This window comes from Ruminobacter sp. RM87 (assembly GCF_000701925.1).
Taxonomy (GTDB): Bacteria; Pseudomonadota; Gammaproteobacteria; order Enterobacterales; family Succinivibrionaceae; genus Ruminobacter; species Ruminobacter amylophilus.
This window is the reverse complement of sequence record NZ_JNKD01000012.1, coordinates 1-49,173: the sequence shown is the minus strand read 5'-3', so window position 1 is coordinate 49,173 and position 49,173 is coordinate 1. Positions and strand designations below refer to the sequence as shown.

Annotated in this window: 37 protein-coding genes; 28 read left to right on the top strand and 9 right to left on the bottom strand. The window is 46.4% G+C overall.

What is annotated here, in order from left to right; genetic code table 11:
- Nucleotides 1-2,273: 2,273 nt before the first annotated feature.
- On the bottom strand, nt 2,274-3,851 hold the full coding sequence (locus tag T489_RS0104800; RefSeq protein WP_051621787.1) for a TerC family protein: 1,578 nt from the start codon (nt 3,849-3,851) through the stop codon (nt 2,274-2,276).
- Nucleotides 3,852-3,973: 122 nt separating this feature from the next.
- Nucleotides 3,974-5,191, bottom strand: a complete 1,218-nt coding sequence (gene rluB, locus T489_RS0104795) for a 23S rRNA pseudouridine(2605) synthase RluB (RefSeq protein ID WP_084155403.1) — start codon at nt 5,189-5,191, stop codon at nt 3,974-3,976.
- A 752-nt stretch (nt 5,192-5,943) separates the two neighbouring features.
- Between rluB and T489_RS13485 the strand changes: the two genes are divergently transcribed.
- The 4 genes from T489_RS13485 to rpiA all read left to right on the top strand — a co-directional run bounded on the left by T489_RS13485 (nt 5,944) and on the right by rpiA (nt 8,769).
- Complete coding sequence (locus T489_RS13485; protein WP_037318745.1) at nt 5,944-6,441, top strand: methyltransferase family protein; 498 nt, start codon at nt 5,944-5,946, stop codon at nt 6,439-6,441.
- A gap of 233 nt (nt 6,442-6,674) precedes the next feature.
- Nucleotides 6,675-7,013, top strand: coding sequence for a cell division protein ZapA (locus T489_RS0104780; RefSeq protein WP_031578910.1), 339 nt, complete (start codon nt 6,675-6,677; stop codon nt 7,011-7,013).
- A gap of 247 nt (nt 7,014-7,260) precedes the next feature.
- The gene (locus T489_RS0104775) at nt 7,261-7,854 is read left to right on the top strand and encodes a 5-formyltetrahydrofolate cyclo-ligase (RefSeq protein ID WP_031578909.1); all 594 of its coding nucleotides are present in this window, start codon (nt 7,261-7,263) and stop codon (nt 7,852-7,854) included.
- Nucleotides 7,855-8,106: 252 nt separating this feature from the next.
- Nucleotides 8,107-8,769 (top strand): ribose-5-phosphate isomerase RpiA, encoded by a 663-nt coding sequence (gene rpiA / locus T489_RS0104770; RefSeq protein ID WP_031578908.1) that lies wholly within the window; start codon nt 8,107-8,109, stop codon nt 8,767-8,769.
- Between the two features lie 235 nt (nt 8,770-9,004).
- Here the strand turns inward: rpiA and T489_RS0104765 are convergent, their stop codons facing one another.
- A complete protein-coding gene (locus tag T489_RS0104765) occupies nt 9,005-9,907 on the bottom strand; it encodes a hypothetical protein (protein WP_031578907.1) in 903 nt (300 codons plus the stop codon).
- Nucleotides 9,908-10,315: 408 nt separating this feature from the next.
- Here T489_RS0104765 and T489_RS0104755 point away from each other — a divergent pair, with 408 nt between their 5' ends.
- The 6 genes from T489_RS0104755 to nrdD all read left to right on the top strand — a co-directional run bounded on the left by T489_RS0104755 (nt 10,316) and on the right by nrdD (nt 17,474).
- Nucleotides 10,316-12,055, top strand: a complete 1,740-nt coding sequence (locus T489_RS0104755) for a PP2C family protein-serine/threonine phosphatase (RefSeq protein ID WP_031578905.1) — start codon at nt 10,316-10,318, stop codon at nt 12,053-12,055.
- 26 nt (nt 12,056-12,081) lie between these two features.
- Nucleotides 12,082-12,480 carry an ATP-binding protein gene (locus T489_RS0104750; RefSeq protein ID WP_031578904.1) on the top strand — a complete coding sequence of 133 codons (399 nt, stop codon included), beginning with the start codon at nt 12,082-12,084 and terminating at the stop codon, nt 12,478-12,480.
- A gap of 51 nt (nt 12,481-12,531) precedes the next feature.
- Complete coding sequence (locus T489_RS0104745) at nt 12,532-12,792, top strand: STAS domain-containing protein (RefSeq protein ID WP_031578903.1); 261 nt, start codon at nt 12,532-12,534, stop codon at nt 12,790-12,792.
- Nucleotides 12,793-13,109: 317 nt separating this feature from the next.
- Nucleotides 13,110-13,817 carry a M15 family metallopeptidase gene (locus T489_RS0104735; protein ID WP_051621786.1) on the top strand — a complete coding sequence of 236 codons (708 nt, stop codon included), beginning with the start codon at nt 13,110-13,112 and terminating at the stop codon, nt 13,815-13,817.
- Nucleotides 13,818-14,076: 259 nt separating this feature from the next.
- Entirely contained in the window at nt 14,077-14,286 is a 210-nt protein-coding gene (locus T489_RS0104730; RefSeq protein ID WP_031578901.1) for a hypothetical protein, read from the top strand.
- A gap of 1,049 nt (nt 14,287-15,335) precedes the next feature.
- Nucleotides 15,336-17,474: an anaerobic ribonucleoside-triphosphate reductase gene (nrdD, locus tag T489_RS0104725; protein WP_031578900.1), complete on the top strand. Its 2,139-nt coding sequence runs from the start codon at nt 15,336-15,338 to the stop codon at nt 17,472-17,474.
- Nucleotides 17,475-17,628: 154 nt separating this feature from the next.
- Here the strand turns inward: nrdD and T489_RS0104720 are convergent, their stop codons facing one another.
- Both T489_RS0104720 and T489_RS0104715 read right to left on the bottom strand, forming a co-directional pair.
- Entirely contained in the window at nt 17,629-18,528 is a 900-nt protein-coding gene (locus T489_RS0104720; protein ID WP_031578899.1) for a hypothetical protein, read from the bottom strand.
- Between the two features lie 37 nt (nt 18,529-18,565).
- On the bottom strand, nt 18,566-19,633 hold the full coding sequence (locus T489_RS0104715; protein ID WP_198020417.1) for a 3'-5' exonuclease: 1,068 nt from the start codon (nt 19,631-19,633) through the stop codon (nt 18,566-18,568).
- Nucleotides 19,634-20,342: 709 nt separating this feature from the next.
- Between T489_RS0104715 and T489_RS0104710 the strand changes: the two genes are divergently transcribed.
- The 3 genes from T489_RS0104710 (at nt 20,343) to T489_RS0104700 (ending at nt 24,579) form a co-directional block, all read left to right on the top strand.
- On the top strand, nt 20,343-21,440 hold the full coding sequence (locus T489_RS0104710; protein WP_031578897.1) for a glycosyltransferase family 2 protein: 1,098 nt from the start codon (nt 20,343-20,345) through the stop codon (nt 21,438-21,440).
- A gap of 557 nt (nt 21,441-21,997) precedes the next feature.
- Nucleotides 21,998-23,317: an SPFH domain-containing protein gene (locus T489_RS0104705; RefSeq protein WP_031578896.1), complete on the top strand. Its 1,320-nt coding sequence runs from the start codon at nt 21,998-22,000 to the stop codon at nt 23,315-23,317.
- Between the two features lie 8 nt (nt 23,318-23,325).
- Nucleotides 23,326-24,579: a TFIIB-type zinc ribbon-containing protein gene (locus tag T489_RS0104700; RefSeq protein WP_031578895.1), complete on the top strand. Its 1,254-nt coding sequence runs from the start codon at nt 23,326-23,328 to the stop codon at nt 24,577-24,579.
- A 128-nt stretch (nt 24,580-24,707) separates the two neighbouring features.
- On the opposite strand, the gene T489_RS0104695 is transcribed toward T489_RS0104700, so the two are convergent.
- Nucleotides 24,708-26,789: a tetratricopeptide repeat protein gene (locus T489_RS0104695; RefSeq protein WP_031578894.1), complete on the bottom strand. Its 2,082-nt coding sequence runs from the start codon at nt 26,787-26,789 to the stop codon at nt 24,708-24,710.
- A 472-nt stretch (nt 26,790-27,261) separates the two neighbouring features.
- Nucleotides 27,262-27,942, bottom strand: coding sequence for a TetR/AcrR family transcriptional regulator (locus T489_RS0104690; RefSeq protein WP_093140473.1), 681 nt, complete (start codon nt 27,940-27,942; stop codon nt 27,262-27,264).
- Nucleotides 27,943-29,193: 1,251 nt separating this feature from the next.
- Between T489_RS0104690 and T489_RS0104675 the strand changes: the two genes are divergently transcribed.
- The 8 genes from T489_RS0104675 to trxB all read left to right on the top strand — a co-directional run bounded on the left by T489_RS0104675 (nt 29,194) and on the right by trxB (nt 37,149).
- A complete protein-coding gene (locus tag T489_RS0104675; RefSeq protein WP_051621784.1) occupies nt 29,194-29,565 on the top strand; it encodes a hypothetical protein in 372 nt (123 codons plus the stop codon).
- A 15-nt stretch (nt 29,566-29,580) separates the two neighbouring features.
- Nucleotides 29,581-29,889 (top strand): hypothetical protein, encoded by a 309-nt coding sequence (locus tag T489_RS0104670; protein WP_031578891.1) that lies wholly within the window; start codon nt 29,581-29,583, stop codon nt 29,887-29,889.
- A gap of 37 nt (nt 29,890-29,926) precedes the next feature.
- Complete coding sequence (locus T489_RS0104665) at nt 29,927-32,176, top strand: anaerobic carbon-monoxide dehydrogenase catalytic subunit (RefSeq protein WP_084155402.1); 2,250 nt, start codon at nt 29,927-29,929, stop codon at nt 32,174-32,176.
- A 112-nt stretch (nt 32,177-32,288) separates the two neighbouring features.
- Nucleotides 32,289-33,293 carry an ABC transporter substrate-binding protein gene (locus T489_RS0104660; protein WP_084155401.1) on the top strand — a complete coding sequence of 335 codons (1,005 nt, stop codon included), beginning with the start codon at nt 32,289-32,291 and terminating at the stop codon, nt 33,291-33,293.
- On the top strand, nt 33,283-34,074 hold the full coding sequence (locus T489_RS0104655; RefSeq protein WP_031578888.1) for an ABC transporter permease: 792 nt from the start codon (nt 33,283-33,285) through the stop codon (nt 34,072-34,074). The genes T489_RS0104660 and T489_RS0104655 overlap by 11 nt, the downstream gene beginning before the upstream one ends.
- A gap of 4 nt (nt 34,075-34,078) precedes the next feature.
- Nucleotides 34,079-34,852, top strand: coding sequence for an ABC transporter ATP-binding protein (locus T489_RS0104650; protein WP_031578887.1), 774 nt, complete (start codon nt 34,079-34,081; stop codon nt 34,850-34,852).
- A 308-nt stretch (nt 34,853-35,160) separates the two neighbouring features.
- Nucleotides 35,161-35,928 carry an EF-hand domain-containing protein gene (locus T489_RS0104640; protein ID WP_031578886.1) on the top strand — a complete coding sequence of 256 codons (768 nt, stop codon included), beginning with the start codon at nt 35,161-35,163 and terminating at the stop codon, nt 35,926-35,928.
- 273 nt (nt 35,929-36,201) lie between these two features.
- Complete coding sequence (gene trxB, locus T489_RS0104635; protein ID WP_031578885.1) at nt 36,202-37,149, top strand: thioredoxin-disulfide reductase; 948 nt, start codon at nt 36,202-36,204, stop codon at nt 37,147-37,149.
- Between the two features lie 133 nt (nt 37,150-37,282).
- On the opposite strand, the gene T489_RS0104630 is transcribed toward trxB, so the two are convergent.
- Both T489_RS0104630 and T489_RS0104625 read right to left on the bottom strand, forming a co-directional pair.
- Entirely contained in the window at nt 37,283-38,248 is a 966-nt protein-coding gene (locus tag T489_RS0104630) for a GTP-binding protein (RefSeq protein ID WP_031578884.1), read from the bottom strand.
- 11 nt (nt 38,249-38,259) lie between these two features.
- Nucleotides 38,260-39,330: an NAD(P)-dependent alcohol dehydrogenase gene (locus T489_RS0104625; RefSeq protein ID WP_304412624.1), complete on the bottom strand. Its 1,071-nt coding sequence runs from the start codon at nt 39,328-39,330 to the stop codon at nt 38,260-38,262.
- Nucleotides 39,331-39,828: 498 nt separating this feature from the next.
- On the opposite strand from T489_RS0104625, the gene trmL reads away from it, so the two are divergent.
- The 7 genes from trmL to T489_RS13480 form a co-directional block, all read left to right on the top strand.
- Nucleotides 39,829-40,299: a tRNA (uridine(34)/cytosine(34)/5-carboxymethylaminomethyluridine(34)-2'-O)-methyltransferase TrmL gene (trmL, locus tag T489_RS0104620; protein WP_031578880.1), complete on the top strand. Its 471-nt coding sequence runs from the start codon at nt 39,829-39,831 to the stop codon at nt 40,297-40,299.
- Between the two features lie 176 nt (nt 40,300-40,475).
- Nucleotides 40,476-41,237: a DedA family protein gene (locus tag T489_RS0104610; protein ID WP_084155399.1), complete on the top strand. Its 762-nt coding sequence runs from the start codon at nt 40,476-40,478 to the stop codon at nt 41,235-41,237.
- 124 nt (nt 41,238-41,361) lie between these two features.
- Nucleotides 41,362-42,288: a cysteine synthase A gene (cysK, locus tag T489_RS0104605; protein WP_031578878.1), complete on the top strand. Its 927-nt coding sequence runs from the start codon at nt 41,362-41,364 to the stop codon at nt 42,286-42,288.
- 365 nt (nt 42,289-42,653) lie between these two features.
- Nucleotides 42,654-43,922, top strand: a complete 1,269-nt coding sequence (locus T489_RS0104600) for a dicarboxylate/amino acid:cation symporter (protein ID WP_051621783.1) — start codon at nt 42,654-42,656, stop codon at nt 43,920-43,922.
- A 221-nt stretch (nt 43,923-44,143) separates the two neighbouring features.
- A complete protein-coding gene (locus T489_RS0104595) occupies nt 44,144-47,611 on the top strand; it encodes a hypothetical protein (protein WP_031578876.1) in 3,468 nt (1,155 codons plus the stop codon).
- 230 nt (nt 47,612-47,841) lie between these two features.
- Nucleotides 47,842-48,462, top strand: coding sequence for a YigZ family protein (locus T489_RS0104590; RefSeq protein WP_031578875.1), 621 nt, complete (start codon nt 47,842-47,844; stop codon nt 48,460-48,462).
- A 519-nt stretch (nt 48,463-48,981) separates the two neighbouring features.
- Nucleotides 48,982-49,173: hypothetical protein (locus tag T489_RS13480; protein ID WP_037318737.1), on the top strand; the 192-nt coding region annotated here is incomplete at its 3' end.

The window sequence follows — 49,173 nt, the reverse complement described above, 5'->3', positions numbered from 1 at the left end:
CGGCTTTCAGCTCAGGTGCCGGGGTTTCAGCGGCTTTCAGCTCAGGTGCCGGGGTTTCAGCGGCTTTCAGCTCAGGTGCCGGGGTTTCAGTCTTAGCTTCAGACCTCTTGTCAGTATCCGCTTTAATCATTCCCGCTTCTGATTTCTTCTCGGAATTTCCGTTTTCGGCGACAGATTCTGATTTGTCTGACAATTCAACCGGGTGAAGGTCTCCTTCATCGTCATGAGGGATGACCACCTCAGGAGCTTTTCTGTACTTATACAGCCCCTTTACCACCTCTTCATAATTTGTTCTGAGGAAACGGGCAAAAGCCTGTTCCTGAGCGGAGAATCTGTCAGTCTGATTCTTCTTTTCGGCAGCCCTGAAATCATCAACGGACTTTTCACGAACAATGATAAACTTTGGCTTGAAGTAGTTAAGACTGTTTAAAACCTTGGTCTTGAAATCATAAGGAGCCATCAGCTGAGTGGTGATAAGATAAGGAGAGGCGGTGGTTCTGTCAGCCCAGATATAGTACTGATACATATTCCCTTCCACCCAGATCTTGTCATTGATTTCGGTGTTTTCATTAACAATCTTAACTTTTTTCGCTGTACTTTCATCCCACGGTACACCAATGGTATGACCGATTGTCAGTGCATACATGCTTATGATAAACGAAATGAAAATACTGAGAACCAGGAACACGGTATGATTATGTCTGTAGAATCCCAGCCAGCGTCTGAGTATGAAAATTGACAGACATACAAACAGTGCGATGCCGGCATTGATTCCCGCATGGATATAAACGGCAGGTTCTTCCCACTCGAGTCTGTTCCATTCCCAGATTGCATGTTCTGAAACCAGGAAGACCAGCAGGAACAGAATGGTCAGGAAGCTGATATGAATATCCTGCTTCACGTGCAGGTATCTGTGCATCAGGAAAGCCAGAGGAATAAACATGAACGGCAGATAGAGCTGGTCATAGTGATCATATATATGACCGGTAAGGCTGTTGGCCACGATGGTGGCTATAATACCGAATCCCAGATAGAGGAAGAACCATCTGCGATCGTTTCCTTCCTTGCTGACAAAAAGCAGGTTATCCTTACTGAACATCAGCCATACGAATCCAGCCAGAATAATCCACAGACCGGTTCTGACGAAGCCCACAAATCCGGCAGAAAGATCTGGTATGTTCAGATTGTATGCCTGTTCATTGAAATGAATGACAATGCTGTAGAACACAACATTGTTGACCAGTTCCATTCCACCTTCACTGTAGAAATACAGGAAATATCCGCCGAATACCGTCAGCATGGCCTCAACTACCGAAAGAGCCAGCTTTACGGCATTAAGAAGACTTCCGTTTGAACAGTAGAACAGGAACAGCATGGCATACCATGCTATAAAATAAGCCCCGTTGTTGAAATGAATCGACGTGGTGAAGGCAAATGCGAATGCCGGAATCAGACCTATTGTCCAGTTGAAACGGCGGAGACTGAACAGCAGCGCAAACGGATAGCTGGCAATCATGGCCAGATAAACCGCATAATCCTCAACCATGTCGCCGTAATAGTAACGCAGCCCCAGAAGTGATATGACCATGACAATGGAGCAGAAGCGTGAAAGAGGACTGAACTTGAACAGACGCAGGGCAAGGTCAACGCTGACTATACCGAACACCAGGAACAGTGTTTCGATAAAGGCAATTCCCGGATAACCGCCGATGCGGTAACCTATCATATTAATAAGATATATCCCCGGTCCCTTGACATCTATCATGTCCTGATAAGGGATCTCTCCGTGTGCCCACATTTTACCGAACAGTGCATATACGGAGGCATCGAATCCCGGTGCATGACTGTACCATAACGGATTAAGGAATGAGAAGATTATGCCGACTACACAAAGGGCAAAAAGAATCAGTTCATGTTCCCTGATCTGTGAAATCTTGTCCCGGATGATTTTTCTGATATCCGGAACCGGTTTTACCTTTGGATTTTCCGGCTTCTTATTACTATACATTAAATCCCCACGTAATTTATGAAACACCGGTTCTGCTGATGCTGTTCAGCACACCGGCTTATTATTATCGTCATTTTCGTATATAAATTCGATTATACTGTTTTAGACGACAAACTCTCAATTAAGTTTACCTTTTACGGACAGTGTTTAATAAAATTTGGAACACATCTCATTAATAGTCACCAAAAAGGTAAACAGGCTTTATGTTATCTGTTTACTGTTAACATTCCGGCCTCTCCTTTCGGAAAGAACTCCGGTATGCTGCCTATTTTTTCTCATCAGGCTCCGTAATCTTGAGATTGACCAGTTCAATGGTATGGTCCTTCACTTCCCTGACCGTCAGCACACAGCCGTCGATTCTGACCTGTGCTCCGACATCCGGAAGAATCTGCAGTGTTTCCATGATGAATCCCGCCACGGAGTGGTAATGTGATCCGGCCGGTATGTAGATACCGGTCTGACGTTCAAGTTCGGTCAGAGCCAGATCACCCTGAACATCAAAGGATCCGTCCTTGTTTTTTACGCAGTCCTGAATTTCAGACTTTTCAGGAAGCTCACCGGCAATTTCCTCCATGATGTCCCTCAGGGCAACAATGCCTTCGAAATTACCGAACTCATCAACTACAAAGGTGTTGTAATTCTTTGCCCTCTTCATTTCCTCAATACAGGTAAGAACGCTCACGGTTTCAGGAATGTACAGAGGCTTGCGGACCAGATTCTTCAGTACTACCTCTCCATGCCCCTTAATCAGCTTTTCGAGAAGTTCGGTCTTATTGATGAAGCCCAGCGGATTATCCTTGTTGTCTCCGATGTATACCACAATGTGTGAATAGCTGTTATTCACCATGTTGCCAAGCACTTCCTTATAAGGTTCTCCTATATCAACCATGACAATATCCCTTCTGGAAGTCATGATTGCCCTAATAGGCTGTGAATCAAGTCCCAGCACACGGGATACGAGATCCTTTTCCTCTCTGGCGAACACGTTGTCAACCGGCGGAGACACAATGGATTCCTTGATGTTCTGAAGCTGATTGTCGCTCTTTGCGCCCAGGATTCTCAGCACCAGACTTGCAGCCAGTTCACGGCTGTTGTTGCGGATGTTCTTGTCAAGCTTGAGATTGTTCTTGCGGGCAATCTGGTTGAATATTTCAATAAGGATTGAGAAACCGATGGCGGTATACAGATATCCCTTTGGAACATGGATGTGCAGACCGTCGGCCATCAGGCTGAAACCTATCATCAGCAGGAAGCTCAGACAGAGAATCACCAGAGTAGGATGACTGCTTACAAACACTGTCAGGAACTTGCTTAAGGAAACCATTACGGCCATGGCGATAATCACGGCAAACATCATAATGAACACGTGTTCACACATACCTACTGCCGTGATTACGGAATCCAATGAGAAAATGGCATCGAGAACAACTATCTGCAGCACCACCATCCAGAATGCCTTGGCCACTGCCTTGTCTGAATCAGCTGACGCAGTGGAATCCTTGCCTTCCAGTTTTTCATGCAGTTCGCTGGTGGACTTGAACAGCAGGAACATGCCGCCGACAATCAGAATTATATCTCTTATGGACAGTCCCAGGCCGAACATTGAAATCACCGGATCCTTGAGGCTGACCACCCATGAAATCGCAGTAATTAATCCGAGTCTGGTAAGAAGAGCAAGTCCCAGACCTATGTATCTGGCCTTGTCCTGAAGTCTGGCCGGCAGCTTGGAAGCCAGTATGGCTATAAACAGAAGATTATCAATACCAAGAACAATTTCCAAAACAACAAGTGTAAATAATCCAACCCATGCGGAAGGTTCATAAATCCACACCATGTCAAACATAGCAATCAGTCCTTATTTATATAATTCAATATTGTTCAGAGCGACTCACTGAAAAAACATTCCGGCAGTCCGGGGATCCTCTGTTCCGAATCCGCACTGCCGGTAAACTTCCGTTTCAGATATCAGTCTTCATGACGGGAACCGTGTCTTCTGCCGGACTGTTCATGACGTACTCCGCTTTTTCCGAAGTTTCTGTCACGACTGAACCGTTCCCTGCCGAATCCGCGTTCACCTGTTTTTGAAAAATCACGTCCCTTTCCGGAATGAGCGCCGTGATCCCTGCCGCTCTTCTTTTCATCATTGAACGGAGCGTACTTGTTGTCGGAAAGACTGCGGCTTCTGCCTGAAGATGATTTGGCGGATCTGTTTTCGGAAGCGACCCTGTACAGTCTGCTTTCAAAAGTATCTCCTGAAGCGCTTCTGCCTCCGTCACGAGGGAATGAAGACTTCTTCTGATGAGAACCGCCTGCGGAAGCCCCGGCTGAACCGCGCTTCTGCTGTCTGTTCTGGTTATTGAAATTCTGAACCGCACGGCGAACCTGACGGTTCTTCACGAAAGCCTGTCTTACGGTAAGTTCCTTTTCTTCAACCACGGTTTCTGTTTCAGGCTTCATACCGGCAACCTCTCGCAGAGCATTAACCTCCGCAAGATTGAGCTCACGCCAGCCGCCTACAGGCAGTCTGTCAAGTTCCACGTTGGCATAGCGGATTCTCTTGAGTCGGCTTACCTTAAAACCGAGAGCTTCCCACAGACGACGCACTTCACGCTTGCGGCCTTCCTTGAGAACCACGTTGTACCACTGATTTATGCCTTCGCCGCCAACGTATTCTACGCTGTCGAAATGAGCCGGACCGTCCTCGAGTTCCACACCCGTCTGAAGCTGACGGATCTGATCAGCGGTAACACCGCCGAACACACGTACGGCATAAACTCTTTCGATGGCATGACTCGGATGCATCAGGCGGTTTGCCAGTTCACCGTCGGTGGTGAACAGCAGGAGACCTGAAGTATTGATATCAAGACGACCTATATACAGCCATCTGCCGTTGCTTACAACCGGCAGTCTGTCAAACACGGTAGGACGGCCTTCAGGATCCGAACGGGTACACATCTGTCCCTCAGGCTTGTTGTACATCAGTACACGACAGATTGTCTTTGGTGAACTTGATGTATGAATAATCTGACCATCAACTCGAATTACTTCGGTACCTTCCACGCGATCGCCAAGCTTCGCGATTTTTCCGTCAACACTTACTCTGCCGGCGGAGATATATTCTTCCATGCTGCGACGTGAACCAATGCCTATGGCAGCTAAAACTTTATGTAATTTTTCGCTCATAAAAACCTATTTAAACCCTTTTTTGCGACGTATTTTGCCTCACGGCAAAAACAACCTGTCTCACGACAATTTGACCAAATACAATTCTGTAAGTAGACAGTCAAAAAAATCTGCGGCCGTCAGAAATTTTACTCAGACATGCAGCACAATGGAACCTCAGGGGTAATCCGCCTGTGCCAGCCACCTTCTGACACTGCTTTTCAGTCCGCTCAGACGTTTAAAAACGGGGGCAGTTATCCCCTCCTTTTTCCGCCTATTGCGTATTATATGTTATTTGCACCTCAAATAACAATTTGAACATGAACCAAAAGAAAACAAATTCATGTAATTCATAAGAAAGTCCGCTGTCTGCCAGTATAACCGGACTGAAGTACACGACTGGAAAAGACACGACTGAAGCAAAGCCTGAAACACTGAAAAAAGAAGGCAGCCGGACAGGCCGGGATGTATAAAGCAATTGAATTCAGTGATAAAAAGGCTGAAGCCTCTGCCATGGTCTTTTCCTCTTCTGAATGTGTTTACTGCGGACATTAAAAAAATGCCGGAACGATTTTTTCGAAAGGAATTATCATGTTTTCATTACCGGTGAATACTTTTTGAGGCACTGTCCGGGATTTATCCGGCCACGGAATGTACGGTCCGGAAGATTATTCAGACCGTTTATCAAAAAAACGGTACGTTCCTGATTTTTAGGCTATAATCTACAGACTTTACATCAGGCACAGCCTGCTTACAGGAAATCCGAGGTCAGAATGAATTTGCCGTCCTTTCATGTCATTGCAGAAGAAACAGTCAGCCACGCCGCTGCCAGGATTAAAAAACTTCCGCCTCCCGTAATATTCGGTATTCTGGTTGTTCCGCACCTTTATCTCGGACTTGTATGCGGCATGATCGCTCCTTTTCCGTGGACAATCCCGAGCCTGCTGTTTCTGACGTCCGGAGGACTTCTGGGTTTTCTTTCCATTCTAAAATTTCACCGTGAAGGCATCAGTCCGCTGCCATGGACTCCGAACACCGTGGCTCTTTTTACTCACGGCATATACGGCCTCAGCAGAAATCCAATGTACCTGTCGCTGATCTTCGGTCTTCTCGGCATAGGCATTACCATGGGCCCTCTGCTTCTGCTTATCACTCTGCCTCTGCTGATTCATTTTCTCAGTCACGTGATTGACGGAGAGGAAAAAATGAACGGACTAATCTTCAAGAAACTTTTTGCAGAATACTGTTCAAAAACAAGAAGATGGCTCTGATTCAGGTTTAGCCGTTTCCGCAGCTTTCTAATCATCATTCCCCCGGACCACCGCCGTCCGTGCTGACAAATTTTTTTCGTTTTACGTCATGAAAAACATCATTACCGCGCAAATATAGATTAAAATATCATCTGACTGTATCATTAACGAACAAACAGAACGGCATAGGACAGTTTTGTCTTGAACCTGCCGTCTCAATGTGAAAGAATAAATCTGTTTTTAGGAAAAACCGTATGGAAACAAAAGAGCGGACAGAAAGTCCCGATGCTGAAAACAAGCCTCAGACTACAGTTGACGTGGCAGTACTGGGCAACAGTTTTCACATCACGTGTCCGGCTGAAAAAGCCGAGAGCATGAAGGAAGCCGAAAAACGTCTGATAGAAAAATTAGACACACTAAAAGCTCTGGCTCCGAAGTTCTCAAACGAGAAACTTGCAATTCTGGCTGCATTGGACATTTATCACGATTTAATAAATCAGGAATTGAAAATGTCATCTTTTGTGGATATAGTTAAATTAAGGTTGGATGAGCTGGAAAACCTTGTACAAGGCATGATTGACAGTTCGTCTTAATCGCAGAATACCTCGGGGTGTGGATGTTGCTTTTGGTCCTGAGCCGATGATACTAGATTAGAGGAATTACTTCTGCACGGTGTGCAGGCTCATTAAGTTGAGAAGCCTAACTGTAGAACACTTTTCTCGCCCTGAACTTGCGGGTTCTTGGTTTCGAATCGACACACATTCCGGGGACTTTTTTATGGTCTATAATAATCATTATAATTTTTAACTTTGATTATATTTTATACGGGATTCCATAGCTATGTTTACATCTCGTCCTTTACTACGTCAGAAGATAAGAGAACTAAGAAAATCAATTTCTCCTGAGCTGCATGCTCATTACTCATCTCAGCTCATCGATCAGTTCGCCAGAAACGAAAGAATCAAAAAAGCCGAAAGCGTTGCTCTGTATATCAGCGTGGACGGAGAAATCGATACCCATGGTGTTATTGAATGGTGTCTGGCCAAGGGCAAGAAGGTAGCCCTTCCGGTTATTCATCCGTTTTCAAAGGGTCAGCTTCTGTTCCTGAAGTACGACAAGACCACCGTCATGAACCCTAACCGTTATAACATTCCTGAACCTGAACTCAATGTTCAGAACGTGGTTCCGCTTAATCATATCGACATCATCTTCACCCCGCTTGTTGCCTTTGACAATCAGGGTAACCGTCTTGGTATGGGCGGAGGCTACTATGACCGCACCCTGCAGTTCTATCATCAGGGCAAAACCGGTCCGTATCCTATCGGTCTGGCTCTGGACATTCAGGAAGTTGAAAACCTCCCTACCGATACCTGGGACGTTCCGCTTCCGGAAATCATTACTCCTACCAGAGACATGGTTTTCAAACACGACTAAGGTTTCGTATCAGTCTTTAAACAGAAAACTGAAAATAAGGTATAAGGATGCCCGGACCGGGCATCCTTATCTGTCATTAAAGAGTCTTTACTCATTTATATTCTTCATGTATCTCTGAATTTCATTTCTTTTACAGGCTGTTTTCAGACACCGTCATTAAAATAATTTTGTTATATACATCACACTCTTGATATAATCTGATTAAGTTGTATAATTCACTTATCTTTAGAACTCATCAGTGGATTTCAGAAAATGGATCAGAACCAGAAGAAAATTTGTGCGGCGGAAGAAGCTGTTAAATACGTTAAGGAAAATGCCGTTTTAGGCGTAGGTACCGGTTCAACAGTTAACTACTTTATTGACAGACTTGAACCTATAAAGGACAAGATCAAGGGTGCCGTATCCAGCTCAGTAGCTTCAACCAAGAGACTTGAAGCCATGGGTATCAAGGTTTTCGATCTCAATGACGTTGATTCATTCGACATCTATGTTGACGGTGCCGATGAAATCAATCCTGAAATGGACATGATCAAGGGCGGCGGTGCAGCTCTTACCCGTGAAAAGATTGTTGCCGCGGTTGCCAGAAAGTTCATCTGCATCGTAGATGATACCAAGGTAGTGGATGTTCTCGGCAAATTCCCTCTTCCTGTTGAAGTTATTCCTATGGCAAGAGAATACGTGGCCAGAGAGCTTACCGCACTCGGCGGACGTCCTGTTTACAGAGAAGGCTGCGTGACCGACAACGGCAATCACATTCTTGACGTACATGATCTTAAAATCACTGAACCGAAGAAACTTGAACAGACCATCAATGCCATCGCCGGCGTTGTAACCGTCGGTATCTTCGGCAGAAGAGGTGCTGACGTACTGATTGTCGGAACTGACAACGGCGCAAAGGTTACCGAAAAGAAATAACCACACACGATTCTGCGGCGGTATCGGTTCACGACATTACTATTCCGCTGATACCGAATGCAGTTTCGTACTCCGGTGTGAAAATTCATTCAGACAGAAAGACCGAACCCGAAGGTTCGGTCTTTCTTTGTCTTCATTTTCAGGCCTATTCTGAAAAACCGGTTGTTTCTTTCTGTAAAAAAAGGCGCGTCATCCTGACATGACGCACCTTTTTACTGACTGCTAAAACTGCCTTTTAATGGATTTCGCAGTTCATATAGGAACTGCCCTGCTGATTTCTTAACTCGATCTCAACCCCGCCGGAATCCACGAATTTTAGCTGGGTGCTGTAGTCACAGTCATAGCAGATACTGCTGATGTCACGAAGATATTCCCCTTTGTGCTGAGGGAAACCGTAAACACTGTAATCCTCACCCTTTATACTGAAATGTCCGACCGGAAGCTGAGTGGAATACATTTTTAGAATAACCAGCTGATGTCTGCCCTCACTGTCGGCATTTTCATTCTCAGCGGCTTTTCGGCCGGGAACACAGTCAAGGAGCATCTCCTGATGCTCTTCAGTTCCCTGATCTATACGCTCCTCGGCAATCATGAGCTCAAAATAGTTTTCCGCACAGCTGGAACTGAATCTGTTTTTCACGCAGGTATTCAGACGGCCGCGGTGAAGAGCACAGCCGAAAACGCATCCGTGTTCGTCATACTGAAGACCCAGATACTTAAGATACTCCTCTTCAAGATACATAAGCTTCGGATTATGACAGATGATGCTTTCCGGATCGCTTTCCTTGTACCTGTCACATACATCACGACTGAGATTCATCAGACGGATGATTTCACTTTTCTGAAATTCCCTGCTTCTCGGATTATTCTGCAGATCCGGTATTTTTTTCACCAGAATCTTCTGTTCCTTTTTGAAGTTATTTGGAATAAAGCTTCCGCGGCTGAAATTAGCCAGGGACTCTTTGGCAGGCTTTTTGTTTTCTGCGGCAGTGTCCCGGGCTTCTTCACGGGCCTGTACAGGATTCATCAGAACAAATCCTGCCAGCGAAACCGCCAGTGCCTTTTTCAGAAAGGATACAGCTCCGCTGAACTCACCCGCCTTCCTTTCAGACAGGCTGATGTTTCTGTAGTCATGCATTTATGTTTTCCTCATTATCTGCAGTCACTGATTTCTCGGAATAAAATGAGACTGCAGCTTTTTTAATGCTATGTGTTTCTGCTTTATATTATTTTTGCTGTGTGCATTTTCTGATATTCCGGCAAGATTTGCAATATAAGAAAATCATGATGTTTTTTCCGTTCATAATTCCATATTTTCAGAACAGGCTGCAAACTGCCTGAAGACAGGCTGTTCTTCAGGTATTTCCGGCGACGGATGAAAAATACTGCCGCTCGCATGTTAAATTTATTGCTGTTTTTCACAACCTTGACATCATTTTGGCATCTTATTTTCATATTTATAAATCAGTCATCTTTCGTGCATTCCACAATGTGATAAAATTTCGTTCAGAATAAAAACAGTTTTTTCACTTTTGAAAGATGAACCATGACTATAAACTTTTCAGACCTGCGACATAAAATTGCGGTTGTGTTTTCCTGCAGCCTTTTTTACTTCGCCGTCTCCATTCCGTTCATTGATTATCTCCGGCTGTCTCCAACCACGGAAGTACGTCCATACTGCGTACTGCCCTTTATTTTGTCTCTGGTATACGGATTTCCCGGTGTTCTCGGTACAGCCCTTGGCAATATCTTTTCGGATATTTACTATGGCGGCATGGACATCAGGATCATGACCATGGGAGCCTGTTTTCAGATAATCTACGGCTACGGCGGTGCACTCCTGTGGAAATATCTGCGCCGCAGAAGCAACAACATTTTCCGTCTGGACAAGATTCATAAAATTACTCAGTATCTTCTGCTCGTTGTTCTGCTCAGTCTTATTGTAACCTTTATGGTATGGCTGACCCTGCATTTCTACTACGGTCTGAATGTTTTCGGGGTTGGATTCAATAACACCCTGATGAACCACATGATCTTCTTCGTGGTTCTGGGAATTCCGTTTTTCGTGGGATATTCCTACCACCTGCAGAAAAAAAAGCTCAGTCTGCAGCCGACGGACATGAGCAATGCCTATCTGTTTTCCCTTAATGAAAAATTCATCCTTTTTTTCGTGATGATATCCGAGATCGTATCCACTGTTATTGCGATTTTCGCCTATCTGTTCTTCAGAGCATACCAGATCTACGACTCGGTAACACTGTGGGCTCATATCTACGTCATAGGCGGAGCCACGCTGTACATATGTCTTTGTCCATCCCTGCTTATACTCCGTTCCATTGAACGTCATATCTCCCGTCCCATTGAAATTCTATCCTCCATCGGCAAGAATTTCGGTGAGCATGAAGACATCAAATCCGAAATCGAACATATACAGTCAACCGTAAGTCAGTTCACTTCCTATAAATCGGAAATCGGCGAACTTGCACTGTCCTTCCGGACTTTCTCACAGAAACTCCAGGAATTCTTTCTTAAACTTACCAGCATATCAAAAGAAAGAACCAGAGTGGCCACTCAGCTGCGAATTGCCGCCGACATACAGAAAGGAGCCCTTCCCGAGCCGATTCAGCTGACGGAAATAGATCTGTATGCCTCAATGGATCCCGCTCTCGAAGTCGGAGGAGACTTCTATGATTATTTCAGAGTGGGAGAACATCATCTGGGATTCGTTATAGCTGACGTATCAGACAAGGGTATTCCGGCCTCCCTGTTCATGATGATATCCAAGACCATTATTCAGAAGAACATGATGGACGGCATGTCTCCGGGGCCGGCTCTCACGAAATCAAACGACGAACTCTGCCGCAACAACAGAGCCGAAATGTTTGTAACCGTATTCTGCGGACTGCTGGATCTTGAAACCGGAGAACTGAAATATGCCAGTGCCGGACACGATCATCCGTTCATTTCCCAGAACGGAGAAGCCTTCAGAATAATGGACAACAAAACCGGTTTTGTTCTCGGGGAAATAGAAGATATCACATATGCTGAAAATGTTATAAAGCTCTCTAAAGGCGATATCTTTTTCATGTATACTGACGGAGTACCTGAATCCTCCAACGAGGATAAGGAACAGTTCGGATTTGAAAGGACTCTTAATGTTCTCTCTGCAAATCGGGACAGAGCAATGGAGGATATGTGCTGCGCACTTAAAGAATCCATCAGTCAGTTCAAGGGCTTTGCCAAGCAGTTTGACGATCTTACTGTTCTGGCAATTCGTATGAACTGACGGTATTTTGGCGAAAGAAGTACAAAATGATAATAAAAAAAAGGTTTAAGACGGAAGAAATTACCTCAGAAAGTATTCTGGATTTCATCAGCACTTCAGTTGAAGACTTCGGTATTTCAGAAACTACCATAGTTAGACTCAGTGTCTGCACTGATGAGATTGTATCCAACATTCTGAACCACAGTCATGCGAAATACATCGACGTCACAGTTGAGGTAGAACATAACGTTCCTACTATATCCGTTTCATTTACTGATGACGGAGAACCTTTCAACCCTCTGATTGAAGCAGAAGAACCGGATTTCAGCCAGCCTCTTGATGAACGAAAGGAAGGAGGCATGGGCGTGTATATGGTAAAAAAGATGGCAAGGAACGTAACTTACAGTCGTAATGACCGACAGAACATCTTCACCATCTGCATCTGACCTTTATCATGTATTACATAGACTTATATTACAACTTACGGAACAGTTAGAATGAATTTAACAGGAAGAATTGAAAGCACCAATGCTGCGGAATGGTATGACAAAATCAGGGCGGAAATCCCTGAATCCGGGGACATGGAACTTGACTGCAGTGATCTCGTTTATATTTCATCTGCAGGAATCCGCATCATCATTAACATCTACAAGATCGTCAGAAAGAACGGATATACGCTGATCCTCAGAAATATTCGTCCTCCGGTAATGGAAGTTCTGGAGCTTACGGGCGTATCAGACTTCATAACGATAATGTAATCTCTTCGGTTTTCCGGATAACTGAATAAACGCGTGTTCAGGATTACGTATGCCACATGCCTACTCCTGTCTTTCAGGATTCGGAGAAAGAATTCCTTACACGTATGTGTCTTCCTGCACTTACGGTCACGTAATATGCGGCATTAACCTGAACCTGATTTTCAGCAATATTGAATGTCGTCTGATATTTTGCACGGCTTAATCTTGAAATTGTCAGGATTTTACTTCAGTATATTGCAGATATTCCGGACAGACGGTAGAAAGTGCCGCCAAAATTCCGGTTCCCATCAAACAAACACCAGGACTAACAACAAATCATGTCTGACATAGATTATTCCGACAGCAGAATACTGCACGGTCTTAAAGAAGAACACCTGACAGAACTGACTTCCGGAAATGGAAGATTCCGTCTCACTCCCCTTACCGCCGAAACCTTTACCAGAATGAGAAATGATGCTCTGAAAGACGGCATCAATCTCTGCATAGCCTCCTCCTTCAGAAACTTCGAACGTCAGAAACTGATTTTTGAGGAAAAAATCGCTGGAATCAGAAAGGTTCTGGATCGCAACGAGCGCCCTGTCGACATATCCTCCATGAGCAGGAACGAGCTTATCAGAACCATTATGTTTTTCAGCGCCGTACCCGGACTTTCAAGACATCACTGGGGGACGGATCTTGACGTGTACACTCCGGATACACTGGCACGGGGAGAGGAGCTTGATCTGACAAACAGATGCTACAGCTGCGGCTGTCAGCAGTGTGTCGGAGACTGGCTGGGAGAAAACATGCACAGATACGGATTCTTCAGACCTTACAGCCATGACAACGATCTGTTTTCTTACGAACTGTGGCATATAAGCTACGGACCGGAATCCGATCTGTTTACCGGGAACCTTGATTATTACGAATGCATCAGTTTCCTGAGAGAAGAGGCAGGACTTTCCGCCCCCGAAACAGTCATCGACATTATTGCCGATGATTTCAATGAAAGATTCAAACTGCTTTCTCCTGAATGTCAGGCCTGAGGCCCGATACTCATGTGCTGTCATCAGACGTAAAACAATCAGTCGTTCCGAACCGTTTTACGTCTGTATGCAGAATCTCAGACTCAGGAATATTCTCCACTGCCGCTTCTTCACTTCCAGATTATCTCAAATAATACGGAAGAGTAGTCGTAATCATCCGCAATTAACATAATTGTTTCAGTAACACAGATAATTATTGTCAGAAACAGCAGCTTTATTGTTTAATGCAGTAAAGGAACTTTTTCCGAGGAGAAAGCTTATGGATAATCGCCCTGAAAAATTTTTGAAATGTTCTAAATGCGGATCCGGAAATATCGAAATCACCCGCAGTATTCCACCTGAAAACGAAGGTTTCTTTCAGAAGCTCCTGAGAAAAACCAGGGACAGAGCCATGCCTTCCGCACCTCTTTCCGGTAAATTTTACGTTATATGCAGAGATTGCGGTAACGTAACCATGATACTGAAATAGACAGTTCACATACAGCCACCGTGCAGCCGGCAGGATATTGAAACATTTTTCATGAGAAAGTTATGCTCATTCACGGTAATGTTTCAGAAAATTCAACAACAATTGTTGTGAGCACTCCTGTTTAAACAGTTCCTGACCGCAGCAGAACACCTGACTGTTCAATATTTAATCAAATAAACCATTGCACACCCAGTGGTTATTCCTACTGTTTTAATGTGATAAAACCGCATTCTCCGCCATCTGATTACTGCTTTCTGATTAATTTAACTACATATCTCTAATTATAGTGGCACTAAAAGTTACTAATATATCGTCTCTATTAAATTATAAGTTTTTTATATACACATCCCTGTTAAATGCAAACCTTTTTAAAGATAACGTTTTCACAAATATCTTAATCAGCTAAAAACTTATAATTTTTTAGTATGTGTATAGTTTTTATATTTTGTATTTGTAAATTTGAACATACTATATATAGTGGTATTCTTTTATTTTTAAAAAAAATTAATACCATATGTAGGAAGTGTGTTTTTTACACTGTTACTTTTTAACCAAAAATAACGTAAACATCGATTCTGCAAGACCTACAAGAAAAACATTGATCTGAATCAATTTTTATGCAATTAAAAATATAAAAATTTTTTTTGTTGTGTGACTCTCAAAAACTTGCTAAATTGCTCAACGAAAAAATTGCATACCTTTGAAGCTTGCTATAATCAAAGTATGCAGAGTGATGAAAGATTTTTCTGCGTCTTTTTTCAGGACGAAAAATAATCATGAGTCACTGGCAGCGTGCAGCAGAAATTTTGATTACGGGAACGACGTTAAATATATAAATTAAATATTATGAAGACGCATCCTTCGGGAATATCTGATTAAAAGAAATCAATATAACAACTTACACGCGCAACAGTCCGGCATAACAATACCGGTAGCCAAGCAAGCATAAAAAAAAATAAAAATTGAGAGTAAAAAAACAACATCCGCCGCAGTGCTCAAAAAAATAAAGTCTTTATTTTTACTGGAGGTCGGATTTACTAGAGAGAGATATGAAAGTGGAAGCTAAAATTACTGTAATTAAGCGCGATGGTAATCGTGTACCATACGATGGAATTCGTATTGTTAATGCAGTCTCCAAGGCTGCAGAAGCCTGCGGTGTTCGTGATCTGAACTTCGCCGCTAATATCGAATCCAAGGTTTTCGGACTTATCAAGGATAAGAGTGAAATCGAAATCAGCGAAATTCAGAAGTTAGTTGAAGATCAGCTGATGGCTTCCAAGTTCAAGCAGATCGCCCGTGCGTACATCGAGTACCGTCACGACAGAGACCGTATGCGTGAAAAGCAGAGTGACCTCATTCACGACATCGAAAGTCTTATCGAACAGAACAACCCTGAAATTCTTAATGAAAACGCTAACAAGGACAGCCGTGTAATTCCTACACAGCGTGACCTTCTGGCAGGTATCGTGGCCAAGCACTACGCCAAGCAGCACATGCTCCCGAGCGACGTGGTTATAGCTCATGAAAAAGGTGAAATCCATTTCCATGACCTTGACTACTCCCCTCTGTTCCCAATGTTCAACTGCATGCTCATTGATATCAAGGGCATGCTTACCCACGGCTTCAAGATGGGCAACGCTGAAATCGAAACTCCGCGTTCAATCTGCACCGCAACTGCAGTTACAGCCCAGATTATCGCCCAGGTAGCCAGCCATATCTATGGCGGTACCACCATTAACCGTATCGACGAAGTTCTGGCTCCGTACGTAACCAGTAGCTACAACAAGCATCTCGCAGTTGCCAGAGAATGGAACATTCCTGATGTTGAAAGCTATGCCCGTGCCAGAACCGAAAAGGAATGCTATGACGCCTTCCAGTCTCTGGAATACGAAGTAAACACCCTGCACACCGCCAACGGTCAGACTCCGTTCGTAACCCTTGGCTTCGGTCTCGGTACCTCATGGGAATCAAGACTTATTCAGCAGTCAATTCTCAAGAACAGAATTGCAGGTCTCGGCAAGAACCACAAGACCGCCGTATTCCCTAAGCTTGTATTCACCATCAAGCGCGGACTCAATCTTGAAAAGGATGATCCTAACTATGATATCAAGCAGCTGGCTCTTGAATGTACTTCAAAGCGTATGTATCCTGATATCCTCAACTACGAACAGGTTCTCCGCGTTACAGGTTCATTCAAGGCTCCTATGGGCTGCCGCAGCTTCCTCAGTCCGTACATCAACAAGGAATCTCACGAAGAAGAACATGACGGCCGCAACAATCTCGGTGTGGTAAGTCTCAACCTTCCCCGTATCGCCATCGAAGCTCACGGTGACGAAGCCGAATTCTACAGAATTCTGGACAAGAGACTTGAACTCTGCTTCAAGGCCCTCATGGAAAGAATTCACCGTCTGGACAATGTTCAGGCAAAGGTTGCCCCAATCCTCTACATGGAAGGCGCATGCGGTGTAAGACTCAAGGCTGACGACAAGGTATCCGAAATCTTCAAGAACGGACGTGCCACCGTATCTCTCGGCTACATCGGCATTCATGAAACCATCAATGCCCTGTACGGCAACAAGAAGCACATCTTTGATGACGAGGAATTACGCAAGAAGGGGGTTCAGATTGTTAAGGCTCTTCACGATGCTACCGTACGCTGGAAGCAGCAGACCGGTTACGGCTTCAGCCTTTACAGCACTCCGTCAGAAAACCTGTGCAACCGTTTCTGCAAGCTTGATACCAAGGAATTCGGTATTATCCCTGGCGTAACAGACAAGGGCTACTATACCAACAGCTTCCATCTTGATGTGGAAAAGAAGGTTGATCCTTATTCAAAGATCGACTTCGAACAGCCATATCCTGAACTGGCATCCGGCGGTTTCATCTGCTATGGCGAATTCCCTAACCTGCAGAGAAATCCTGAAGCTATTGAAGACGTATGGAACTACTCATATGACAAGGTTCCTTACTATGGTACCAACACCCCTATTGATGAATGCTACGAATGCGGCTACAAGGGTGAATTCGAATGTACCAGCAAGGGCTTCGTATGTCCTAAGTGTGGCAACTGCAACCCTAACAAGGCATCAGTAATCCGTCGTGTATGCGGTTATCTCGGCGCTCCTGATACCAGACCGTTCAATGCCGGTAAGCAGGAAGAAGTACGTCGCCGTGTAAAGCATCTTTAACGATGACATTCTGTAAAAAACACTGATAAAAAAGGAGAGCGGCAGCTCTCCTTTTTTTGTGTCTCTACAACATGTGCGGCAAATTTTTGTTTGGATTACCACCGGCGGCATAGTCGGATAATATCCTGGCCGAGAGCAGACATCACTTATTGTTTCAGCCGTGTTTTTTGCGACTGTCGAGAACCTCAATTTTTATGGCTTCAGGACTGGAACACTTTCCGCGCAGATATTCCTGTTCCTCCTTCACCTCTTCTTCAGTGAACACCCTCTTGCACCAGCATTTCTGTTCGCCGTTCCACAGGTAACCGTTGAATTTCAGTTCCTCCTTCACCTCGAATCTCGCGGTAAAGGCCCACACCATGTACTCGACATGAGAGGATGCGGCAATCAGTTCCGCAATGGCCCCTTTTATGTAGCTGAAAAGCCACAGATTGGAAAACACGGCTTCTCGAATACTGTTGTACCTGAAGAAAAATCCCAGACGCTCGCAGTTCATCTGCAGAGTTGCCCCTGAAATGAGTCTGTCATTCAGATTCTCCCACCTGATGTCATGAACCGAATCGACCCATCGATATCCGGAAAATGAAGAAAATCTTCTTTCAAAAAACTCTCTGGCCGTCCTGCCTCTGGTGGAAACAATTATCGGATCGTCACGCAGCATCGAATCAACCGTTCTGTAATCAAATGACATGCCGTTGAGGCTTTCAACTGTAATACCGGTGGTTCTGGTGATATAGGCGGGGATCGGATATCTCGGAGCTTCAAAGCCGCGATACATTCTGTCCACGCTGACTATTTCACCGGTACTCAGAAGGCATGAGCACTTGACCATTACCAGCTCCAGAATCACGTCCTGACGTCTGCCGCCCGTGGTTACCATTTCCAGAAAAACAAGGGACTGCACCGGTTCCGGAGTTTCCCTGAAAATCACGGGAAGAACCTGTTCATCCGCAAATCTTGCGTAGGGAACCCTGCTCTGAATCCTGTAATCTTCGGGATGAGCAATAATTTCCGGGATAAGTTCTAAAGGAAATCGATTGTAGTTATAGGCCATATCCATTCCTCCGTAACGTACCGGTCTTACTCTGATTTTACTTGTATCGGGTAAATGCAGTGTAAGCCATACTGTAGAATCCCTGATTCTGAGGTGTAATCATCGGATGATACAGTCCGGTAAGGAACTGAATCTCCTTCTGATATTCATCAGGGCTGCGAACTATCTTGTACCAGTATTTGTCCGCGGCACGCCACCACTGTGACTGATACCTGCTTCTGGCACTGTCATACCAGCTGTACCCGTTGTTTTTGAGCTGATTTTTAACGTCATACGGAGCCTGAAGAGCCCTGATGACATATGTTGTGTTGTCAATACTTGCCAGAAGAGCAGTAAGAGCTCCCTGAATATTGTTAAGAAGCCACAGAAGAGCCAGACAGTCGGTTGACGCCCTGTGGGCATCATAAAAGAACCCCGTGGCTGAAGCGATGGCTTCCTGCTTTAATGATGAGATGCGGTCATCGAGCGTACTCCATCTGATTTCACTCAGTGAACAGCCCCACGGAAGACTGCACAGTCTGGAAAGATGAGCGAATCTCTTTTCAAACATAGGACGATCAAAGGAGGCATTGTGGGCCACAATCAGCGGATTGTCAGCCAGGAGTGCACACACCTCCCCTTCATTAATCTTTTTGCCGGCCACGTCTTCATTGCTGATGCCGGTAATCTTCTGAACATCAGGAGAAATCGGTTCGTAAGGATCCTCAAGTTCATCATAAATGGACTCAATGGAGGTAACCAGTCCGAGACTCGGGGAATATTTCACCTTCACCATGGCAAGCTCAATAATCTTGGCCTTGGTGATATCAAGTCCCGTGGTTTCGGTATCAAGAATCACCATGGATTTTTCATCACCCACCGGATCGTGAAGCTTTATTGATCTGGTGCCGATACCGAATTTGGTATAGGGAATTCGGGTCAGAAGCTTGAAATTGTCCGGATTTTTGGCAATGGCAGGCAGCAGCTCCAGAGGAAAATGTTCCGTATTTCCGCACTGAACCTCGGCTAAACTTATTAATTCTTCCGCATCCCTGAGCAGCTGTTCCGTATTCTCTGACAGCTGTTCATTTTCATTTACTGCCTTATCATTTAAATCTGTAGTCATATCCATATTCCAACCTTAATTCCGAAACGTCGGAAACATCCTCCGTCAGATGCATCGGAAAGTCCCGCGTTTCGCCTATTTACTGTTTATAAAACGATTTAACAGTCCAATTATAACACATAAATCATATGAATGTTTTTTATACCTTCTATTTATATTCAGAAAAACATTGTATTATTCGCTGAATATCACAGTTTCATCGGCTTAAACACATTTTTCCGGTACCTGACGGTTCATACATCCGGAACATTTCTTAAACAGAAAGAAGGTTTTATCATCTCTCACGTCACATTAAAAGCAACTTTTATTTAAATATTGTTTGTTTTTATATATCATATACTGAAAATAAGTAATGGCAAACGGTTAATTCAGTATCGGGATTTCCGGCATTTCATGAAAATAACTTTCAGTTAATGCTTAAGGAGCGTCTTAAAGTGAAAAAGCCGTTATGATGGATTTCTGGGAATGCACCGGCAGCCAAAATAAATATTTATAATCATTTATATAGAATTCTGTCCGTTCAGGCTCCCTTTATATCCGACATATAAATATTTATTTTTTATAAACACACTTAAAAATTATTGACATGCTGTCATTACAAAAATAAAATACACGAAGTTTTTCAAATAATGATATACGCATCACAAAAACCAATACAAAATAATAACAATAGTCCGTCTCATTCAAAACTGGTTTTAAAGGATAATTCATGGTCAAAATATCGGTTATAGTCCCTTGTCACAATGACGGACAGTACCTGCCCAGATGCCTGGACAGTCTCACAGGACAGACTCTTCAGGATATTGAAATACTGGTTGTGGAAAACCGTTCATCAGACAATTCACAGGCTGTTATTGAGGAATACGCTCAGAAGGATTCCCGTATAAAAGCCCTTTCCATAAGTACTGAAAGTCTGTCTCTTGCCAGAAACAAAGGTCTGGACAAGGCTTCCGGAACATATGTCATGTTCTGTGATCCGGACGGATGGTTTGAGCCGGACATGTGCAGAATCATGTACGACGCCATCGAAAACAGTGAAACCGATATTGCCGACTGCGGCATTTCATGTGAATTCAATGCCGATATGACTGAGCAGGACAGAGCCCGCAGATATTCAGAAGATTTTTCCGGTCCTCGCCGTTCAGGAATTCACAGTCTCACCAGAAAACACCTTTTGAGCACCAATCCTACTGTATGCAGCAAAATCTGGCGCCGGGATCTGATACAACGCGCGGCCCTGCGTTTCTCACCGCTCAGAGCGCATGAGGACTACGATTTCTGGTACCGCTATGCATTCAGGGCCCGGACCATCTGCTATATCAGAAATCAGCTGTATCATTATTTCATCAGCCAGGCTTCCATAAATGACAGTCTGGCATCGGAAGACAATCCGAACCGCAAATCAAGACTGGACGTGGCCATGAGTTTTCTGGATTTCGTGACGGTTCAGCAACCAAAACTTACCGACCGTACCAGAAAGACCGTGGTGGCAGTTTTTGAGGAAATGGCTGAACAGATGTCGTGTCTGCTGAAGGGAAACGAGCAGGAGGAAATCTGCCGCATCATCAACAGCATCCTCCGAAACAGACTGCAGACCGAAGCATTCTTCACTCCCGTCGCGGGAACAATCAGCAATCTGAATAACGGAGGAAGCATGACTTCGCTTAAGGTCCGCAGGCTGCTGATGAATACCCGCGTACTGCTTAACAGAATCAACGGCAGGGAGATCTCAGACCGCCTTAAGTACAGCATTGCCGTTAACGACAGCAGAATTCAGTACAGAAAGAACATTCTGTCTCACAAATAAAAAGAAGGAAGGAAGCTGATGGTTGGCCGGACACAAAAACTTCTGAGGATTTCAGAACAGCTGTCGGCTCTCTGTAATTCAGCTTCTTTAATTATTTCCAGTATTTAAAAGACTAATTATCAATACTGACAAAAAAGCTGTTAAGACACTTCAAGTCAGGAACTGCTCAGGAAGAAATGACACTGCCTGAACACACTGGCGTCATGTTTTAACACTCGGGAAAAACCTTTAACCATAAGTGTCGGGGTTTCGGAATTTCTGCTGAATACATGCTTATCAGGTGCATGTTTTGCGCAATACATCCAGTTATGTTGTGCAGACATCATTCATTTTCAGTCACGCAGGTCACTGCAGGAACAGTCCGGCTTTCATAAAAAACAGCCACACAGCCCGGAGTGCGAATTATTTCACTATTATAATCACAGAACTGGTTCTAAAATATTTGTAACTGCATGAGACTGTATATACAATTATAATCAGCCTGCGGTCTCATGAACGGAGTTTTCCTGAAACCGCGCAAGCAGACAGATTCACCCTGATGATTTAGGAGAAAGATTATGGGTTTATTGAAAGCGGCAGCCGGTGCTATCGGCGGTACCCTTGCTGACCAGTGGAAGGAATATTTTGTATGCGACTCATTGAGCAATGATGTGTTGTTTGCCAGAGGTTACAAGCAGACCAGCGGCAGAAGCTCAAATGTAAACGGTCACGACAACATTATCACCCAGGGTTCTGCAATTGCAGTAGCTGACGGTCAGTGCGCCATTATAGTTGATCAGGGCGTGGTAACCGAACTCGCGGCCGAACCTGGCGTATTCACCTACGACAAGTCCAAGGAACCGTCAATTTTTGCCGGCGGTCTGAACTGGAACAATCTTAAAGCCGTAATGAACACCATGTGGGAACGTTTCAAGTACGGCGGTGATACCGGCAGGGATCAGCGTGTTTATTATTTCAACATCAAGGAAATAATGGACAACAAGTTCGGCACTGCAACTCCTATTCCTTTCCGTATTGTTGACAACAATACCGGCATTGACGTGGATGTATCAGTCCGCTGCAACGGTCTGTTCACTTTCAGAATCACCAACCCTATCGCATTCTATGCCAACGTATGCGGTAACGTTGCCGAAGAATACAACACCGACCAGATCCGTACTGTTTTAAAAACCGAATTCGTGGCAGCTCTGAACCCTGCTTTCGCACGTCTTTCAGAAGCCAAGATCAGACCTAACGCCATTCCTTCCCACGTTGACGAACTCAGCCAGGAAATGAACCGCGTACTTACCACAAAGTGGGCTGAACTCAGAGGTATCAGCATTGTTTCCATCGCCATGAACTCAGTAAGTCTTCCGGAAGAAGATGCAGATCTTATCAAGAAGGTTCAGATGGGTGCTGTTCTCAGAGATCCTAACATGGCTGCAGCTCAGCTTGCGGCAGCTCAGGCAGACGCAATGCGCGCAGCCGCCCAGAATGCCAATGGTGCCATGGCCGGTTTCATGGGCATGGGCATGGCTCAGGGTTTAGGCGGTACCAATGCAGCCGATCTCTTCAAGGTTAACGGCGGTGCGGCCAAGCCTGCAGCTGTTGCCGGCGCTGCGGTAAGCGGCGGATGGACCTGCACCTGCGGTACCGTAAACCAGGGAAGATTCTGCAGCGAATGCGGTCAGCCGAAACCTGCTCCGCAGGGATGGACCTGTTCATGCGGTGCAATAAACCAGGGTAAATTCTGCAGCGAATGCGGCAAGAAGAAGCCTGCGGGCGCACCTACCTACAAATGCGACAAGTGCGGTCACATGTTTGATGATCCGAAGAATCCGCCTAAGTTCTGTCCTGAATGCGGTGATCCTGTAGACGATAACGATATTGTTAAATAATTATAAAAATGGCAGAATCCATCAATTATAAGTGCCCTGCCTGCGGCGGCGCCATGGATTTCGATATCAAGACGCACAAATTGAAGTGTCAGTTCTGTGATAGCGAATTTACCGTAGATGACGTCGTCGCCACCAAAGGTGCCAAAAAATTCAATAAAGACGGCGAGTTTGTCCGTAAAAATCATTTCAACGAACCGGAAGAGCCGATTGTCAGACATCTGGCTCCCGGTGACGACGAGACCTGTAAATATGACACCTATGCCTGCAAGCAGTGCGGCGGTGAAATACAGATTCCTCCTACCGTTATATCAACCATCTGCCCTTACTGCGGCAACAATGTGGTTTTCTATGACAAGCTGATTGGAAATCATATTCCGGATCTGGTCGTACCGTTCAAGATCGAAAAGTTCGCACTTAAGGAAGCCTACCAGCAGCACCTTAAGTTTAAACCATTTGTTCCCGGAAAGTTCAAAAGAGAAAACACCTTTGAACAGATCCGCGGATACTACATTCCGTTCTGGATCTATGATCTGAAGGCTGAAGGCGGTGCGACATTCAAGGCTGAACGTGAAGATCCACAGAAGGTTTCCGTATACAAGGCCCATCGCCGCGGATACATGCTGTTTGAGTCAATTCCTGAAGACTCCAGCAAATTCTTTGACGATGCCATGACCGAATCACTGGAACCTTTCGTGTTCAATGACGCCATTCCGTTTGAAACGGAATATCTGTCAGGTTTTGAAGCTCACGTATATGATGAATCATGCGACGAAGGAGCGGAGAAGGCCAGCAACAGAGCGGCAATGACACTGATTGACGCGCTTCAGGAGACGGTTTCCCATATGTACAGCAGAGTGACCTTTGAATCCGATGACATCAAAACCACGGATATTCAGGCTCAGTCCGTGCTTTATCCAATCTGGATGCTTACCACCAAATGGAACGGTGAGGAATATTACTTTGCCATGAATGCCCAGACCGGTACATTCGTGGGCAATCTTCCACGCAACAACGTGGTCTACTTCCTTTCCCTGTCCATATCCACCCTGCTTTTAGGATGGCTTTTCTTCGCCATGTTTGAAGACTGGGTAGCCCTGGTGGTGGCCGCGATTCTGGCTGTCGGCATCCATATGGCCATAGACAGCAGCCGTGTTTCCGTAAAGAGAGCTTCCAAGGCGACAAACTACGGAAAAACCGAAACCTTCCGTATCACCTACTCCGACGACGTGTTCTCGCATACATATCAGAAGAGCCGCCGATAGAAACGGAATAATTCATGAAAAAGAGAGAGAGCCGTGCTCTCTCTTTTTTTTCTGATTCATCAGCATTAAAAAACTGAAAGCCGGACTTTCTGCTCAAGTGTCCGGCTTTCCATAATGTCAGTGAACGGCTACCATGCCGAACCGTATTTGCTGCGAAGGATATCAGCTTCGGCATGAGCCTTCTGAACTTCAGCCGGAGTCAGATAGTAGGAATAGTTCTTTTCCATTTCACTTATGTCATCCTTGTACCAGCTGTCGGTATCAAAGGTTCCGATATAAGACTTGAGAACCAGTGTCCATATAAGAGCATTGAACATGTCTGACTGTGCCCCTCTGCCGCCCTTGGCAAGAGATTCGGCCAGCAGCTTCTGCGCGGTATGATCCCCTTCCATTGCCGCTTTGGTCAGCCATCTCTGTGCCTCCCTGGCATTCTCACGAATGGATCCTGAAGCACCGTAAATCATCCCCAGACTCATATATGCCGGTTCATAACAGAGATCGGCGCTCTGAGTCAGCCAGTAGATGGCAGTATCAGGATTGTAGTATGTGGAGAAATCACTTGAATCATTATAGATACTGCCGAGTTCATACATCGCCTTGGCTTCACCGTGCTGTGCAGCCATGGTAAACCACTTGATAGCTTCCTCGTAGTCCGGAAGAATCACTTCCACGCCGTCGCTGTCCATGAATGATTCATCAACAGGAAGTCCCATGTCATCAGTCAGAGGACCTTCATCCATTTCGGCAATGTCCATCGGATCTTCAGAAGGAACCTGTTCCGGCGGGAAATCCTCATGTTCCGGCATCGGCGGAACTTCAGCAGTCTCCATCACCGGTTCATGATCCGCACCTTCGACGGAAGTATCTATAGAAGCCATGTTTTCTGAAGGTTCTTCAGATTCTCCCGATACCACCGGTTTTTCAGGTTCGGTACGCTCCTCCGAAATGACAACCATTTCGGACTCTTCCTTTTCCTGTTCATACTTTTTGGCTCTTTCCTGGGCTTTTCTGGAATTTACCCTCTGTTTACCGCTCTCACCGTGACGATGATGGCCGGAACTTGCAAGGGTACCGGTCAGAGCATCAAATCCGAGACTCAGCATGGCTGAGATATCACCGTTTTCCGCCTGCTCTTCCCTGATCTTGCGGGCTTCAAAACGGAGAACCATCGGATCGGTATTGTTCACTTCTCCTGAAATCACGCCGTCTTCAATAAGATCAGCCATAATCAGCTTGGCTTCATAATTGCCGCGATCGGCAGCCATTATCAGATATTCAACGGACTTTTCAGGACTGTAGATGGTGGTATTATCAATGCGGTAGATATCACTCAGGGAAAGCATCGCATTCTTGTCACCGCGAGCAATCATCTCCAGATAAAGTCCTTCAAGCATGGAAAAATACTTATTGGATTTTTCCATATTGTTTCTGGCTCTGAAGAGTGTGGCCAGAGCCTCAACTGACTCCACGTCCCTGTGCTTTGCCGCTTCCTCATACCAGTAAATGGCCTTGTCCATGTTTATCGGGAGTTTGCTGCCGGTGGAGAAGTAGGCCCCCAGTGTTCTCATGGCTTCAACATCGCCCTTTTCCGCTCTCTTGACATAGATGTCAATCCAGCGGTTGAAATAGCTGTTGGCCATGCTTTCATCAACATTGAGACCGCCGAGACCGCGCTTGTACATTTCTCCGATGGCATCAAGAGCATCAGGATTGTTTCCGGCCTTCATAAACCATTCGTAGGCCTGCTTGTAGTCATGTCCCACGCATGTGCTCACCTTGTCACCGCTGGCGTAGTACAGATTGCCGAGACGTACCTGAGCCGGTGAATAGCCGGCATTTGCGGCTTCACGGAGATATTCAAGTCCCTTTACTGTGTTCTTTCTGGTTCCCTTACCTTCAAGATACAGTGAGGCGATTTCATAAAGAGCCTTGACGTCACCCATGTTGATGAGTTTTTCGTAATTGTTCTGAGCTTCCTCATAGAACTGATTTTTAACGGCCATATCGGCAAGCGTGCGATAATTCTTCATGGTGAAATAGCGGTTCAGCTGATACACGGTTATGCCGCCTGCAACAGCCACGGCCACAATACCCAGAAGAATCATTCTTCCCCTGCCGGTTGACCATAATGAACCTCGTTCAGTCTTGAAACGATTTCGCCAGTCTTCAAAATCATCTAAAAATCTTAACCAGGATTTCTTCCACTTCATTTAAACAAACCCAACTGTATTACTTTTTGCCCTTGAAATATAGTTTCTTAAAAGATATTTTTCTGCTTTACGGATTAAATCTCACGTCACGCAATGAAGAAAAACGGGACCGTCAGACTTTCCGTGAATAAAGAATGCCCCCAGCACTGAACATATCAGAAGCCGGATTGTATAAAAATATTTAATAGCAATATTTTAACATAAAGAAAACATAAATATCCCATATTTACAACAGATCTTTAATCAGATTTGCAGATATGCGATACAGATCTGTTGCATAAAAGGGGAAAAATAAAAAATTATCAGGTTTAACCCCCAAAAAAATTGAGCTATCCCTAAAACCCCGTATAAAATCACATTTTTGAAAAATTGTTCAGAAAAAAAAGAAAACACCAGACGGAATTTCTTAAGAATTTCCGTCCGGCATTATACGGTCACGGTCTTTACTCAGAACCGTCGGCACACCCTATCATTATTCCGGAGTGTAATAGCTTCTGAGTCCGTACATGTTCACGATAACCCTGATAATGTTGTCCGGATGCACTTCCTCTCCTTTTTCAAGATAGTACATCAGTACGGATATCAGAATATCGGCAGACACGTAGGCACCGAGATCAAGCTCATCATCGCTTGAACTGTAGAGTCTGCCCTCGTAATGTTTTTTGATGCTTCTGTAGAACGAATCATGAAAGCTCTTGCGAACATCAAGCTCTTCGCCGTTGAGTCTGAAAACCAGCTTCAGCAGCTCCCTGTTCTTTGACAGAGTGGACTGCAGGGATTTGAAAAACCCCAGATTGCCGATTGACAGCCGCTCCTCACCCAGCAGAGAGGAAATAATGGATTCCTGGCAGTTCGCCATTACTTCCGACGCAAGATCATGCTTGTTTATATAGTGCTTGTAAAAAGTTGAGCGGTTTATTTTCGCACGCTCAAGAATCATTCCCACCGTAATGTCCGCATAGGAATTCTCCTCCAGCAGTTCAAGAAAAACCTTGTGAATTTTCTTTTCGGTGCGAACCACACGTCTGTCTTTACGATTTAAAGATTTATTATCTTTTGACTTCTTAACATTTGCGGACAGGATATCTTCCTGAGCTGTCTGCAAACCACTGTCAGTCGCCTCAACCCTTACCATTTCTGAATCAGAGACCACAATACCTTACCTCCATGAAGATTATAATCAGTATCAAGACACTCAGTAACAGCCACACATCTGTACACACCTGATATACCGAGCCTCAGACACGCATTCATCAGCCGGTGAAGGCACGAAATAAAAATGATGAACACCTGCCTTTGCAATGGTCTTTATACAGTTATTAACTACCCCGTAAATTATATTTATTTATAAGTTTTATTATATTTTTCAAAAAACAAAGTAACGTTTTGTATTTCTACCACAAATGTTAATGATGATTGATAAGCACAGGCTTTTTATAAGTATGTTATGTTTTTTGACTTCCGGTGTTCTAGAAAACAGGTTATAAATTTTTTAGTAGTTTTTAAGTTATAATAATATCGTTACAACCCGTGATCCTGTGACCACTCTGAAGTCATCCCCATCGACGGGCGGTTCCAAACCGGAACAACTCCGTCTGTGCCCGGTTCGTCATTTTCAAGGAATCCCTTAAAAAATAACAGCTCCGACGCTCTGATTAATAAGATAACACATAATTTTTTAATATTCACAGTAGAACTTCAAATTTTTTCAACAAACCTATTATTAATATATATTTATCTTCATCGAATTCTTACTTTTCAAATCAAAAAATCTTAGAATGCATAAAGCTTTTTATTATAACTTAAATTAAATAACGATATATTTGTTATATTCAAATAATCTGATAATAAAGAAAAAGCATACACATATAAATAAAAAGTTTCCAATAATACAAAAATTCATAAATGTATCTTATTTAGACATATAAATATTCCTGCATGGAATTAACAGATTCCTGCACAATCAATGTATATTTTTTGAACATTTTTATTTTGAATGCGCATAAAAACTTTTTTTTCGGAAACGTGATATTTTTCATTTTTTGCTTATTCTGCTTCCTGTCTTCTGACATACGGATTCAGAGATTATGTACAGTATTCACGTCACGGCACTGCTCCCGGAGTCCTGCGGACAGTCTCTTTAAACCGGCTTTTTCCGTGAAATTAAGTTTTTTTTAAATTCCTAGTATTTTAGTATTGATTTTATACCCGGAATTATGTATCATTCGCATATCATAGTTTTTCAGTATGTTTTCAGGAGTATTTGTTTTTCAGGCTTCAGACCTATCAGCATCAGCTATTCCTACTGAAATGCCGAAGATTCATCATTCCCCCTGAAAACACGAACCGTTAACAGTTTTAAGGCAGAAAACCAGGTTTTCCGCCAAGAGTGAGGATTATAAAAATGTGCTGTTTTTTCATTCCAACCGCCGAGGCCGCCATCCTGACCCTGACCTCAGCCGCATTAAAAAATAACTGCAATCCCGGAGTTCAGCTTTTCAGAAGGCATGCAAACGGACTGTCAAAGCTTCTTGCAGGCGGTTCACTGTTACTCGCGTTAGAACACATATGGCACGGTGAAATAACCTTCCACTTCCCTTTCATCACTGCCATGGAAACCCCGGAGGATACCGCGGTCATGCTTCAGGAACTTGCTGACGTGGGCGTACCGATGGCTCTTCTGGTAACCTTCGCCTACATAACCTTCTCGGCGCTGAGATCCTTCTTTGCCGGACACGCATCTGCAGCCCGCGATCTTTCAGGTTCAGCAAAGTAAAACGGGAGGAAGAAAATGATACTGGTACTTTCAATGCTTATCTTCGGTCTGATTTCAACCATAGGCTACATCCTGGACCGCAGCGGCAGATTCAGAATATCAGCTCTCTGCTACATGTTCTACGGCAGTATGCTCATGTGGAGCGTGGATCTCTATACCGAGCTTAAGGAAGACGGTCTTAAGGCGCTGGCCATGAATCCCGGGGAAATGATTGACGATCTTCTTCTTTCAGCTTCGGTTACCGTACTGGCTCTGGCCGTATGGGGAGTAATCAACGCATGGCACGCATTCAGAAAACCGGCCCGGGTTACTGAAGCGGCATAGGTTTCCGCTTATAAGAAACGACAGACAGGAGAACAAAATGTCAGATAACGGCAAGTCATTGCAGATTAAGGGAATCATCGGCAGTTCCTCAGAGGAGAGTGACTGTATTCACTCCGTAGAACATGCGCATTCCCATGACCATGGTCACGACCATTCACATGCCCACGGATACGGTCATTCACACGGAGGTCTGGAACATTTTCACAGCCACCGCAACATTATCGGTTTTGACGAACACGGCATCCCTACCGTAATTCTGAAGGGAGACCATCAAGCCGGAGATGAAGCGGAAGAGAATGAGGATTCATTCATAAAGGACTACACCAAAGCGGTTAATGAATACCGCAAGACCTTCCCTTCAAAGCAGGACGTAATCGAAAACACTCCGGATCCTGCCGTAAGAGACATGATTTTAAGAGCGGAACAGATTGGCTTTGACACCGCCTTTGACCGCTTCGACAGACAGAAGCCCCAATGTAACTTCGGCATGGCCGGTATCTGCTGCAAAATCTGCAACATGGGTCCGTGCCGTATCACTCCGAAGGCAAACAGAGGCGTATGCGGAGCCGATGCGGATCTGATTGTGTCCCGCAATCTTCTGCGCGCAGGAGCCGCCGGCGCCGCTCAGCACGGCATGCATGCCAGAGAGGTTATTCTCAACCTCAAGTGGGCTGCCGAAGGAAAGCTGGACGTACCGATCATCGGTGCGCAGAAGGTTAAGGATGTGGCAAAGGCCTTCGGTCTCGAAACCGAAAACCGCACCGTGAACGAAATAGCTTCAGAGCTTGCCGACGTGCTGCTTGAGGATCTTTCAAGACCTACTCCGGACGACTACAGAACCATAAAGGCTCTGGCACCTGCGGAACGTCAGCAGGTATGGAAGGAACTTGACATCATCCCCATCAGCGCCTACCACGAAGTGTTCGAGGCCTATCACAAGTCAGGATGCGGCATTGACGGCGACTGGCGATCCATCATGCAGCAGTTCCTGCGCTGCGGACTGGCCTTCACCTTTACCGGCGTGGTGGCCACCAACATCGCCACCGACTGTCTGTTCGGCGTGGGTGACCGCGTAACCTCGATGGTTAACCTGGGTGCACTCAAAAAGGGATACGTTAACATTGCCGTACACGGACATCTGCCGCTTCTCGTAAGCCAGATTGTAAAGTCAGGCCAGACTGAAAAGATGATTAACCTGGCCAGGGAAAAAGGAGCTCTCGGCATCAGATTCTACGGCATCTGCTGTTCAGGTCTTGCCGCCATGTACCGCTACGCCGGCGTTATTCCGCTCTCCAACGCGGTATCCGCCGAGCTTGTTCTCGGTACCGGAGCGCTGGATCTGTGGGTAGCCGACGTACAGGACGTGTACCCTGCGATCATGGATGTGGCCAGATGCTTTAAGACCGCCGTGGTCACCACCTCCGAAAGCGCAAGACTTCCGGGAGCCGAAAGATTCGAGTTTGACCACCGTCACTCCAACATCGGCGAAACCAGGGAACTGGCTGACAGAATCGTACTGAGAGCCATTGAGAGCTTCGAACAGCGCAGGGGCATTCCGGTATATATTCCTCCTTATGAGGTGGAAGCCGAAATCGGCTTCTCGGTTGAGTACGTATGCAGAAGATTCGGCAGCTTCGGTCCGCTTCTTGAGGCGTTAAAGAGCGGACAGATTCTCGGTATCGTGAACATGGTCGGCTGCAACAACACCAAGGTGGTATACGAACGCACCATCATTGACGTTGCCGACGTACTGCTTAAAAACAACGTGCTTATCCTGTCCAACGGCTGCGCCTCATTCCCGCTGATGAAGCTCGGCTACTGTGCGAAGAACGCTCAGGACAAGGCCGGAGACAGACTGAAGGAATTCCTGAAACCGGATCTTCCTCCTGTATGGCATGTGGGCGAATGCATCGACAATACCCGTTCATCAGGTATTTTCGGCGGAATCGCCGGAGCTGCGGGCAAATTTATTTATGAAATGCCGTTCGGCTTCGCGTCTCCTGAATGGAGCAACGAAAAGGGTGTCGATGCGGCTCTGGGCTTCCGTCTCATGGGCGTGAACTCATACCACTGCGTTGAAGCCCAGATTCACGGTTCAAAGAACATTATCGAGTTCCTCAAGGAAGGAACCAGGGAAAAGCTCAAGTCGGTAATGTACGTGAACACAGATCCGTTCCTGGTGGGCAAGAAGATCGTGGATGACATGATCGTTAAAAGACGAGCCCTCGGCTGGTGGGTTCCTGATTCCATTCTTGATCCCCGCACCGAAAATGCCGGAGAACAGTAACCGGAAAAAAACAGATAACGCCGCCAGTCCCTGAATCCGATTCAGAGACTGACGGCACGGAAACAGACTGAACATATTACAAATAAAAACCTGATAAATAAGGAGAAACAGCATGATCAAAAAGTTTTACCCCCCTATTGCCATAGCACTTCTTGCAGCCCTTACCGCCTGCGGTGACGGCAGCACAGGTTCCAAAGAACAGAATGCGGCCCCGGCGGAAGCCCAGAAGGTGGAAAATACCGTATCAAAGGCGGAAACCAGGGAACACCGCACCATCAAGCTCGCCTATCTGCCGATTACCCACTCACTGGCAGGTTTTGAGGCGGCAGAAACCGAAAGACTGAAAAAGGAAACCGGTCTTGACATCGAACTGGTGAAATTCGGCTCCTGGACTGAACTCATGGACGCACTCAACACCGGTCGCGTTGATGCGGCGGTTGCCCTTGTTGAATTGGTAATGAAGGCAAGAGAACAGGGAATCGACGTTTATCTTACCTCCCTTGCACACCGTGACGGCAACGTGATTGTGGTAGGCAACGACATTCAGAGCGTGGCCGACCTCAAGGGCAGGACCTTCGCGATTCCGCACAGACAGTCTTCACACTACATTCTTCTTAACGAAGCTCTGGCAAAGGAGGGTGTGGACATCAACGACATCACCATTACCGAACTGGCACCTCCTGAAATGCCATCAGCGCTTGCCTCAGGTCAGATTGCCGGCTACTGCGTTGCAGAACCTTTCGGAGCAAAGGCAGTATCACTCAATATCGGCAAGGTTCTCTTCAACTCAAAGGATCTGTGGCCTGACTCAATCTGCTGCGGTCTGGCTTTAAGCGGCAAATTCCTCAGCGAACATCCTGAACTGGCCTCACAGCTGGTAAGAGCCGTAAGGGAAGCCGGTCTCAACCTTGAACATGACCACGAACATGAAAAGGAACTGGCCGCGAAGTACTTCAAGGTATCAAAGGACACACTGGATGTTTCACTGCAGTGGATCTCCTTTGACAATCTGGAAATCAAAAAGGAAAACTATGACATTCTCAGTGAAAAGGTAAAGAAATACGGTCTGTCAGAAAATCCGGTACCTTATGAGGATATTGTGAAAAATGTCGAATAAAGCTCTGCGATACCTTTCCAAAAAAGCTGTCGGCTTCGGCTATGCCGCGGTTTCATTGCTGCTGTTTGTAACCATATGGCAGATAACCGTCAGCCTTTCCGGAGTCAACGAGGCACTGTTTCCGTCACCGCTCTCGGCCTTCAACGCCCTGCTGGAAATCATCGGTGACGGAACCCTGACGGATCACGTGATTTCAAGCATGTTCCGTTTTGCCGTCGGTTTTGTGGTTGCCGTGGCCATCGCCGTGGTCGGAGGCATCATCTTCGGCTGGTTTGACGTACTGTACCGTCTCATCAATCCGATCATTCAGCTGCTCCGCCCCATTTCACCTATCGCCTGGATGCCTTTCATCGTGCTGGCATTCGGTATCGGTGACATGCCGGCCATCGTGACCATTTTCATCGCGGCCTTCTTCCCGGTATTCATATCCACCGCCGTAGGCGTGAAGAACGTTCCGGAAATCTACCTCAAGGTAGCCCGCAACTTCGGTGTCGGCAAAGTGGAAATCTTCTGGAAGATTATATTTCCGGCCGCGTTTCCGCAGATTACCGGAGGTATTCATCTGGCTCTCGGTTCAGCCTGGGTGTTCCTGGTGTGCGGTGAGATGATTGGTGCCCAGTCCGGTCTCGGTTATCTGATTATCGACGCCCGCAATAATCTCAGATGCGACATTCTGGCCGCCGACATTGTGATTATCGGTATCATCGGTCTGCTGTTGGATACAGCTCTAAGATATGCGGAAGGACAGATTCTTAAAAAGTGGGGACTGCAGAAGGAGTAATTGAATGTATATCAACATCAGCAATGTAAACAAACAGTTCACCCACAAGGGAAAGCTGTTCACGGCTCTGAATAACGTAAACCTGACCATCGAAAAGGGAGAATTCATCTGCCTGCTCGGACCGTCAGGATGCGGTAAAAGCACCCTTCTGAATGCCATAGCGGGATTTGATCATCCGACCTCGGGTTCAATCACCATTGACGGAAAGGAAGTAACAAAGCCTTCCACCAGAAACGTGACCATCTTTCAGAACTACGGTCTGCTTCCGTGGAGAAACGTACTGAAGAACGTTGAGCTTGCCCTGGAATCAAACAAGGCGCTAAAGCCCGGGGAAAGAACCGAAATCGCCAGAAAATATCTTGATCTGGTAGGTCTAGGAAACTTTGCGGACGCGTCCCCTCATCAGCTTTCAGGCGGCATGCAGCAGAGAGTGTCAATTGCCCGAGCCCTTACCGCCAATCCTGACATCATCTTCATGGATGAACCGTTCGGGGCTCTGGATGCCATCACCAGAATGAAGCTGCAGGATGATATTCTGTCAATTCAGAAAAAGGAAAAGAAAACCATCATCTTCGTTACCCATGACATAGATGAAGCGGTTTATCTTGCGGACAGGGTTGTGGTAATGACTCCTAATCCGGGCATGGTAAAAAAGGTGCTTACCATAAATCTCGGACCGGGAAGGGATCGAACCTCTGACGATTTTCAGAAGATCCGCAACATCATTTTTGAAACCTTCAATATGAAGCACAGCTATCCTATTGAATACAGCATCTGATATGTATGTTCCGAGAAATCAGGAACATAAACCTCATATCATCAGGGCGGACATGCAAATCCGCCCTTTCTTTTTCCGCATATCCGGATTTCTGCTCTTCCTCAAACAGTCATTCCGCGAAAAATCAGCCTTATTTCAGCCGTTCATTACGTTGTGACAGATCATGTAACAATTTGTAATACATTAAAACCTTTCTGACACAGATCCTGCGAAGACTGTTTGTATAATTAACTCAGATTCAGTGAGAAACAGCCACACATCAGTTTCATTCACTGCACGAATAAAGATTAAATAATGAGGACATGAAAATGAATAAATCATTAATTACCGCCGTAGCCCTGGCAACCGTATTTACCTGCGGTTATGCATCCGCTCATGAAAATCACGGTGCACATCACCATGGATTCCCCCCTCTGACAGAATTTGATGCCGACAGGGACGGCGCTCTTAACAGCAGCGAACTCAAGGCATTCTCTCAGAATCTTTCCGAGAAAGCCGACAGACATCAGAAGTCTCTGGTAACTTTCGAAAAGGCTGATGCCGACGGAAACGGCTTTGTTACCCTTGACGAACTGGCTGTGGTCATTCCTAAGCCTGAACAGCCGAAAGCTGATGCCGGAAACAGAGCAAAGGCCGACGACAGAACCAAGGCGGACGGCAAGGCAGAAAAGGCTGATCGCAGACAGAAGGTGAACAGTGCTCACCACAGGGGACACCACAAGTCTCACGGCAAGCACGGCTTCCACCACGGCCCCGGCAGCTTTGACCAGCACCAGCCAAATCCAGTCATCTTTGTTTTACATCATTTTGATACCAACGGTGATTACAAGCTGGACAAGAGTGAATATGCAAAATTCATTGAAGCTGAAAGCGGCAGAGTCGCCATGGAAAAGCAGCTTGCCAAGGCAGTGCTGGGTGCGGATCTGAACAAGGACGGTCTGGTAATACCGCCTGAATTCGATGCCGTTTCACACCATATATTCCTGCAGAACGCTCCTGCCTACCAGCCAAAGGCTGCTCCTCAGCCTGAATCAGCCGATGATGCTGATGACGGTCAGGAGGAAGATTTCGAATAACAGCTGATACCTGATATCCGTAGCGCGTATCCCGACTGGCTCCCGCGGTCAGTCGGGCTTTTTGCGTTCCAGGCTCACTGCGGTTCCGTCTGAATTTCAGCCTGACATTACGCCGCATAATGAAAAAACCGGTCAGACAGTCTATAATGTTATGGGGGGACTCACATACTTTATCGGTAAGTGCGAGAAAACCTTCAGTATAAGGATTCAAAATCCATTAGAATAACGGAAATGCCCTGCGGCATTGCCGAACTAAACAACATCATTATGGAGATGCTTCAAATGTCAAAACATAAAGTGGTTATCATAGGTTCCGGTCCTGCCGGATGTACTGCCGCGATTTATGCGGCAAGAGCCAATCTCAGTCCGGTAGTCATCACCGGCATGAACGAAGGCGGTCAGCTTATTCAGACTCCCGACATTCAGAACTGGCCCGGAGAAACATCAATTTCCGGATATGACCTGATGGAAAAGCTGATAAATCACGCCAAGTCTCTAGGTGCCGAATTCATAAGCGATGAAATCAGCGAAGCTGACTTAAGCTCACGTCCGTTCACCCTCAAAGGTGATGCCGGCGAATATCAGGCCGACTCGGTAATTATCGCCACCGGAGCAAATCCAAAGTATCTCGGTCTGGAATCAGAAGAAAAGTTCAAAGGCAACGGCGTAAGCGCCTGTGCCACCTGCGACGGCTTCTTCTTCAGAAATCAGCCCGTAGCCGTAATCGGCGGCGGCAATACAGCTCTTACTGAAGCACTTTACCTTTCCGACATCTGCAGCAGCGTTTATCTGGTGCACCGCCGTGATTCATTCCGTGCCGAAAAGGCCGTCATCGACAGAATTCAGCAGAAAATAGATGAAGGCAGAATCACCCCGGTATACAACGCTGTTACAGATGAGATTCTCGGTGACGATCTCAAGGGCGTAACCGGACTCAGGGTTAAATACAGAGACGATCGCAGAGAGGAAATCAGCGTCAGCGGCATCTTTGTGGCCATCGGTCATACCCCGAACACCGGAGTTTTTGCCGGCCAGCTTGAAACCGATAACGGAACCATCATCACCGGCGTAAATCCCAAGTACAGAACCTCCGCCAGCATTTCTGGCGTGTTTGCGGCCGGCGACTGCGCGGACTCTCACTACAGACAGGCCATCACCTCGGCCGGAACCGGCTGTCAGGCGGCTCTTGACGCGGAAAAATTCCTGCAGGAGGCAGGCTGATTTCAGGACTGAATTAAAAGGGAACGGATTTACGTCCGTTCCCTTAAGGAAAATTCCCGGATACCGGCTGTTCGTTTCAGCCTGGGAATTCGGGAATTTTTTTATTGTGTCAAACTCACCGCACGAAAAAACACTAAAATCTCACGCTTCTGCCCGCGGCGTTCATTCCGCTCAGAAAATCAAAAGGACTTTCAACCAGATACTGCGATCTGAGACAGTCGGAAATCTTCTGACGGTCGATGTTTCTGCCTATGAACACGCACTCGGCAGTGAGCCCCTTTTCCCCGCCGCAGCCTTCTACGGATACTCTGCCGTTCACGACGTCAAACCGGATCCAGTCCCGCCCTGCGGGGATAATCCCCTTGGCCCTTACGATGAATCCGAACTCACCGCGAAGAACAGATTCAAGAATCCACAGCAGAGCTCCGGGTGACGGTACGGAGCAGTTCCTCACGGTTATGCTGTCAAGCTGCAGTCCTTCACACTCACCGTCACCGCTCATCACGGTTCCGTCATGAGGATTAATCAGGCCGTTCCACCATTCATCAGAACATTCCGAATAATGTCTGTCCAGAACCTTCGCTTCAGGATTGATTTTTAAAATCTCATCCCTTATTCCTGCAAAGAGTTCAGGATCCGGATGTTCAGGCCTGGATATCACCACGGTGGAGGAATATCTGAGCTGATCGGCGCAGACATCATGAAACAGATTCATGTTCTGATAAAAGCTCTCCGCATCAACCACCGTAACCGGAGGCAGGACGGAAATTCTTTCATATTCGATTTTCTTCAGGATCCTGAGGACATTGCCTAAAGCCCCCACTCCTGACGGTTCGACTATAAGCAGATCGGGAGAAACGGTATTTTCAATGGTTATCACCGAAGCATGCAGCTCTGAGCTTTTGGTACAGCAGACGCATCCTTCACGCAGATCAATGACATCGGCCCCGGAATCCGCACTGATTATCTGACCGTCGACATCAGTGCGGCCGAATTCATTCTCCAGAACGGCAAGCCGTTCCGTGGAACGGCTTATCAGTTTCCGGATAAACGTAGTTTTACCGGCTCCGAGGAAGCCGGAAACAACCAAAACCTTCATGGAAAATCCGCTTAATCAGGGATAACCACAGGCTTAATCAGATCCTTCGGCTTGTCACGCATCAGTTCCAGAGCCTCGGCACAGTGGTCCCAGCCGTGGAAGACGTGGGTAATTTCAGGTTTAACGTCAAGTCTGCCCGAAGCAACCAGAGAGGAGAGTTTTTCCATGCGCAGACGGCCGCCGGGCATCAGACCGGTAAGAATCTGCTTGTGGCCCATGCCGCAGCCCCATTCGGTTCTCGGAATGTTCACGAAGTCTCCGCTTCCCAGGTAGTTTACGGAACCTATGCGTCCGCCGGGCTTGAGGGATTTGATGGCGGCCTCGAAGGTACTTACGTCACCGCCGGCAATGCATACGCGATCCACGCCCTTGCCTCCGGTAAGTTCCATTACCTGATCCTCAATACTGCCGTCCTTGTATGAAATGAAATCGGTGGCGCCGTATCCCCTGGCCGCATTGATGCATACAGGTCTGGTACCTACGGCGATTATGCGGGAGGCACCTCTTAAGGAGGCTCCGGCAACGCTCATGAGACCTACCGCACCGATACCAATGACCAGCACGCTGTCACCGAACTGCACGTCGGCAAGTTCAACGGCATGGAATCCGGTCGGAACCATGTCTGAAAGGATACAGGCTTCCTCCACGGTCATGCCGTCGGGAATGAGAGCCAGATTGCCGTCGGCATCGTTCACATGGAAGTATTCGGAGAAAACGCCGTCCTTGAAATTGGAGAACTTCCATCCCGCGAGCATACCGCCGGAATGCATGCTGTATCCGGCCTGAGCCTCGAGAGAGTTCCAGTCAGGAGTAATGGCCGGAACAAGCACCCTGTCGCCCGGCTTGAAATCCTTGACTTCGGAACCGACTTCCACAATTTCACCGCAGCCTTCATGTCCCAGAATCATGTTGTGACGGTCACCGATGGCGCCTTCATACACGGTGTGAACATCAGAGGTACAGATAGCAATGGCCAGAGGTCTTACGATGGCATCCAGAGGTCCGCATTTAGGAACCTCCTTCTCTATCCAGCCAACCTTACCGATGCCAAGCATGGCAAAACCCTTCATCATTTTTCCCATAGCACAATCTCCAGAGTATCAGTCCGTCAGCCGATACCGTCCGAAAAACCGCCGCTTCACCTTCTCCCCTGCACGGAGATTCGGTGAACGGGAACAGTCCGAGGAAACGGCACGGCGATAGGCAGGAACAGTCCGCTCCCGCAGTTCTTTCCGGATAACGGGTTTACACTGCGGCAACGGCATATAAAACGATTTTGATTTTTTATCTATCCAGATATATTAAAACATACAACTGACGTGTTTTTGAACAGTAAAAGAATTCCTGATTGATAAAACCTGCCCATGGTCACAATTACCGTCAGTCCGGAAAAAACGTTCAGGAAAACAATTTCACTATTTGTGAACACTGGAAGTGAAAATTGATCTACAATATTGCAGCGCTGCGGATTCAAATGCCGCAGCCCCGTGAAACACTTGAATTTTCTGAATCCGTCCCCATGTAGAAAGAGACGGAATTCATGTTTACCAACTCATGAATACAAGACCCGAGGAGAGTCCATGTTAAATATCGTTCTGTTCCAGCCTGAAATTCCGGCAAACACCGGCAACATAATCAGATTATGTGCAAACACAGGATATCAGCTCCATATAGTGGAACCGGCAGCCTTCGTTCTTGACGACAAGAGACTGATGCGTGCAGGTCTTGACTACCATGAATTCGTAAACATCAAAAAGCACCGCAACCTTAACGAATGTCTGGAATACTTCAGGGGACACAACATTTATGCCTGTACCACCAAAGGACATGCATATCCCGACCAGTGCAGATTTCAGGAAGGCGATGTCCTGATTTTCGGAAAGGAAACCAAAGGACTTCCGGATGAATTCACCGATACTCTTGATGCCGACCACAAGGTCAGAATTCCGATGGTTCCGGGCAGCAGATGCATGAATCTGTCAAACAGCGTGGCAATTTTCATATTTGAATCATGGAGACAGCTGAAATTCAGCGGCTCTCAGCCGCAGTAATATTTCGGCATGCGGTTGAACTATTCCATTCTTTAAATATCAAAACTGCATGGTATGCCTTTGCATGATATAATCAGACGGATTTCAGAACGGATGATTTTGATGCGGGCGGTTTTACACAGAATTCCCCCGGGAAGTCTGCGCTTTAACATAACAATCAGGGATTTTTATCATACATGTTAGAAAAAACACTGAACTGGGTAGTGGAAAATCTTACGGGGCTCGGACCGTGGAATTACTTCATTGCCTTTGCCGTACTTATTCTCTGCGGTTTCGGAGTTCCGATACCGGAAGACATCACCCTTGTGGCCGGAGGTCTGGTATCAGGACTCGGCGCAACCGATATCGCCATCATGTCCCTCATATGCTTTGCAGGTGTTCTTATCGGTGACGCCACCATGTATTTCATAGGCAAGATTTTCGGATACAGAATCCAGAGATTCAAACCCATGCGCAAGATACTTACTCCTGAACGATTTGAATCTGTTCAGGAACAGTTTTCCAAATACGGCATCTGGGTGCTTTTCGCGGCCAGATTCATGCCGGGTCTCAGATCCCCTATTTTCATGGCTTCAGGCATGAGCCAGCGTGTTCCCTTCATACACTTTCTGCTGATGGACGGTTTTGCCGCCCTTATTTCAGTACCGGTATGGCTTCTTCTCGGATACTACTGCGCAAAAAGCATTCCGGAACTCATTGACAAGGTCAAGCACGGTCAGAGCGTCATGCACATCATCATCCTTGCGATTGTAGTTATAGCCATTGTGCTGGTTACCAAGAACCATCTTGCCAAAAAGAGAAAGCAGAAGGCTGAGGCACAGGCCAAGAAAAAGGAAGCTGAAGCACCTGCCGACGGGAACGAAGAAGCAAAGATTCCGGTACAGGATGCCGATGCCGCCAACGACAGCGCTTATGAAAACAAGGACAGGATAGATTAAATCAATGCGTCTGAAAGCCCGGGATACCCCGGGCTTTATGTCGCTAAAAAGGAAGTTTCAGTTTTAAAAGCCTCACTGCAGGAATTAAGCTGAACTCGCAACTGGACTATACGGACGGAGAATTATGGCACTTTACAATTCAGTAGAAGAACTCATCGGCAACACCCCTCTGGTAAGATTAAACAGATTTGAAGAAAAATATCAGATCAAAGCCCACCTTTACGCCAAGCTGGAAATGTTCAATCCTGCAGGTTCAATCAAGGATCGCGCAGCCTTAAGCATGGTCAAGGATGCTCTCGACAGAGGTCTCATTAAAAAGGGAAGCACCATCATCGAACCGACCTCAGGCAACACCGGCATCGGTCTGGCTCTGGTGGCAAGACTGTACGGTCTCAGACTCATCCTTACCATGCCTGAAAGCATGAGCATGGAAAGAAGAGCCCTGCTCAAAGCTCGCGGAGCCGAACTGGTTCTCACTCCTGCCGCCGACGGCATGAAGGGAGCCGTAAGCAGGGCGGAAGAAATCCATAAATCAGTTCCCGGCAGCATCATCGTCGGACAGTTCGAAAATCCTGCCAATCCGCTTGCTCACGAAAAAACCACAGCAAAGGAACTCTGGAAGGATCTCGACGGAAAGATTGACGCCGTGGTGGCCGGCATCGGTACCGGCGGTACCATTTCCGGCATTGCCAGAGGCCTCAAGGCCCTCAATCCGAAAATCAGAGCAGTAGGCGTTGAACCTGCCGAATCCCCTCTTATCACTCAGGGCAAGGCGGCTCCGCACAGGATTCAGGGCATCGGTGCCAACTTCATTCCGAAGTGCTACTACCCTGACGCCGTTGACGAGGTTCTGACCGTTAAGGGCGATGACGCCATCGATTTCACCGTTAAGCTCAATCAGGTTGAAGCGATTCTCGCCGGCATTTCCGCAGGCGGCAATCTTGCAGGAGCCGTGGAGCTTGCCAAGCGTCCGGAATTTGCCGGAAAGAACATCGTGGTGATTATTCCTGATACCGGTGAACATTACATCTCAACCGACATCTACGGTTAAAAGAACTCCCGATAACCTTTTTTAAGTAAAAGCCATCCTTAAGAGATGGCTTTTTCATCAAAAAAGCCGTCATACACGGCTTACTTCCGCCTAAACTGAGAGATCCTCTGCCATTTGAAAGCAAGCCTGTTTTCCGCACCGCATTTATGATTTATAGTATGAAAAGAGGTGGTATCAGATCACTAACCGCAGACTTCGTCATCAGTCATGATTTCCAGAGAAAAATCCTGACGGCTGTGATAAAATACTACAGTATTACAATTCATATATGTTTTGTATGATTTATTTAACCGCATTCAGTTCTTTAAACGGAAATCAGGCTTAGAGATAATGAAAAGTCTTCCGTTTATCATCCGGAGGTTCGCATGACCGAAATAAACATCAGGGCCCGACAGCATACCAGCTGGAAATACATAGGATTCTACATTGCCGCGGTAATTCTGGGCGTTATTGACGGCCTGTACCCTACAGTGGCAGGTATCGGCGTAGCCAAATTCATTTCCGACATCTTTATCAGGATGTTCAGTTTTGTCAGTATTCCCATCATCGGAGTAACCATCTGTCTTACCCTGGCAACCCTGGGATCATCAGCTTCATCAAAGTCACTCTGGAAACGCACTCTGGCCTACACCCTTACCACCACCGTGCTGGCGGCATCCGTCGCGGCAGTTCTTTATGCCGTTATCTCTCCGGAAAACTATATCCGTCCGGACACCGGCGATCTGACAATATCGGATGTGGGGCTTGAAGACAAGAAGGAATACATTGAATACTTCGTGAACATTTTCCCTGATAATATTCTGGCTCCTCTTGTCAACGGCAATATTCTGAGCGTACTGCTCATTGCGATTGTAACCGGCATTGCCATCCGCTACATGCGCAATGACGGTCACCGTCAGAGCGTTATCAGCGTACTCAGCGGTTTTCAGGAAATTCTGTTCATCATCATCAAGTGGATCATAACCATTCTGCCTCTGGGCATCTTCGGTTTTATTGCCGTGTGCGTGGAAAAATTCAGCTCCGGCCTGCAGCTTGGCGGACTGGCCTCATACTTTACCGTGGTAGTGGGCGCAAATCTCATTCAGGCCTTTGTGATTCTGCCACTGTTCCTCATCATCAAGAAAATCAATCCTGTAAAGACCTTTACGGGCATGTTCAACGCCCTGACCGTGGCTTTCTTTTCCAAGTCATCCGCAGCCACCCTGCCGATTACCATGGAATGTGCCGAAAAGAACAACGGCATTAAGCCGAAGGTATCAAGATTTGTACTGCCAATCTGCACCACCATCAACATGAACGGATGTGCGGCCTTCATTCTGACAACTGTTATGTATCTCATGCAGAATGACGGTGCCCAGATAGGACCTACCATGCTCATCATGTGGGTGGGCATCGCCACCCTGGCGGCTGTCGGCAACGCCGGAGTTCCTATGGGATGCTACTTCCTTTCCGCAAGTCTGCTGTCATCCATGGGGGTACCTATTGAGCTTTTAGGTATCATCTTCCCGATTTATGCCCTGCTCGACATGATTGAAACGGCACTCAACGTCTGGTCTGACTCATGCGTGGCCACAGCAGTCAACAGGGATATTGAAAACAGGGAAAAAGCTTCCGGCGGAGAAACCTCAGCCTGAAAAACCTAACCTCTTTTCTTAAAAAACAGGAATCCGAACTTCGGATTCCTGTTCTGTTCTGACATGAATATCCTGCTTCCGCCGTCAGTCTTCCGAAATTTTCAGTTTTTCCGGCGAACATTTCCGTCGTACTTGTATTTATTTTAACTAATCAACAGAAAAGCAACGCTTTATATATTAGAATTTTAAATTAGTGGAACTGTTTTTTGTGGAGTCCGGCAATGAAAAGAGCAACCTACATATACTGTCTGACCGCCGTATGTCTTATGTCTTTTTCCGGCAGCGCTGAAGCGTTAACCGTGCACAGCTGTGCCGATACCCTGTACGAATTCGTACAGACCTGCCGTGATGCTGAAACGAAGATCCCTAAAAGCACCCAGAGAAGCATGTACAACAAAGTCGCTGCCAACTGCTTCCCCAGCGCCTTTCAGGCAAACAACGGGGCCAACGACACTCAGGCGACTTCCGACTTCAGCAGTTTTTCACAATGTTCAGACATAACAGAGAATAAGCAGAAGTTCAAGTTTGCCAGTTCCATAAAAGCCAAAATTGATATAAATCAGAACACATCCGGAAACCAGCAGTGCAGACTTGCCACGCTTGAACCGAACAAACAGGATAACATGAAAAGCCTGAAATCCTTCTGCTATGCTTCGGTGAATAACAGTACGGTACGCACTCAGGCCGAGCGTGTTCACGACATTACTGATTTCTACAAAGACTTCGTAATGCAGGATCCTGATCCGGAAAAGGAACAGTTCAGAAAAGACAATCTGTCCAAAGCAAAGAAGAACTGCGGAAGCACCTTTGAGTATTTTATTGATCCGTCATCAGTTGATTCAAGCGGAACCGTATACCTGTCATCAAACAAAATCAATATTCTGAACAAATACGTTTTCGGAAACGACAGTATCAATTATTATGCAACCAACAGCAGCCCCCAGAGTCCTTCGCTGATACTTATTGCTGAAAATGATATTGTTCTCACCAGAAAAACCGGCGATCCGTATCACGGAACTGCCTATCTTATGACTTCCGGCAAGGCTACCATTTCAGGAGTAACGGACTTTACCGGTGGAATCAACTCCCGCGAGCTCGAAATGACCTGCAGTACTTATTTTGGATTCAGTATCTCATGCAGTTCTTTGGATACTTTTGAGGTTACCGGCTCCACTCAGCTGACAGCTTGTGAAGAGGTCGAGCTGGAAGATGACATCAATTTCTCCTACTACCGCGTGTATCTGGAACAGCTTTCAGGCTGCGCACCTACCGTAAGTCTTGTGGTTCAGAACTGTACCCAGGGCGGTTTCTGCGAGGTTCCGACCGAAAATGTCAGCATAAACATCAACGGCAAGGCCTATACAGCCAGCAGTGCAAACGGCTACCGCATCACCTTCGATCACGGTGATCCCGTAACCTATTCCGTAAGACCTTCAGGCGAAAACACCTACCTGTTCTGCGGAACCGACAATACCGCCCTGCTCAGTGAATCATGCAGCTTCACCACCACTGAATGCGTGGAGGGCGCTACCGAGGATCTGGAAAACTACGTCAATTCCATGAACACCTCAGCCATCTACAGCGACACCCTTTCAAGTGACGTCAAATCCGTTGACAGCATAACCCTTACCCTGAAAGGCAATACCGAAGTCACCTTAAAGGATTCGGCAAACAATACATATACCCTGTTCTCAGGCAGGGATCATGAAACCTCCTTTACCGAGGCGAAGGTAACCCTGCCGGTTGAATACGTCAAAACTACCGGCAGCATAATACCTAAATTCAAATTCATGACCACGGTGGATCGCAGCACTCTGTATCCTGTCAAGTCAGAACTCAACGTAACAAAGGTAACCATCGTTGCGGGCAAGGAAAAGACATCAAAGGACGTGATTGTCAGAAACTTTAACGAAGGGGAAACACCGGATCAGTATCTGGTTGCCATCCCATACGCCATCTGCTACGATCTGAGAACCTCCCAGGCAACTGAAACCGACAGAGTGAGCACGGTTAAATACAGACCGGTATATGCCAATGCTCCGTACTACCTCAGAGGATATGCCGTCGGCTGTCCTGATTCAGGATGTTCCGGTTCGGTAACCCAGACCAGCCTTAAAAACCTGTGCAGCACTGCCGCCATCGTAAAGATTCCGAAAGCCGGCAATCAGGCAAAAAGCATAGTCTATCCGACAGAGGCCGCCAAATCACTGTCTCCGCAGAAGCTCTCTGTCTGGAGCACATCACTTGCGGGCAATACCACCTCCGCATCCAAAACGGCTGACTTTACCGTTTACAGTGACGGTTCCTCAGAAACCGAGTATCTGAACATCGGCTATACCGGCAATCCTGCTCTGACCACCAGGGTTCAGCTGACTGACTCCGGATGGTACAGCCTGTCTGCCCAGCCGGCAGTGAAGCATCAGGCCACCTCTTCTATATCAACCTATTTCTACAGTCCGGTATTTACCGTAATCCCTCAGAAGCTGGCACTCGCCTCTGACAGATTTGTCATCAACGACTTCTACAGGTTCAGAGCGGCCGACGGTTTCAGCTACCGTTCATCAGATGAGGGAATGGTCAGTTTCCTGAAAAAAGATGCCTATGCCTACGTAGGTACCGCCACCTGTCCTATGTACTACAACCAGAAGCTGACCATATCAGGATATCTCAACGGCTACGGCTATCAGGGCAAACTGCAGAACAATTTCACCAACGACTTCTTCAGAGTTCCGTCTGAAACCGAGCTCGGATACTCAGGAGCCGTACTCGTAATTCCGCTGGCTCAGTCCGCCACCTCATACGTTGAGGAAAGCAGCCACAATCCATGCGCCAACACCTCATCATCGGCCTGTTCGGGATATGATGACTTTGTGGCGGGAAAAGGAATTCCTTTCTACACCACCGTTTCAGTTCCCGGAGTGAATACCGAAACCGTAAGACGCAAATCAGCGTCTGAAAAGTTTGCCTACTACAGCCGGCTGAACGCCTGTCTGGCAAACAATGACAGTTATACATTCTCTGAAGGAACTGACTGTGCCGAAACCACATTCACCTGCGGTTCAGGAAATGATTTATGCGTATCAGGAAATACGGTAACCACGGATAATACCGATATTACCGGAGCAACGCTTTCAACCGCTCATCAGGGGTACGCCTCAAAGCTCAGAACCCTTTCAGACAACACGGTTTATCTGGGCAGAATCATGACCGACCACATCGTGGGCCGTGGCACTGTCGAAAGCAGCAATACCGAAAGCAACACGCTGTATTCACCTCTGTTCATCAAGGCCTACACTGATGAAGGGTGGAAGGATGTGAACGACAGCTGTACCGTGCTGTACACTGAGGAGGAGGAACCGTATAAAGCCTCACTGGATTTCAGAGACCTTAAAGGAACCATCACCTATAAGCTCTGCGGAAAACCGCATAATAATACCGCTCCTGACTGCAGTGAAAAACACAGGACATTCAGCAGTGGCTCACTGTGGCTGCAGGCAGTGAAGACCGGCACCGGAGATGCCTACGTAAGCTATACGCTCAAAAACACCTCCGGAGGCGTTTCGGAATCACCTTTCTTCCATCTGGAACATCTTTATGATGCCAATACCTCCAAGGGCTCTTTCAAGTTCAACACCCTTGTAGGCAATAAACGCATCATCGAAAGAAAGATAAACACCGGTTCAAGATAACCCTGCCGAATCAGCATGCCGCTCCATCGTGAGCGGCATTTTTATGAAAGGCACCTGCATGCCCCGATACGTAAAAAACGCCTTTCAATTCTGCTGATCCGTTTTTCACCTCATGAAACGATTTATCAGGCCACGATCATAGGATGTTCGTGCTACAATACGCGGACGGCGGTTTCAGACCGTCGTCTGACACCAGACACCATTCCGTCATCAACAGAGGAGAACCAGCAATGTCAGATTACGGTTATAAGATTCCGGCTCTGAATGACGGAGAAGTCTTTCGTAACGAAATCGTCATCAAAAAAAGCCGTTTCATCACCAGTGCAGGACACACCAGAGGTGTTGCCGAAGCCGAAGCGTTTCTTGCCCGAATCCGTCAGGAATTTGCCGACGCCAGACATAACTGCTACGCATTCAATGCCGGCAAAGGCAACGAAACCGCCTTTATCGGCTGTTCTGACGACGGCGAACCAAAGGGAACCGCAGGCAGACCAATGCTCAACGTTCTCGTTCACTCCGGCATCGGAGAAATCTCCATAGTGGTTACCAGATATTTCGGAGGAATTCTGTTGGGAACCGGAGGGCTCGTGAGAGCATACCAGGACAGCGTAAAGGAAATTCTGACAGCCCTGCCGTTAAAGGATCCTGAAAACCTCGAGGAAATACGCTTTACCGCGGATCTTGCAAGAATGCACATTCTCGAAGAGCTTGTAAGAAAATACGGAGGCAGAGTCATCTCCAGAGATTTTTCCGGCACCTGCTGCACATATACCGTCACGGCTGATGCCGTAAAGGCGGCTTTTCTCAAAAAGGATCTGGAACGCCTTAATCAGACAGCTCAGGTCAGCTGATTTTTCAGGTGTTTCTGAATGCCATATCATCCGGAAACCTTGTATACGGGTTTTCCGGGCTTTTTTTTGTTTGAATGCTTAAAATATTAGAGTACTTTTGCCCCTTCTTCAATATTTACATTCCCAACAATTCCGTGAAAAACCATTATTTTTCTATAGAACTTAATCTTATGCGGAGCGAAATACGGATACTCAATTATCCGTATAACGCCGCCTGTTAAAAATAAAAACAACCCTGAACCGGCAGTACCGGTTCAATCCACTGAGTCTCTTTGTTTTCAGCATACAGTAAGACAACTATCACATGATAAAAGTTCATTTTTAACATGAATAATCAGAATATCTTTCAGTACCGCAATAAAAAAGGCGACACATCCGTGTCGCCTTTTCAACCGAAACTTTGCTGTTTTAAACATATACGAAAAATAATTTTATGGAAGTTATAGAAAACACGAGACTTCCATAATTTTTTGCAGTATAATATAAACATATGTATTGTATGTTTATATGGATGATTTTATGGCCGTAACAGACACTCCGAAATTACCACCTCTCATGATTATCAATCAGGGAAAATACTCTTATGTCACGACGTATAAGATTGCCTGGGACAAAACACTCAGACAGCCGAGAAGGGTACCGGGGCAGAATAAAACCGTGGGGAAGATTGTCGGTGGCGGAACTGAAGGCGTCATAGAATGGAATTCTGAA

Excerpts from the sequence above, each read along its gene's own strand:
- T489_RS0104800 (WP_051621787.1), bottom strand. The coding sequence starts at position 3,851 with ATGTTTGACATGGTGTGGATTTATGAACCTTCCGCATGGGTTGGATTA.
- rluB (WP_084155403.1), bottom strand. The coding sequence starts at position 5,191 with ATGAGCGAAAAATTACATAAAGTTTTAGCTGCCATAGGCATTGGTTCA.
- T489_RS13485 (WP_037318745.1), top strand. The coding sequence starts at position 5,944 with ATGAATTTGCCGTCCTTTCATGTCATTGCAGAAGAAACAGTCAGCCAC.
- T489_RS0104780 (WP_031578910.1), top strand. The coding sequence starts at position 6,675 with ATGGAAACAAAAGAGCGGACAGAAAGTCCCGATGCTGAAAACAAGCCT.
- T489_RS0104775 (WP_031578909.1), top strand. The coding sequence starts at position 7,261 with ATGTTTACATCTCGTCCTTTACTACGTCAGAAGATAAGAGAACTAAGA.
- rpiA (WP_031578908.1), top strand. The coding sequence starts at position 8,107 with ATGGATCAGAACCAGAAGAAAATTTGTGCGGCGGAAGAAGCTGTTAAA.
- T489_RS0104765 (WP_031578907.1), bottom strand. The coding sequence starts at position 9,907 with ATGCATGACTACAGAAACATCAGCCTGTCTGAAAGGAAGGCGGGTGAG.
- T489_RS0104755 (WP_031578905.1), top strand. The coding sequence starts at position 10,316 with ATGACTATAAACTTTTCAGACCTGCGACATAAAATTGCGGTTGTGTTT.
- T489_RS0104750 (WP_031578904.1), top strand. The coding sequence starts at position 12,082 with ATGATAATAAAAAAAAGGTTTAAGACGGAAGAAATTACCTCAGAAAGT.
- T489_RS0104745 (WP_031578903.1), top strand. The coding sequence starts at position 12,532 with ATGAATTTAACAGGAAGAATTGAAAGCACCAATGCTGCGGAATGGTAT.
- T489_RS0104735 (WP_051621786.1), top strand. The coding sequence starts at position 13,110 with ATGTCTGACATAGATTATTCCGACAGCAGAATACTGCACGGTCTTAAA.
- T489_RS0104730 (WP_031578901.1), top strand. The coding sequence starts at position 14,077 with ATGGATAATCGCCCTGAAAAATTTTTGAAATGTTCTAAATGCGGATCC.
- nrdD (WP_031578900.1), top strand. The coding sequence starts at position 15,336 with ATGAAAGTGGAAGCTAAAATTACTGTAATTAAGCGCGATGGTAATCGT.
- T489_RS0104720 (WP_031578899.1), bottom strand. The coding sequence starts at position 18,528 with ATGGCCTATAACTACAATCGATTTCCTTTAGAACTTATCCCGGAAATT.
- T489_RS0104715 (WP_198020417.1), bottom strand. The coding sequence starts at position 19,633 with ATGACTACAGATTTAAATGATAAGGCAGTAAATGAAAATGAACAGCTG.
- T489_RS0104710 (WP_031578897.1), top strand. The coding sequence starts at position 20,343 with ATGGTCAAAATATCGGTTATAGTCCCTTGTCACAATGACGGACAGTAC.
- T489_RS0104705 (WP_031578896.1), top strand. The coding sequence starts at position 21,998 with ATGGGTTTATTGAAAGCGGCAGCCGGTGCTATCGGCGGTACCCTTGCT.
- T489_RS0104700 (WP_031578895.1), top strand. The coding sequence starts at position 23,326 with ATGGCAGAATCCATCAATTATAAGTGCCCTGCCTGCGGCGGCGCCATG.
- T489_RS0104695 (WP_031578894.1), bottom strand. The coding sequence starts at position 26,789 with ATGAAGTGGAAGAAATCCTGGTTAAGATTTTTAGATGATTTTGAAGAC.
- T489_RS0104675 (WP_051621784.1), top strand. The coding sequence starts at position 29,194 with ATGTGCTGTTTTTTCATTCCAACCGCCGAGGCCGCCATCCTGACCCTG.
- T489_RS0104670 (WP_031578891.1), top strand. The coding sequence starts at position 29,581 with ATGATACTGGTACTTTCAATGCTTATCTTCGGTCTGATTTCAACCATA.
- T489_RS0104665 (WP_084155402.1), top strand. The coding sequence starts at position 29,927 with ATGTCAGATAACGGCAAGTCATTGCAGATTAAGGGAATCATCGGCAGT.
- T489_RS0104660 (WP_084155401.1), top strand. The coding sequence starts at position 32,289 with ATGATCAAAAAGTTTTACCCCCCTATTGCCATAGCACTTCTTGCAGCC.
- T489_RS0104655 (WP_031578888.1), top strand. The coding sequence starts at position 33,283 with ATGTCGAATAAAGCTCTGCGATACCTTTCCAAAAAAGCTGTCGGCTTC.
- T489_RS0104650 (WP_031578887.1), top strand. The coding sequence starts at position 34,079 with ATGTATATCAACATCAGCAATGTAAACAAACAGTTCACCCACAAGGGA.
- T489_RS0104640 (WP_031578886.1), top strand. The coding sequence starts at position 35,161 with ATGAATAAATCATTAATTACCGCCGTAGCCCTGGCAACCGTATTTACC.
- trxB (WP_031578885.1), top strand. The coding sequence starts at position 36,202 with ATGCTTCAAATGTCAAAACATAAAGTGGTTATCATAGGTTCCGGTCCT.
- T489_RS0104630 (WP_031578884.1), bottom strand. The coding sequence starts at position 38,248 with ATGAAGGTTTTGGTTGTTTCCGGCTTCCTCGGAGCCGGTAAAACTACG.
- T489_RS0104625 (WP_304412624.1), bottom strand. The coding sequence starts at position 39,330 with ATGGGAAAAATGATGAAGGGTTTTGCCATGCTTGGCATCGGTAAGGTT.
- trmL (WP_031578880.1), top strand. The coding sequence starts at position 39,829 with ATGTTAAATATCGTTCTGTTCCAGCCTGAAATTCCGGCAAACACCGGC.
- T489_RS0104610 (WP_084155399.1), top strand. The coding sequence starts at position 40,476 with ATGTTAGAAAAAACACTGAACTGGGTAGTGGAAAATCTTACGGGGCTC.
- cysK (WP_031578878.1), top strand. The coding sequence starts at position 41,362 with ATGGCACTTTACAATTCAGTAGAAGAACTCATCGGCAACACCCCTCTG.
- T489_RS0104600 (WP_051621783.1), top strand. The coding sequence starts at position 42,654 with ATGACCGAAATAAACATCAGGGCCCGACAGCATACCAGCTGGAAATAC.
- T489_RS0104595 (WP_031578876.1), top strand. The coding sequence starts at position 44,144 with ATGAAAAGAGCAACCTACATATACTGTCTGACCGCCGTATGTCTTATG.
- T489_RS0104590 (WP_031578875.1), top strand. The coding sequence starts at position 47,842 with ATGTCAGATTACGGTTATAAGATTCCGGCTCTGAATGACGGAGAAGTC.